The following is a 56,428-nucleotide window of genomic DNA, read 5'->3' as shown; positions in this document are numbered from 1 at the left end:
AGGCGACGGGCGCGTCGATGCCGGCCGTGGCGAGCGAGGTGTCGAGTCGGTGCCGGGTGCCGCTGTCGGTCGGCAGCGAGATCAGCTGACGGCCCGCGAGCTCCTTGAGCAACAGGGCGTCGCGCCCGCCGAGTTCGTCGTCCGCGCGCACCACCGCGACGAGCGGGTCGGCGCGGATGACCTCGGTGCGCAGGAAGCTCGGGGGTTCCCCGGCCATGCCGAGGAACGCCATGTCGAGTTCGCCGTCCTTCAGCGCGTCGACGAGGTCGTCGGTGCCGCCCTGCCGCAGCGCGATCTCCACCGCCGGGTGGTCCGCCTGGAACTCGGCGAGCATGCCGGGCACGTCGAGCGAGGCCACCACCGTCACCATGCCGACGTGCACCCTGCCCCGCAGCAGCCCCGCCACCTGGTCGACGGCGAGCCGGGCGTTGCGCACCGCGTCCAGCGCGGCCTTCGCGTGCGGGAGCAGTGCCTCGCCCACGGCGGTGGGGCGGACCGTGCGCCCTGACCGGTCGAGCAGTTCGTAACCGAGTTCTCGCTCCAGGCGGCGGATCTGGGCGCTCACGCCCGGCTGGGTGACGTGGACCCGGGCCGCCGCTCTGGTGAAGTTGCCGTCCTCGACGACGGCGACGAAGTACTCGAGTTGACGTATCTCCATAACTGACCGATCTAGGCTTCAGTACGAACAGATATTGGACGCCCGGTAAACGCCGGGACAATACTGACGGGGTCGGTCGGTGGCCCATTTCAAGAGATCCCTTCAGGAATCTCTTTCATGGCTCGCTCGTCATTGCCCGAGCGCCACGTATGGAATTTCGCTGCCTGGCGTATTGATTTGTGCTGCCTGATTCGTGCTGCCAAAAATTTTCTGAGGAACTTTACAGCAGCGCCGTCGCGCTGTGAAGAGTTCGGCCGTCGTACGTCCACTGAGGGGAGTCAGCCATGGGAACCACCGGAGTTGGAGGCGTCGATTCCGCAGGCACGGTCATCTGGGTGACCGGGCTTGCCGAGGCCGGCAAGACGACGGTCGCCCGCGCACTCGTCCGCCAGCTGCTCCAGCGCGGGCAGCAGCCCATCCTCCTCGACGGGAACCAGGTGCGGACCGCGCTCGGCATGACCCACGGGTTCGACCGCGAGAGCCGGATCAAGGCGTCCATGACGTACGGCCGCCTCTCGCGGCTGCTCGCGGAGCAGGGACACGTCGTCGTGGTCGCCACGATCTCGCTGTTCCACGAGGTGCAGCGGTGGAACAGGGAGAACCAGCCCGACTACTTCGAGGTGCTCCTCGACGTGCCGGTCGAAGAACTCAAGCGGCGCGACAGCAAGGGCGTCTACAGCGGGAACGACGACAAGGACATCGTCGGAATAGGGCAGTCCGCGGAGTTCCCGACGGCACCCGATCTCGTCGTCACCAACTACGGGGACGTCGACCCGAAGGCTGCCGCGACCATGATTCGACTGGCGCACGAGCAGCGTATGCCCTCGGCCGTGGCGTGAGCTTTCGGTAAAGGCTTTTCCGGTTCAGTTTTTCGGTGTTTCAGTGAGGCATAAAAGGAGCCGTACCCCGTATGACGACGTCGACGAAGCTCAAGCACGGAGATTTCACCGACCTGGCGAAGGACTACTCGAAATACCGCGAGGGGTACGCGACCTCGGTGCGGGACGCGCTGATCGGCCTGGTGGGCCGGCCCGCGGGTGAGCTGGACGCGGTGGACGTCGGCGCCGGCACGGGCCTGTGGACCCGCATCGTGGCGGACGGCGGCTTCCGCTCGGTCACCGCGGTCGAGCCGAACGACAACATGCGGGCCGAGGGCATCTCGGACTCCGAGGGCTACTCGATCTCCTGGCGGGCCGGACAGGGCGAGAAGACCGGCCTGCCGGACGGGTCGGCCGACCTGATCAGCATGGCGTCGTCGTTCCACTGGGTCGACTTCGAGGTGGGCACCGCGGAGTTCTGCCGGGTGCTGCGCCCGGGCGGCTGGTTCGTCGCGCTCTACAACCCGCGGCTGATCGAGGTGAACCCGATCCTCGTGGACATCGAGAACGAGCTCAAGCGCCTCATGGGGGAGCGTAAGCGGATCACCTCCGCCCACCCCCAGATGATCAAGGAGCTGTCGGACAAGTTCAACGCGAGCCCGCTCTTCGACGACGTCGTCGTCCTGGAGGGCCGACACTCCGTCGAGCAGAGCGTCGACCACTACATCGGCCTGTGGCAGTCGGTGAACGACGTGCGGGTCCAGCTCGGCGACGCCGGGTTCGAGAAGTTCCTCGACTTCATCCGGGAGCGCATCGCGGGCCTGGACAAGCTGGAGGTCACCTATCTGACCAGGGCGGTCGCGGCGCGCGCCAAGAAGTGAGCGAGCCGTCCCCCACCCTCGCCGGGCCCCACCCCCCTTCCCCCTCCCCATCGCCTTCGCTCCGACGTCCCCGGTCGCGGGGAGAGACAGGATGTGTGACATGACCGAGGACTCCGTCCGGGAAAAACTCCGTCCGGACGAGCTGGCCCGGCGCAGTGCGCGTCTGCTCGGTGAGCGCGACATCGTCGTGGCCGGGGACCCGGGGTCCGGGCAGGCGCTCGTGGCCAACATCGTGCACGAGCTCGGCTTCGAGTACCTCGACCCGTACGTCGAGTCGCCCGACGAGCGGGACGGCGCCGCGCAGGCCGTCGAGACCCAACTGGAGTACTACCGCAAGCGGTTGGCGGCGACGTCGGAGCGCGACCACGCGAGTGGCACGGACGCGGGCGGCCCTGACAGGGGCGGCCCTGACGCGAAGCGGTTCATCAAGACCCACTTCTACCCCGAGGTGTTCGCCGACTCCGCGGTGAACAGCGCGATCCTCGTGGTGCGGGACCCGCGCGACACGATCTACTCGTCGTACAAGTGGTTCTCCTCCTTCGGCGGCTCGTGGATACCGGACGCCGCGGACATGATCGGGAAGCTCACGTACCCCGACTTCCTCGACCGGGTCAGGCTCGGTGACGGCGAGCCGTCGATCCCCGGCTGGGCGCGGTTCTACCGGAGTTGGCTGGAGGCGGCGCCGGAGTTCTCGAAGTTCGCGGTGGTGCGGTTCGAGGACCTGAAGTCGCACCCGGTCGGCGCGATCACCGCGATGCTCGCCGCGCTCGGGCTCGCGGTGCCGCCGGAGGTGGTCGCGCGGGCCGCCGAGCGCAGCTCCTTCAAGGCGATGCGCGCCCGCGAGGACGCGGCGTCCGCGGATGAGGGCGAGACCACGAAGAACGCCCGCATCATGCGGCGCGGTCAGGTGGGCGAGTGGCGCGAGTGGATCGGCGAGGGCGACCTGGCCGAACGCTTCGCCCACCCGGCCCTCACGGCGACGGCGGCGCGTTTCGGGTACGAGGCGACACCGACGGCGTAGGCCGCGGGAGCGGCAGCAGCTAGCAAGAGGCAGACGGCAGGAGGGGGCCAGGTCACGCGAGTACGGCGTGACCCGGCCCCCTCCTGCCGCTCTGTGGTTACGAGGCGTCCCGGCCGGGGAGCGATCGGACATGGTCGAATCAGCGGCGTCAGCCGCGCTCCCCGCACCGGCTGAAGCCGAACCCGCGTCCCCCGAAGCGGTCGCCGCCCGGCACGGACTCGAACCCCTCCCCGTCGAGGGTGGCCTGTACCGCCGCACCTGGACAGGGCCACCGGGCGTCGGCGGGCGCCCCGCCGGGTCGGCGATCATCGTGCTCCTGACCACCATCCCCGGCGACTTCTCCGCCCTGCACCGGCTGCCCACCGACGAGGTCTGGCACTTCTACGAGGGTGACGCGCTGGAGCTGCTGCTCCTCGCGCCCGACGGCACCGACCGCACGGCCGTCCTCGGCGCCGGGGGACAGGTGCAGCTGGTGGTGCCGGCCGGGACGTGGATGGGGGCGAGGGTCGGTTCCGGCGGACGGTACGGGTGGACGCTGTTCGGGACGACCATGGCCCCGGGGTTCGTCCCCGAGGACTACGAGGGCGGCGACGCCGAGGAGTTGAGCGCGCGCTACCCGGAACGCGCCCAGACCATCAGGGAGTTGTGCCGCTCTGGGTCGCCCCTGCGGATGCCCTCCGGGGAGGACGACCCCGATGCCTGACGAGACGACGTCCCTGATGCGTGACGAGACGCCGACCCCGATGCGTGACGAGACGCTGCCGGGGTTGCCCGGGCGGGTCGCCCTGGTCACCGGGGCGAGCGGCGGCATCGGTGCCGGGGTCGCCCTGCGGTTCGCCCAGGCGGGCGCCGCGGTCGTCGTCCACCATCGCACCGGCGGCCGGCGCGCCGAGGAGCTGGCCGGACGGATCGTGGCGGCGGGCGGTGACGCCGTCGCCGTACCGGCGGACCTGACCCGCGAGGACGAGTGCCGGCGCCTCGTCGAGACGGCGTACTCCTGGCGGGGTCGGCTTGACGCGCTGGTCAACGCCGCGGGGATCCAGCCGGTGCGGGAGCTGGCCGGCATGACGGCCGCCCAGTGGCGGGAGCTGTCGGAGGCGAACGTGACGAGTGCGTTCTGCTGCACGCAGGCCGCGGTGGAGCGGATGGCCGGTCAGGACGGCGGCGGTACGGTCACGCACATCGCGTCCATCGAGGGCTCGCGCCCCTCGCCGGGCCATGCGCACTACAGCGCGTCGAAGGCGGCCCTGATCATGTTCGCCCGCTCGGCGGCCCTGGAGTACGGGCCGCGCGGCATCCGCGTCAACAGCGTCTCGCCGGGCCTGATCGACCGGCCGGGACTCGCCGACGACTGGCCCGAGGGGGTGGAGCGGTGGGGCCGGGCGGCGCCCCTCGGCCGGCTTGGCCGCCCCGAGGACATCGGCAGCGCCTGCGTGTTCCTGGCCTCGGACGCGGCGTCGTGGATCACGGGCACGGACCTGGTGGTGGACGGCGGGGTGGGGGCGCGGCCCACCTGGTAGGGCGCGGCCGACCTGGTAGGACGCGGCCGACCTGGTAGGCCGTGTGCTCGCCCCCGATCCGTCGCGGACCCCGCCGCCCCACGCTCAGGTGAGGCGGGCGAGCCAGGTGCGCAGGGCCGCGTTGAACTCGTCGGGGCGTTCCAGGTTCGGCAGGTGGGCCGCCGATTCCACGATGTGCAGCACGGAGTCGGGGAGCGCGGCGTGCATGGCTTCGGCGTCGGAGACCGGCGTGTACGTGTCGTCCCGGCCCACGACGACCAGGGACGGCACCTCGACGCGGGTCAACAGGTCCTGGTAGTCGGGGCGTTCGGCCCGCCCGCGCAGGGCCGCAGCCGCGCCCTCCGGCGGGGCGGCCATCATCATGCGGTGGACGTACGCGGACGCCTCCGTGTTGTACGGGGCCACCATCTTGTCCCGCACCTCGTCCGCATACCCCTTCATGCCCTCGGCGAGGAGCCGGTCGGCGAGGGCGTTGCGGGCGGCCTTGCTCTGCGGTGTCTCGGCCGCGGGGAAGGTGTCCGCGAGGAGCAGGCCCGTGATGCGCTCCGGGAAGAGGCGGTAGCACTCCATCGCGATCTGCCCGCCCATGGAGAGGCCGCCGAGCGCGAACTCCCGTACGCCCAGGTGGTCCAGGAGGGCGGCGACGTCCTCGGCGAACCGGGCGAACGCGGTGGTGCCGGGCACGACGCCGGACTCCCCGTAGCCGCGCAGGTCGGGGGTGATGACGCGGTGCGTGGCGGCGAGGGCGGCGCGCTGCGGGGCCCACATGGAGCGGTCGAAGGGGTGGCCGTGGAGGAGGACGAGGGGAGTGGGCGCGGGGGTCGGGGTGACCGGGGTGTTCTCGTCGTCGTAGCCGATGGTGATGCCGTTGAGCTGCGCGGTTGCCATGAGGGGAGGCTAGGCGGGGTCAACTCCGCGGTGCAATAGGATCTTTGCTCTCGGTGCAATGTGCGCGGGGCGTTGCGGGTGCGGGTGCGGGCGCGGGTACGGACGACGTGGGGGCGGGTATGGCCGGGCGGGACGACTACCGGCGCGTCGCCGACGACGTGGCCAGGGAGATCGAGGCGGGGACGTTGCGCGCCGGGGACCAGCTGCCGCCGCAGCGGCTCTTCGCCCGGCGCCGGCGGATCGCCAACTCGACGGCCATCCGCGTGTACGGCGAGCTCGCGCGGCGCGGACTCGTCGTCGGCGAGGTCGGCCGCGGCACCTTCGTACGGGCCGCCGCCCCGCACCCCGGTGGCGCCGCCCTGACCGAGGGGCCTGCGGCGGGTCCGCCCGCGCCTCCCGTCGTCAACCTCGAACTCAACTACCCGTTCGTGGCAGGCCAGTCGGAGCTCATGAGCCGGGCGCTCGCGCCGCTGCTGCGGCCCGACGTGTTGCTGGAGGCGACCCGGACCGCCGCGCCCGACGGCACGCCGCAGGCGCGGGACGCCGCCGCCTCCGTGCTCGCGCGCGGCGGCTGGCGGCCGGAGCCCGAACGCGTGCTGTTCGCGGGGAACAGCCGGCAGGCCATCGCCGCCGCGCTCTCCTCGCTGGCCCGCCCCGGCGACCGTGTCGGCGTCGAAGAGGTGACGTATCCGCTGGTCAAGGCGGTGGCCGCGCAGCTCGGGCTGCGGCTCGTGCCGGTCGCCATGGACGAGCAGGGCATGCTGCCCGGCGCGCTCGCCGACGCTCACCGGAAGGCGTCCCTCAGCTGTGTCTACGTACAGCCGACCCTGCAGAATCCGCTGTCGGTGACGGCGGGGGAGTCGCGGCGGCAGCAACTGGTGGATGTGGTCGAGGAGTTGAGGATCGCCGTCGTGGAGGACGGGACGTGGGGGTTCCTCGCGCCGGACGCGCCGGCGCCGCTCGCCGCGCGGCTGCCGGACCGTGTCGTCTTCCTCGACAGCCTCTCCAAGCGGCTCGCGCCCGGCCTCACCGTCGGCATGCTCGCCGCCCCGCCCGGCCACCTGGACGCCCTCGCGCACGCTCTGCGGTCTGGGGCGTGGACGGCGGGGGCGTTCAATCTGGCGGCGCTGGTGCGGTGGGCGGGGGACGGAGCGGGGGGCGGGATCCTGGCGACGCTGGCCTCGGCCAAGCGCGCCGACGCGGCCGTGCGGCACGGCATCGTCCGGGAGCGGCTGATCGACGCGGGGGCGCGGGGGCGGTTCCGTACCGACCCTCGGTCCTATTACTGCTGGTGGGAGCTGCCGGCGCCCTGGCGTGCCGAGACGTTCGTCGGGGCGGCGGCGGAACGGGGCATCGCCGTCACGCCCGGCTCGGCCTTCGCCGTGACCGGCCACGGGGTGCCGGGCGCCGTGCGGATCGGGCTCGCGTCGCCACCGCCGGAGGTGCTGGCCGGGGCGTTGGGGGTGTTGGCGGAGATTTCGCAGGCGGGCCGGGCGCGTGCGGTTTCGGGGGCGGGTCCGTCTTGATGGTCCGTCTTGGGGGTCCGTCTTGAGGGGCCGTCTTGAGGGTCCATCTTGAGGGGGACGCGGGGTACGACTTCTGTCTCCAGGCGTACGGGGGGTTTCGTTCTGCGGCTGTACGTAATCCGGCGCGCGAGGCCGAAGACTGGTGCCATGCCTCTGAACAAGAAGAAGGCCGATGCGGCCGGTGCCGACAGCAGGAAGGCCGGCATCGTCGTCTTCACCGTGGCCGGATGCCTGGTCGCCGCGGGAGCCGTCGCCGTCGCGGGGCCCGCGCTGAAGAACAGCGCGCTGATGCCGGACGCCGTCAGTGAGCACGTCTTCAAGGAGAAGACGAAGTCCTTCGCCACGGCGTCCGCCGCGCCGACCAAGGGCGACCTGGCGTTCGTCCTGCCCGCGTGGATCCCGGACGACGCCCGGAACGTCAAGGTCAAGGTGAAGACGACCGGAGGGGCGAAGCTGATCCGCTACACGCTCGTCGGGCGGGACCGCGACGGGCGTACGGGGCGGGGCGCGGACTGCGGTGCCGACGCGCCCCGGGTCGGCGGGCCGGACCTCGACGCGTCCTGGTGGCCGGACCGCACGCCGTCGCGCTCTCGTACGGACTGCGGCGACCTGCACACGTACCGGGTGGCGGTCGACGGTGACACCGTCTACGCCTGGACCAACGGGGAGGTCTCCCCGGGCGCAGGGGAGGCCGAGGCGAAGGGTGGCGGGGCCGGGGGCGGGGCCCCGGGCGGGACTGGGGGCGGGGCCCCGGGCGGGGCGGGGGGTTCCTGAGGTGGTCCGCCGGCCACTTATGAGGATCCTGTCAGGCCCGCGTGCGGATCCCTTTCGTCCCTCCTGAACCAGGCCCGGTCAGGCCTATCCTCAACGCCATGTGCGCTTTTGTCCTGGTCGCGGAGGACGACGAGAAGCAGGCCGAGCTGGTCCGCCGCTATCTGGAGCGCGACGGCCACGCGGTCGCCGTCGTCCACGACGGTTCCGCCGCGCTCGACGCGGTGCGGCGCAGACCGCCGGATCTGCTGATCCTCGACGTGATGATGCCCGGCACGGACGGCCTGGAGGTCACCCGGTTCCTGCGGAACGCGGACGGGCCGCCCGAGCTGACCCGGCTGCCGATCCTGATGCTCACCGCCCGCACCACGGAGGACGACCTGCTCCTCGGCCTCGACCTCGGCGCCGACGACTACCTCACCAAGCCGTACAGCCCGCGCGAGCTGATGGCCCGGGTGCGGACGCTGCTGCGCCGCGCGGGCGGCGTCCATCCGCCGCTGCCCGACGCCGACCGGCGGATCCTGCGCGTCGCGGGTCTCGTCGTCGACCCGGTGCGGCACGAGGTGACGGTGGACGGGCGGCACGTGGAGTGCACACCGGGGGAGTTCGACCTGCTGAGCGTGCTCGCGGCGGAGCCGGACCGGGTCTTCACGCGCCCTCAGCTCCTCGACCGGATCCACGGTTCGTCCGGTTACATATCCGTGCGCACGGTCGACGTGCACGTCTTGAACCTCCGCAAGAAGATCGAGGCCGACCCACGCCGTCCGGACCGCCTCGTGACGGTGTTCGGGGTGGGGTACAAGGTGGCGAGCGGGGCGGGTGGCCCGGGGGACCCGGGGGGTCGGGGGGATCTGCGCCGGGGTGACCTGCGCGGGGGCGGCGGGGGCCGGGGCGACCAGCACGGGGGCGACCAGCGCCGGGGTGACCTGTGCGGGGACGGCCGGGGTCGGGGTGACCAGCAGCGGGGTGACCTGCGCGGGGACGGCCGAGGCCGGGGCGACCAGCGCCGGGGTGACCTGCGCCAGGATGACCTGCCCAGGGGCGGTCTGAAGGGCGCGGGCGCACCCGTCGCCCGTACGGTTCCCGCGGGCGGGGCGGCGGCGCGACGTGGCGCGTGACATCCCGCTCCGCAAGTCCCTGCTGGCCCGGCTGCTCGCCGTCTCCGTCCTGGTCTCCGTCGGCTCGATCGCCGCGACGGCGTGGCTCGCGGCGCAGACGACGTCCGGCGCCCTGCGCCAGGAGCAGGGGCAGGTCCTCGCCGACGACGCCCGCATCTACGACAAGCTCATCGGCATCGGCGCGAGCGCCCCGGAGTGGCGGGGCGCCGACGAGGCCGTCCGTGAACTGTCCCGTCGTACCGGCCGCCGCATCGCCCTCACCACCCAGGACCGCAGGGTCATCGCGGACTCGGCGGCACCCCGACGCCCGGGATCACCGACGGCCGCCCACGACGGGGAGGGCGGCAAGGGTGGGAGCGGCTCGGACAAGGGCGGCCCGGGGAAGGGCGGCACCGGCAAGACGGAGGGCCCGAGCACGTCGGACGACCCGAGCACGTCGGACGATCCGAGCACGTCGGACGACCCGCACAAGTCGAGCGGTACGAACACGGCGGACGGTACGGGCAAGTCGGGCACCGGCAAGACCGACGGAGCCGACAAGTCGAACGGCGCCGGTGGGTCGGCCGGCCCCAGCAAGGCGGACTGGGCCGGTAAATCGAACGGCACCAGCAAGTCCGACGGCGTCGGCAAGTCGGATCGCACCGGCAAGTCGAACGACACCCGCAAGTCCGACGGCGTCGGCAAGTCGGACCGCACCCGCAAGTCGAACGAAACCCGCAAGTCCAACGCCCCCGCCCCCGCCCCGCACACCTCCCTCCCCCCGACCCCCTCCGCCGTCCTCGACCCGCTCGCCGTCGACTCGATGCTGGCCCCGGGACGTACGGACGGTGGCGCGGGCCCGGACGCCACCGCCGCCGACCGCATCGACCCGCGCGCGGTCGGGCCCTACCGCCTCACCGAGGCGGAACGCACCCGGCTCCGGCAGGCCGCCGACCGGAGCGCGGCCTGCCTGTCCGAGCTGGGCGCGGCCCCCGAGGTCGTCGTCGGCCCGAGCGGCCGCCCCACCGTCCAGGTGGAACACGATCTCGGCGACTACCTCAAGGCCAGCTGCCGTATGCCGCCGCTCGACCTCCCCACCACGACCGAGCAGAAGGCGCTCAAGAAGCTCAACTCCCTCTCCGACGCGTGCATGAAGCGGCACGGACTCCCCGCCGTCCCGGTGGGCCTCGACCTGAGTGGGCGGAGCGGGCCGCGTCCGGTCGGCACCGTCGTACCGACGACCGGGGCCATGGAGCCCTACGCGGACCCGACCTCCGACCCAGGGGCCGACCCTGACTCCCCGTCCGACCCCGTACGGGGCTCCGCCGAGCGCCCACCCCGCACCCCACCCGATATAGACACCGGCACCGACACCGGCCCCGGCCCCGGCACCGGCACCGGCACCGCGTCCCGCGCCACCAGGACGCGAGGTTCCGCTCCGGCCGCCACGACCGCCGCCGCCACCGCCGCCGCGTCCTGCGTCGACACCGCGCGCCGCGAACAGCTCGGCCCGTACGTCTCCGCGCCCGCCCTGCTCTTCATCACCGCGTCCGACGGCACCCGGAGCACGCCCGGCTTCAGCCTCTCGCGGGACAACACCGTGCGCCTGGCCGGGCTCGCCGCGGCCGTGCTGGCCGTTACCGTCGCCGTCACCGCGCTCGCCGCGACCCGGCTCACCCGGCCGCTGCGCGCGCTCACCGCCGCGACATGGCGCATGAAGACGGGTGAGGCCGGCGCCCCGGTCCCCGAACGGGCCACCCGGTCCGCGGGCGAGATCAGTCAACTGGCCGCCGCCTTCAATGACATGGCGGCTCACCGCAAGGCCCTGGAGGAACAGCGCAAGGCGATGGTCAGCGACGTCGCGCACGAGCTGCGCACCCCGCTGTCCAACATCCGCGGATGGCTGGAGGCCGCGGAGGACGGCGTCGTCGAGACCGACCCGGAGCTGGTCACCTCGCTCCTCGAAGAGGCCCTGCTGCTCCAGCACATCGTCGACGACCTGCAGGACCTGGCGGCCGTCGACGCCGGCACGCTCCGGCTGCACCGCGAGCCCGTGCACGCCGCCGACATCGCCGAACAGGTCGCCGCGGCGCACCAGGCGCGGGCGGACTCCGCGGGCGTACGGCTGCGCGCCACCGCGTACGGGGATCCGCTGGTGTCGGCCGATCCGCTGCGGCTGCGCCAGGCGATCGGCAACCTCGTCTCCAACGCCGTCCGCCACACCCCTCGCGGCGGCAGCGTCCGCATCAGCTGCCGCACCACGGCCGACGGCGTGCTGATCGAGGTCGCCGACACCGGCACCGGCATCGACGCCGCCGACCTGCCGCACGTCTTCGACCGGTTCTGGCGCGCCGACAAGTCGCGGACCCGCGCGACGGGCGGCAGCGGCCTCGGTCTGTCCATCGTGCGGAAGCTGGTGGAGGCGCACGAGGGCACGGTGACCGCACAGAGCGTGCCGGGCAAGGGCTCACTGTTCACGGTGCGGCTGCCGGAGGCGTGCGGGCGAGACGGCGCGGCGCCGTGACCGCACAGGGAGACGAGGCCGCACAGGGAGACGTGACCGCACAGGGACACGGGGCCGCGCAGGGACGCGGGGCCGCGCAGGATTACGTGAAGACGTAGAGGCACGGAAACGGCGGGGTGGAGATGGCGTAGAAGAAAACCGGCGCCCCGCCGACGCCCGATTGCCGCCGCGCGCACCACTTCGAGGAGAGCCTGCGGCTGCACGGCGAACTGGAGGACTGGCACGTGGCGTCCCAGGCCCGCCTCGGCCTGGTCCGCGCCCTGCGCGGGCTCTCCCGCGATGCGGACGCGGCCCGCGAGTGCACCGCGCTCCTCGCCCGCGCCGAACACCGCGGCGACACCCACATGACGGGCCTGGCCCGCCACCAGCGCGGACTCCTGCTGCACGCGTCGGGAGACGAGGAGGCGGCGTACGAACAGTGGGCGACGGCGCTTCGAGCCCTGAACGGCACGAACAGCAAGGTGACGGACGAACTGCGCACGCTGCTGGCGGGGCGCGGGTAACCCCCTGAAAGTGGGAGCCGAGCAGCAGGTCTCGCCGGGCCCACCGGACCCGTACTCCTCCCCCCTACTTCACTTCGCGTCCGCGTAACACTCCACGATCGCCGTCGTGAACGGGAAGCGGACCGGGGTCTCGCCGAAGGCGATGTGGCCTGCGAGGTTTCCCGCGTCGCGGATGGCGAGCGCCACCGTCTCGGCCTCTTCGGCGGGACAGTGCACGATGACCTCGTCGTGCTGGAAGAACACGAGCTCGGCGCGGAGCCCGCCCTCCGCGATCGTCCGCCGCAGGGCGGCCAGCATCAGCAGCGCCCAGTCCGCCGCGCTGCCCTGCACGACGAAGTTGCGGGTGAAGCGGCCTCTCGCGCGGGTGTTGGACGAGGCGTATCCCGGCGTGAACTCCCCTCCGCCGCCCGGGAGTTCGACGCCGACGTCGTCCCCGGAGCCGACGGTCGCCTCCTGCGGGATGCCCGCCTCCTCCTGCTCCCCGGCCCCCGCCGCAGGCGGACTCGTGCGGCCCAGCCAGGTCCGTACGAGCCGGCCCTCCTCGCCCGCCTTCGCCGCGTCGTCCACGTACGCGACCGCCAGCGGGAAGCGGCGCCGCAGCGCGGCCAGGTTCTTCAGGCCGTCGCCCGACGTCTGGCCGTACACCGCGCCGAGCAGCGCGATCTTCGCGTGGTCGCGGTCGCCGGAGAACGCGCGGTCCGAGAGGCGGGTGTAGAGGTCCTCCTCGCTGCCCGCCACCTCCATCAGCCCCCGGTCGCGGGAGATCGCGGCGAGCACCCGCGGCTCCATCTGGTCGGCGTCGGCGACGACGAGCCGCCAGCCGGGGTCGGCGACGACGGCTTTGCGGATCACCTTGGGGATCTGCAGCGCGCCCCCGCCGTTGGTCGTCCAGCGGCCGCTGACCGAGCCGCCCGGGGTGTACTCGGGGCGGAAACGGCCCTCGTGCACCCAGTCCTGGAGCCAGCTCCAGCCGTGCGCCGTCCAGATCCGGTACAGCTTCTTGTACTCGATGAGGGGCTTGACCGCGGGGTGGTCGATCTCCTCGAGCTCCCAGCGCCGCGTCGACTTCACCCTGATGCCGGCCTGCGCGAAGGCCTTGACGACGTCGGCGGCCAGGTCCGGCCGGACGCGGCGGCCGAACGCCGTCGACACCTCGTCGGCCAGCTCCGCGAGGCGGCGGGGCTCGCCACCACCCGCGTACCGCTCGCCGAGCAGTTCGTGCAGGAGCTCGCGGTGGACGTCGGCGCGCCAGGGCAGCCCCGCGGCGTTCATCTCCGCGGCCACCAGCATGCCCGCGGACTCCGATGCGGTGAGCAGGCGCATGCGGCCCGGGTGGGCGGTGGCGTCGTGCCGGCGTTGCTGCTCGGCGTGGACCCGCACCAGGTCCGCGAGGGACAGCTCGACGCCGACGGGGCCGGGCTCGAAGAGCGAGTCCTGCGCGCGGGCACCGCGCTCGGCCGCGCGGGGCGGGGGATCGGGCGGTACGGGGGCGCCGCGGAGCCGGGCGAGGGCGGCGGCCGCGGAGCGGGGCTCGCCGAGGCGGCCCTCGTGACCGAGGAGGAGGAGCTCGGCGGCCTCGATGTCGTAGCACCGCTCCACGCGGACACCCGCGGCGAGCAGGCGCGGGTAGACACCGGCCGTCGACCGCCAGATCCACCGGCCGGCACCCGGCCGCTCGCGGACGGCCTCGACGAGGTCGGGCGCGCGGACCACGTCGCCGACGGGCAGCCCGTCGGCGCCGACGGGGACGAGCTCAGCGCCACGTCCCGCACCGGCGGCGACGACCCACCGTTCGTGCTCCATACGCCGGAGTCTCGCACCCACCACTGACATCGCCACCGCACGCGGCCCCGCCCGGCCCTCGTGCGGCCGTCCCCGGGTACTGCGCACGGCCGCCCCCCCCGTGCCACTTACGGACGTCCCCGCGTGCACCTCCCGCCCGGCGCTGCGAGGCTCGCCCCATGCGAGTGGCGCTGGCACAGACCGACTGCGCCCTGGGCGAGGTCGAAGAGAACCTGCGGACCGCGCGGGAGCAGCTCGCCCTGGCGGCGACACAGGGCGCGGACCTGGTCGTCTTCCCGGAACTGAGTCTGCACGGCTACCACCTGGGCGGCCTGGCGAAGGACACGTCGATCACCGTCGACGACCCGCGCCTGCTCGCCCTGACGGAACCCGGCGGCCCGGACGCCCTGGTCGGTCTCCACGAGCACACCGCGCTGCGCGCGTACAACACCTCGGCGTACTTCTCGGGCGGCCGCCCCCTGCACGTCCACCGCAAGCTGTACCTGCCGAACTACCTGGCCTGGGAGGAGCGCAAGCACGTCAGCCCCGGCCAGCACCTGCGCGCGTACGACCTGCCCGGCGGGCACGGCCGCGCCGCCACCCTCGTCTGCAACGACGCCTGGCAGCCGGTGCTGCCCTGGCTCGCCGTGCAGGACGGCGCCGAGGTCATCGTCGTGCCGACGAACAGCGCGGCGAGCCTGGACCCCGAGGCCATGGACACCGGCCTGTACTGGGACACGCTGCTCTCCAACACGGCCCGCATGCTGCAGTGCTGGGTCGTCTTCGTGAACCGGGTCGGGAACGAGAACGGCGCCTCCTTCTGGGGCGGTTCCCGCGTCGTCGACCCGCGCGGCACGGTCGTCGCGCAGGCGCCGAAGTGGGAGCCGGGCCTGGTGACCGTCGACATCGACGTCCACGAGGCCCGCCGGGCGCGCCGCGCGGTGCCCCTGGTGGCGGAGGCCCGCCTGGGCCTGGTCGAGCGCGAGGTGCGCCGCCTGATCGACGAGGGCGGCGACAGCTGACCCGAGGGAGCGCCGGTGCGCCACGGGGATGTTGGGGCTCTGTTGGCAGGCGCCCCTAGCGTCCTTCAGGTCGCGGACAGCGCGCAGTTCGAGCGCCGCCCCGACGCAGCACCCGCCCGTATCCATGACGCCCCATGACACCCCATGACGCCCCATGACGCCCGACGAAGGATGCCGCACTTCATGAAGCACACGATCCGCATGGCCGCCGTCGCCCTCGCCGCCACCGGCGCCGCCTTCGCCACGGCGGCCGCGTCACCCGCCGTGGCCGCCCCGTCCGCCCAGGCGGCGAAGGCCGACTGCCACGGGACGCAGTTCACGCAGAAGGAGAACGGCCAGACCTACATCGTCGGCAAGGTGACCCTCTGCGACTCCAAGGACAAGGTCATCGTCAACGACATCGACCTCGACGGGCGTTCGCTGGGCGTCCGGATCTCCGACGGCAGCGGCAAGTACCGCTACTGCAAGGACAGCAACGGCGCCGGCGACCGCTACAAGGCCTGCTACTTCAACCTGAAGGAGAACCGTCAGATCAAGCTGCGCGGCTACGAGTCGAACAACGGTCACAGGACCGCCTGGCTGCAGACCGTCACGCTCCCCAACTAGCGCTGCGCTAGGGCTGGTTGAGGAGGAGACAGGGGGGAGGCCAGGACGTTCAGTCCTGCCGCCCCGCTCCCGCCACCCGCAGGAGCCCCGCCGTCCCCGTCACCGCCGCCGACACCGCGACCAGCGCGCACACGCCCACGCTCACCCCGAGCGCGTCCCACGGGACCGTCACCGCCGCCGGGGCCGAGAGGCGGGACAGGCCGGCGGAGAGGCCGCCCAGGTTGAGCGCCGTGACGGCGAGGCCGAGGAGCGTGCCCACCGCCACGGCGGCCAGCGCCTCGCCGGCCACCACCAGCCGTACCTGCCCGCGCGTGGCGCCCGCGAGGCGCAGGGAGCGCAGTTCGGTGCGGCGCACCGGGGTGGCCATCAGCAGGGTGCTCGCGAGCGAAATGCCCGCGTAGACAAGGCAGATGCCGAGGATCATCAGCAGGCCGAGGCGCGTCTGGGGCTTGATCGGCGGGTGCGTCGCGGCCAGCCACTCCTCGGCCGTGCGCACCTCGCCCCCGCTCCGGGCGGCGAGCGCGGCGGAGGCGGTGGACAGGGCGGAGGCGGTGGACAGGGCAGACGCGGTGGGCGCGGCAGTCGCGCCGGGCGCCGCGGACGTGCCGGTCGCACCGGGTGCCGCGGACGTGCCGGTCGCGCCGGTCGCGCCGGTCGGGCCGGGTGCCGCGGAGGGGGCGGCGCCACCGGCGGCCGGACTCCGCTTCAGGCGTACGTCGATACGGTCCACCGTCGCCGCCCGCGCGTTCCCCGCAGTCACGTACGCGCCGTTGTCCCCCGTCCCGCGCGCCAGCACCGCCGCGATCCGCAGCTTCGCGGGCCGCCCGTCGCCGAGCCGGACGGCGACGCGCTCGCCGACCTCGTGCCGCTCCCACTCCTCGTTGACGACGATGGACCGGTCGTCCAGGTCCCGTACGTCCCCCGCGACGACGGGGAGCCGGGTCGTCGCCGCCAGCGCCGCGGGATCGCTCACCGCGCGGGCCTCGGAGCGGACGAGAGCGCTGCCCCCCTCCCGTACGAACACGGCGGTGGACGCGGACGGCGAGACCGCCGCGGCCCCCGGCACGTCCCGGACCCCCACGTGCCGCAGCCTCTCACCCGTGACGACGAGGTCCGCCCGGACCTGCTTCCGGGCCTCCGCCGCCTTCGCGCCCCCCACCGTCTGCGCCGAGCCGAGCAGGCTGCCCGCGAGGGCGACGGTCACGAGGACCGGGGCCGCGACGGCGGCGGTGCGGCGCACGGAGGCGGCGGAGTTGGCGCGGACGAGGCGGCCGACGGCGCCGGGCAGCCGGAAGGCGCGGGCGACGGGGGGCACGAGCAGCGGCGCGAGCGCGGCGGCCGCGGTGATCAGGATCATGGGCTGGGTCGTGTACGTCTTCCGCTTCAGAAGGGCGGAGGGGTCCGCGCCCAGGGCCCGTACGAGGAGTCCGATCCCGCAGGCGAGCAGCACCGCCCCCGCGATCCGCCGGCCGAGCGGCAGCACGCCGGTGTCCACGGACGCGTCGCGCATCGCCTCGGCCGGAGCGATGCGCCCGGCCCGCCGCGCGGCGACCCACGCGCCCGAGACGGCCACCACGAGGCCGGTCCAGAAGGCGAGGTGGAAGGGCCACGAGGGCGCGGCGCCGGTCGAGCCGGAGGTGGCGGCGGAGGCGCCGGATGAGGCGGACGAGGCGGAGGGGGCGGAGGAGAGGCCGAGGGGCTGGGTCAGCCAGGCCGCACCCGGCAGCCGCGCCGGCACCCGGAACCAGGACGGCGCGATCCCGGCCTCCACCAGCTGCCGCGCGAGCAACGGCCCGCCCCACGCCCCGAGCGCACACCCCGCCGCGGACGCCAGGACGCCCACCGCGAGCGCCTCGCCGAGGAGCAGCCTGCGCACCTGGCCGGGCGTCGCCCCGGCCATCCGCAGCAGCCCGAACTCCCGCCGCCGCAGCGCCACCACGAACCCGAACGTCGACGCCGTGACGAACACCGACACGAACGCGGCCACCCCGCCCGCCGTACCGAGGAAGGAGTTGACCGCCACCAGCGCCGCGGCGTCCCGCGCGGTGCCGGGGTCGGCGCGGCGGCGCTCGCCGCCGGTGAGGACGAGGGCACGGTCGCCGACGACCTTGCGTACCTCCCGTACGGGGGCGTCGACGCCGACGGCGTCCCGCGCGTCCCCGTCGAGCCGGACGGGGCCGAGCCGCCGCAGCTCGCGCAGGAGTTCGGTGTCCACAGGCTGTGGATGAGCGAGCGGCTTCGATACGAGGCCGGTGCCCGGCCCGCGCTCGACCCGCACCGTGATCCGGTCCTGCCCCATGACCACGACCGGCGACCCGGCGAACCGCACGGGCGCCCGGTCCGGCGCCGTCAGACTCGCGTCGAGACCGAGCCCCATGGCGGCGACGAGCCCCACGCCGAGCACGACGGCCACGAAGGCCCCGAGCAGACTGCTCCACCGCCGGCGCAGGGAGGCGAGAAGAACCCGCTTCATCGCCCCGTCACCTCTGCGCCTGCCATCCGCTCGGCCCGGCGAAGGCGGCGGCCCCCCTCGTTGCGTACGACGTTTTCACTCATGCCTCGAGCCAACCGTCCAGCGCCGCCCGGCACACGACCACTGGGGGGCGTGTGGGGGGTAGGGCCTGCCATACCCTGCGGGGATCTTGGGGGTTGCGGGGATCTCGGGGGCTTGAGGGGCTTAGGGGGCCTGCGGGTCTTGGGGGTTCTGCGGGTCCTACGGGTCCTACAGGTCCTAGGGGCGGCCCTGCGGGGGCCTAAGGGAACTTAGGGGACCTAGGGGCCTGTGAGGGGCCTAGGGGATCTAGGGGGATCTAAGGGCCTTACGGGATCCAGGGGACCTCGGGCTCCCTACGGCACCTAGGGCACCTACGGCACCTAGGGCACCTACGGCACCTAGGGCACCTAGGGCACCTACGGCACCTAGGGCACCTAGGGCACCTACGGCACCTACGGCACCCAGGGATCCCCACGGCCCCCACGTCCCCCACGTCCCCCACGGGACCCCAGGGGACCTAGGGACCCCACAGCCTCTGCGGGACCCCCAGGGGACCTACGGGACTCCGGGTACCGCACCGTGCCTACCCTTGACCCCATGGATTCGGTGATCGACAGGGCGTTCGCGGCGGCGCTGTACGGCGACGGCGACGAGGGGCTGGACACCGGCGCGTCCCTGCTCGCCGCGTCCCCCTCGTCGGACGACGAGCTGCGGCACCGCGGCGAGGAGTACCTGACCCGCGCCTGGCGGCACGGCTGGCAGCCCGCCGACGTCCTCCGCATGGTCCGCCGCGACCTGGACGACCCGCACGTCCGGCTGGCCGCGACCCTGATCCACGCGGAGACCGGCCGGTACGCCCACCTGCCGCCCCGCTGGTCCGCCCAGCTGACCGAGATGGCCCCCACCGCGCACCCCGCGCACCCCGCGCAGCCCGCCCGGACCCACACAGCCCGGCCCGACCGTTTCACCCGGGCCACCACCCACCTCCAGCTCTACCGCCTGCTCCTGCGCCTGCCCCCGCTCGAACCGGTAGGCCCGCCCCCGGGCGAATCCGTTCCCGGCCCCGTCGAGGGCGAGTCCCGCACCCTCACCCGTATCCGCGCCCTCCTCGCCAAGGCCGAGGCCACCGGCTACCCGGAGGAGGCCGAGGCGCTCACCGCCAAGGCCCAGGAACTGATGGCTCGGCACTCCCTCGACGAGGCGCTGCTCGCCGCACGTACGCACGCCAAGGACGTCCCCGGGGCGTGCCGGATCGGCGTGGACGCGCCGTACGAGACGGCGAAGGCGATGCTTCTCGACGCCGTCGCCGCCGCGAACCACTGCCGCGCGGTGTGGAACGAGGCGTTCGGCTTCTCGGCCGTCGTCGGGTTCGAGTCCGACCTGGAGGCGGTCGAACTGCTCCACACCTCCCTCCTGGTGCAGGGCACGACGGCGATGACCAAGGCGGAGGCGGGGCAGCGCGCGGCGGGCCGCAAGCGCACGAAGACGTTCCGGCAGTCCTTCCTGGTGGCGTACGCGCACCGCATCGGCGGCCGCCTCGCCGAGGCCGGCGAGCACGCGGTGACGGAGGCGGCGCGGGAGGCGGCCGCCGATGCGCGGGGCGCGGCCGGCCCGGCTCCCGACCTGCTCCCGGTGCTTGCCGCCCGCGACGTCGCCGTCACCGACCGCGCCGAGCGGATGTTCCCCGAGACGACCACGACCCGGGTGCGGGGCGTGACGGACGGCGAGGGCTGGGCCCACGGCACGGCGGCGGCGGACCGGGCGGAGGTCGGGCGGGGACGCGCGGGGCGGGGCCGGGCGTTGCCCTGACCTGATGTCGGGGGCGGGGTTCGGGGGCGGCCCGGGGGCCCGGGGCGCCGGGGGCTCGGGCGACCCTGGGGTGCGACCCCCACGGGGCGGGGCCCTGGGGCGCGCCCCGTGGGGGCCCGGCCCTGGGTCGCGACCCTCACGAGGCCGTCCCCTTGGGCGCGACCCCTACGGGACCACGGAAGCCGGCCGCCACCGCTCCGCCCGATATGCCCCGTATCATCACAGGGTGACCTGGCTCCGCGCGCTGAAAGAGACAGCTCGCTCGGGCCTGACCGTCGAGCGCAAACGCCTGGAACCCCTGGTCGCCCTCAGGGGCGCGGCCGGCCTCGCGATCATCATCGGCGTCAGCCTCACCCTGTTCGGCCCGGCGGTGGCCGCGAGCTCGGCGTTCGGGGCCTTCCAGGCGGCGATCGCCACGTTCCAGCGCAGCTGGCGCCCGCGTCCGGAGCTCGCCCTCGCCTCCGGCACGAGCCTTGCCGTCTCCACCTTCCTCGGCTACCTCACCGGCTCCCACCTGCTCCTCTTCCTCGCCCTCCTCTGCCTCTGGACCTTCCTCGCGGGCCTGAGCTGGGCGGCGGGCCCGACGGTCGGCATCATCGCGTCGTCCAACGTCGCGATCATGCTGGTGACGGTCACCCTGCCGACCTCGGTCGCGGCGGCCGCGGGGCACGCGGCGATGATGATCGTCGGGGGCTGTGTGCAGGCGGCCCTGGTGATCCTCTTTCCGGTACGCAGATGGGGCGCCCACCGCGACGCGCTGGCCGACGCGTTGGCGGCCGAGGCGGACTACGCGCGGCGGCTCCGGCACGATCCGGTGGCCCCGTTCGACCCCGAGCCCCTGATGGCGGCGCGCGACGCGGCGACGATCACCCCGCGCCAGGCCCGCACCCGCCCCGCGGAACTGCACGGTGCGCGGGGCCTGGCCGAACGCATCCGTCCGGTCCTGGCCTCCCTCGCGGACCCGGCGGTCGGCGTTCCGGAGGAGGGCAGGGAGCGGGACCGGGTCCGCGAACTCCTCGCCGCTGCGGGTTCGGTCCTGGACGCCGCGGCCCGCGCGATCCGCCACGGCGACCCCGTCAGGGTCCCGCCGGCGGCGATGGCCGCGCTGAAGACCCCGGACACGGGGGCGATCCTCACGGGCCCGGCCTACCGCGCGGCGACCCGCCTGGGGGCGCTCCTACGGGACGTGCTGGAGACGGCGGGCAACACCCAGAACCCCCCACCACGCCCTGCCCCGGCGTCCCCGACACCCCCTGACCCGGCGTCCCCGCCGCCCCCTGACCCGACACCACCGCCCCCCGACACGACGCCCCCCACGCCCTCGCACCCCGACGCACCCCCCGCGACTGCCCCGACGCCTCCGAAGCCGCCCGCCGCCCCGACGCCTCCAAAGCCGCCCGTCGCCCCGACGCCCCCGGAGACCCAACCGCCGCCCGCCCCCCTCCTCCGCCCCAGCCTCTTCGCGTTGTTGCCCGCCGCCGTACGGGCCGTCAGGGCCGACTTCCGGCACGACTCGCCCGTGACCCGGCACGCGATCCGGGTCACCGCCGTCGCCGCCGCGGGCTATCTGCTCGGCACCTGGCTGCCGCTCGGGCACGGGTACTGGGCGCCCATGGCCTCGGTCATGGTGATGCGGCCGGACTTCTCACAGACGTACTCCCGCGCCGTCGCCCGTTTCGGCGGCACCCTCGTCGGGGTCGCCCTCGCCACCGGACTCGTCCAACTGGCGCACCCCGGCACGGGGTTGTCCGCCGCGCTCGCCGTGTTCTGCGCCGGGATGATGTACCTGCTGATGCGCACCGGCCAGGTCGCCGCGCAGGCCTGCGTCGCCGCGTACGTCGTGTTCCTGCTCGGCATGGGCGGCCGGCAGTGGACGCAGACCGTGCCGGAGCGGGTCGTCCTGACCCTGATGGGCGGCATCCTCGCGATGATCGCGTACGCGGTCTACCCCGCCTGGGAAACCCCGAGACTCCGCACCCGTCTCGCCGACTGGCTGATCGCATACGGGCGTTACGCCGCCGCGGTCGTCGACCACTACGCCCACCCGGCGGGCAAGGCGTGCCCCGACGTACGGGAGACCCTGCTCGCCGCCCGTGACGCCCGCATCGCCTGGCAGGAGGCGGGGAACCGGGCCAAGAACGAGCCGGTCCGCCATCGCGGACTCTCCCGCGCCGTGGCCGCCGACGCGGAGGAGGCGCTCGCCCAGATGGGCCGCGTCGCCATGCTGATGGAGGCGCACCTGCCGGAGCGGGGCGACACCCCCGTGCCCGCCGCGGCCCGCCTCGCCGACGCACTGCGCAAGGCGACGGAACAGGGCGCGAAGGCGGTGCGCGAACGCCGCGTGCCGCGCTGGGACGCGGTCCGTACGGCTCTGGCGGAGTGGGACGGCGAGGGCGTCCCCGACCGCGTGGTCCGCAGGGGCGCGGGCCTGCTCCTCCAGACCCTCGACGAACTGTCCGACGCCCTGGACACCGCACCCCCACCCATGCTGGTGGACGGCTCGGCCACCAAGGGACAACCACCGGCACCGGACGGCGACGAGCCACCGAACTCCGGTGGAGACAGGCCCAGTTGACGGCACCGATGCGCAGGACACGGACCGTCAGACCCCTCAGGGCTGCGGCATGCCCCCCGTCGGGAGCCCCTCGGGCAGCTTGCCGTCCTTCGTCCTCAGGAACTCGTCCTGTCCTGCCCCCTCCCAGGAGACCTTCATCGACTTCGCGCCCACGGACTCGACCCGGCCCGTCGTGCGGTCGGAGTTCCCCGTGGGGCACTTCAGGTCGATCACCCGCGAGCCCGCCTTCTCGCCCGCCGTGCCGCTGCACAGCACGTCCTCGCCGAGCAGCGTCGCCGACTTCCCGGTGACGGCGAGGGCGAGCGGCTTGCCGCCGGCCGTGGCGATCCACGTCCCCTCCAGGCTGCCGCCCGCGCCCCCGGACGAGCCCTCGTCCGCACTCCCGGAGCCCCCGGAGCCGCTCGACTCGGCCGCACCGCCGTCCTTCTTGCCGCCGCCCCCGCTCCCATCTCCGCCCCCGTCACCGCTGCAACCGGTCAGGACGAGCGCGGCGGCCAGCCCGGCCACCGCGGCACCCACACGGACACTACGGACGTACGTACGCACTTGAAGTCCCCCTCATGCACCGGCCGATTCGCGCGCCAAGCTAACCATCCGCCGTGCGGAAGTCGATCCGGCCAACCTTGGCCCGCCGCCAGTTGTTTGAATTCTGGAACAGAAAGGGCCCCGGCTGCGTCTCTTCTTGGTGCACGAAGGGTTCGATCCGGGCTATCCGGCGTTATCGACGGTACGGAACTTCATGGACGGTGACCGGCGTTCGCATGGCATGGGGGATTCGGGAGGGATTCGGTACGGGCGCTGACAGGCCTGTAACCAAGGGAACACCCCGCGTGCACGTGCATCTGCCCATGCATCGGCATGTGAACACAGCTATGATCCGGAACAGTTGACCACTGCATCTACAGCCACTGAAGCCACTGACGGCACCGCACTACCGGGGAGCGACCTGTGCACCACGCGACTAACGGCATGGCGGCCACGGAGCTTCACGGGGTCGTCTGGCAGAAGAGCAGGCACAGCAACTCACAGGGATCGTGCGTGGAGTTCGCGAAACTGCCGGGCGGCGACGTCGCCGTGCGCAACTCGCGGTTCCCCGACGGCCCGGCGCTCGTCTACACGCGCGCCGAGATCGAGGCCATGCTGCTTGGCATGAAGGACGGGGAGTTCGACCACCTGATAGGTGGCTGAACCCCTGGGGGCAACGGGCATCAGTGGGGCAACCGGCATAAGCTGCCCCCGACTTCACCCCAGCCGGAACAGCGCCCAGACCACCTTGCCGCGCAGCGCGCCCGCGAGCGGGTGCCAGCCCCAGCTGTCGCTGAAGGAGTCCACCAGGAACAGGCCCCGGCCCGACTCCGCCGAGCAGTCGTCGTCGTCCTCGACGTCGCGCGTCACCGGGCTGTCGTCGCTGGGATCGCGCACCGCGCACACCAGACGTGACGCCCAGTGCATCAGGTGCAGCCGCACGGGCGGGTCGCGGTGATCGCGCGGGGTGTCCGCCGGCAGCGCGTGGCGCAGCGCGTTGGTGACGAGTTCGGAGACCACGAGCGCGATGTCGTCGAACCTCTCGTCGAGGTCCCACTGGCCGAGCGTCGTACGGGTGAACTGCCGTGCGCTGCCCACCGCTTCGTAGCGGGCCGGGAGGGCGACGGAAGCCGCGTCGGAGACGGCCGATGGGTCGATCGGAGGTAGCCCCTGCCGTAACGGCTCGAGCATGGTCGATCCATTCGTCCCCATGCGAGGCACTCCCCGGTTTCGCGGTACGTAGCGATGGAGCGGTGGTGCGTTGGCGCGGTCGGTCGCCGATGGTGCGGTCGGTACAACGGTGGCGCGCGGACCATGGTTCCGAATGCGTACAGCAGATGCAAGGGCAGATGCACGTGCACGCGCCGGACTTGGTCGCTACCGTGCCAGTTCTTGCCCATTTCTTCCCACGACTTCTTGTGGAGGCCTTTCGGAGGCTTTTCCTTTCTGTAACCGGACGTGTACGGCCCGGAGCGTTTAATGGCAGACTGCTGGCTTCCAGTCGATGGGGAGGATTGAGCGAAGTGACCGCAGGGGAGTCGAGTGGCTCGGTGGTACGGCGCATCCTGCTGGGCTCACAGCTGAGGCGGCTCAGGGAGTCGCGCGGCATCACCCGTGAAGCGGCCGGGTACTCGATCCGCGCCTCCGAATCGAAGATCAGCCGCATGGAGTTGGGACGGGTGAGCTTCAAGTCCAGGGATGTCGAGGACCTGCTGACGCTCTATGGCGTCACCGACGAGGCCGAGCGCGGCGCGCTCCTCTCCCTCGCCAAAGAGGCCAACCTCACCGGCTGGTGGCACAGTTACTCCGACGTCCTGCCCGGCTGGTTCCAGACGTACATCGGTCTGGAGGGCGCCGCCTCGCTCATCCGTGTCTACGAAGTCCAGTTCGTCAACGGCCTGTTGCAGACCGAGGCGTACGCGCACGCGGTCGTCGCGCGCGGCATGAAGGGCGCGAGCAAGGCGGAGATCGAGCGGCGCGTGGCGCTGCGCCTGGAGCGGCAGAAGCTCCTCATCTCCGAGCACGCCCCCCGCTTCCACTGCGTCCTGGACGAGGCCGCGCTGCGCCGCCCGTACGGCGACCGGGAAGTGATGCGCGGGCAGATCCAGCACCTCATCGAGATCTCCGAGCGCCCCAACGTCACCCTCCAGGTGATGCCGTTCAGCTTCGGCGGGCACGCCGGCGAGAGCGGCGCCTTCACCATGCTGAGCTTCCCGGAGTCCGACCTCTCCGGCGTCGTGTACGTGGAACAGCTCACCGGCGCCCTCTACCTCGACAAGGCCGAGGAAGTCGCCCAGTACGAGCGGGTGGTGGCCCAGCTGCACCAGGACAGCCCGGACCCGGTGGGCAGCCGAGATCTTCTCCGTGGTCTGCTCCAACTCACCTGAAACATAAGTACTATGACGTGAGATCAGGTATTCGCTTCCGTTTGCGTCCGTCTGCTGCCGCGGCAAGGGGTCCGTCTCATGTCCTTCTTCACTGACCTGGCTCATCAGTACATCGACGGGGAGTGGAAGGCCGGGTCGGGCTCCTGGGACATCATCGACTTCAATCCGTACGACGGGGAGAAGCTGGCCTCCATCACGGTCGCCACGGCGGACGAGGTCGACCAGGCCTACCGCGCCGCCGAGCGCGCGCAGAAGGACTGGGCGGCGACCAACCCCTATGCCCGGCGTGCCGTGTTCGAGCGCGCCCTGCGGATCGTCGAGGACCGCGAGGAAGAGATCACCGAGGCGATCATCGCCGAGCTGGGCGGCACCCGGCTCAAGGCGGCCTTCGAGATCCACCTCACCAAGGAGTTCCTGCGCGAGGCCGTGCACCTCGCGCTGAGCGCCGAGGGGCGCATCCTGCCCTCGCCGGACGACGGCAAGGAGAACCGCCTGTACCGCGTCCCGGTGGGCGTGGTCGGCGTCATCAGCCCCTTCAACTTCCCCTTCCTGCTGTCGATCAAGTCGGTCGCCCCGGCGCTCGCCCTCGGCAACGGCGTCGTCCTCAAGCCGCACCAGAACGCCCCCGTCCTCGGCGGCAGCCTGGTGGCCAAGGTCTTCGAGGACGCCGGACTCCCGGCCGGCCTCCTCAACGTCGTCATCACCGACATAGCCGAGATAGGCGACGCGCTCATCGAGCACCCGGTGCCGAGCGTCATCTCCTTCACCGGCTCGGACACGGTCGGCCGGCACGTCGCCACGGTCTGCGCCGCGCACTTCAAGCGCTCCGTCCTCGAACTGGGCGGCAACAGCGCCCTGATCGTCCTGGACGACGCCGACATCGACTACGCCGTCGACGCCGCGGTCTTCAGCCGCTTCGTGCACCAGGGCCAGGTCTGCATGGCCGCCAACCGCATCCTCGTGGACCGTTCCGTACAGGCCGAGTTCACCGAGAAGTTCGTCGCGAAGGTCGCCACGCTGAAGGTGGGCGACCCGTCCGACCCGGCGACCCACATCGGACCGCTCATCAACTCCACCCAGGCGGAGGCCGTTTCGACGCTCGTCGAGCAGACGGTCACCGCGGGCGCGACGGCACTGCTCCACGGGCGCACCGAGGGCAACCTGGTGGCCCCCTCCGTCCTGACGGACCTGCCCGCCGACTCCCCGGTGCTCGACCAGGAGATCTTCGGCCCGGTCGCGCTCGTCGTGCCCTTCGACGGCGAGGACGAGGCGGTACGCATCGCCAACGCCTCCCGGTACGGCCTGAGCGGCGCCCTGCACACCGGCGACATCGAGCGCGGCGTACGGCTCGCCAAGCGCATCGACACCGGCATGATCCACATCAACGACGGCACCGTGCACGACGAGCCGATCGTCCCGTTCGGCGGCGAGAAGCACTCCGGCGTCGGCCGGCTGAACGGCGACTCCACGGTCGACGCCTTCACCACCATGAAGTGGATCTCCGTGCAGCACGGCAGGTCGCGCTTCCCGTTCTGAGGGCAGCGACCTCGCCTCAACTTCTGCCACCTCTCCCGGAGCCTTGCGGACAGCACCTGACCGCAAGGCTCCGTAGCGTCTGTGGTGTCGAAAGGCCGGCGGCGACACGCCGGCCGGAGCGCCCGCACGGCGGGCCGAAGAGAGGCGGACACCATGGTCACCCACGTCAGCGCGGAAGCCAGGGGCGACGAGCGCGGCGCCCTGATCGCCTTCGTGGCGGCCCAGCGGGGTGGCGTCCGCCGCTCGGTCCTCGGCCTCACCGACGAGCAGGCGAACGCCCGCCCCAGCGCCAGCGAGCTGACCCTCGGCGGGCTCGTGAAGCACGTCGCGGAGACCGAGCTGAACTGGCTGCGCATGGCCCAGCAGAAGCCGAACGACCGCGCCCGCACCCAGGAGACCTGGGGCGACAGCTTCCGCCTCGTGGAGGGCGAGACGCTCGCCGAAGTCCTCGACTTCTGGGCGGAGGTCGCCCGCGAGACCGAGGCGTTCATCCGCGACGTGCCGAGCCTCGACGACACCTTCCCGCTGCCCGACGCGCCGTGGTTCCCCCAGGACGGCGCGGTGTCGATGCGCTGGCTGATGCTGCACCTCGTCGAGGAGATCGGCCGCCACGCCGGCCACGCCGACATCGTCCGCGAGTCCCTGGACGGCAGGACCGCCTTCGAGCTCGTCGAGCTGGCGGGCCCGTACCCTAGTCAAAGTTGATGACTGAGGCGCCCGGTGGTGGAGCGCCCTGAGGGGAAGGCGCGGTACATGTCAGCGATCCGGCTGCTCGTCCTCGGGGCCGTGCGCCAGCACGGCCGCGCCCACGGCTACCAGGTCCGCAACGACCTGGAGTACTGGGGCGCCCACGAGTGGTCCAACGCCAAGCCGGGTTCGATCTACCACGCCCTGAAGCAGCTGGCGAAGCAGGGATTCCTGTACGCGCACGAGATCGCGCCGTCCACCGCGGGCGGCCCGCCGCGCACCGAGTACGAGATGACGGAGCAGGGCACCGAGGAGTACCTCACCCTGCTCCGCGGCGCCCTCTCCACGTACGACCAGCGCCCGGACATGCTCACGGCCGCCCTGGGCTTCATCGTCGACCTGCCGCGCGAGGAGGCGCTCGCGCTGCTCGCCGAGCGGGTCGGCGCCATCGAGGCGTGGCGCACGTCCGTCACGGAGTACTACACGCCCGCGGGCGGCCCCGGGCAGCTGGGCCACATCGGCGAGATCATGAACCACTGGGTGCACATGGCCGACGGCGGCCTGGGGTGGGCGCGCGGGCTGATCGGGCGGATCGAGGGCGGCGCCTACACCTTCGCGGGGGAGGGCGAGCGGTTCGTGGCCGTGCTCGCCGACGACGAGGAGAACCCGTACGCGACGGGCGAGCCGCACGCGGGCGACCGCCGCTGAGCGGGCCGGTGCCGCACTGCTGACGGCGGTCTCCGCGGACGCGGGCTTGCACCTCACGCGACGTGAGGACGCAGGCTGAACCGCGTACCGAAGAAGAAGGGCACGAGCCATGAGCTACTCCGTGGGACAGGTCGCCGGTTTCGCCAAAGTGACGGTGCGCACGCTGCACCACTACGACGAGATCGGCCTGCTGGTGCCCGGCGGGCGCAGCCACGCGGGGCACCGGCGTTACAGCGACGCGGACCTCGACCGGCTGCAGCAGATCCTGTTCTACCGGGAGCTCGGCTTTCCCCTCGACGAGGTGGCGTCCCTCTTGGACGACCCGGACACCGATCCCCGGGTCCACCTGCGCCGTCAGCACGACCTGCTGACCGCGCGGATCCACAAGCTCCAGGAGATGGCCGCCGCCGTGGAGACCGCCATGGAGGCGAAGAAGATGGGCATCAACCTCACCCCCGAGGAGAAGTTCGAGGTCTTCGGGGACCACGATCCCGAGCAGTACGCGGAGGAGGTCGAGCAGCGCTGGGGCGACACCGAGGCCTACCGGGAGTCGCAGCGCAGGTCGGCCACGTACACCAAGGACGACTGGAAGCGGATCAACGACGAGATGAACGCGGTGCACGCGCGCGTGGCGGAGTTGCTGGACCGCGGCGTCCCCGCGGACTCCGCCGAGGCCATGGACGCGGCGGAGGAGCATCGCCGCTTCATCTCGGCGAACCACTACGAGTGCGCGCACGAGCTGCACACCTGCCTCGGCGAGATGTACGTGTCGGACGAGCGCTTCACGGCCTTCTACGACGCCATCAGGCCCGGTCTCGCGGTCTACCTGCGGGATGCGATCCTGGCGAACGCCGCGCGCAACGGCTGACGCACGGGACTTTGTCCCAGTTGTCGCACGATGCACCCTGAGAGGGACCGTGGAACCCGGTTGCACCGCCCGGCGTTGATAACTTTGGGCGGCTGCACCCGCCGCCGCACCGCCCCCTCACCCTCAGGAGCCCGGAACCGTGACGACGCTTGCGCTCGGACCAAGCTGGCTGGATCCGGATCATCTGCTGAACCAGTTCGGCATCTGGGGCCTGCTGCTCATCGTCTTCGCGGAGTCGGGGCTGCTCATCGGCTTCTTCCTGCCGGGCGACTCGCTGCTCTTCACCACCGGCCTGCTGATCACCACCAACAAGCTGGACTTCCCGCTCTGGCTCGCGGTGCTGCTGATCTGCGTGGCCGCGATCCTGGGCGACCAGGCGGGCTACCTCTTCGGCAAGAAGGTCGGCCCGTCGCTCTTCAACCGCCCGGACTCCAAGCTGTTCAAGCAGGAGAACGTGGTCAAGGCGCACGAGTTCTTCGAGAAGTATGGGCCGAAGTCGCTGGTCCTGGCCCGCTTCGTGCCGATCGTGCGCACCTTCACGCCGATCATCGCCGGCGTCTCCGGCATGCGGTACCGCTCGTTCATCACGTTCAACGTCATCGGCGGCGTGCTGTGGGGCGCGGGCGTCACCCTGCTCGGCTCCTGGCTCGGCAACATCGAGTTCGTCCACAAGAACATCGAGGCGATCCTGATCCTGATCGTCCTCGTCTCGGTGGTGCCGATCGCCATCGAGTTCCTGCGGGCGCGCGGCAAGGCCAAGAAGGAGGCGGCGACGCGGCAGGACGAGCCGGGCACGCCCCCGGCCCAGCGCGGCCGCCACGCCAAGCGCTGACGCCACGCCAAGCGCTGGTGCCTTAGAAGCCCCTGGTCCGCTTCGCCGCACGGCGGTTCGCCGCCGTCGCGGCCCCCGGCACCTTCAGGATCAGCCGGGAGACCTCGCTTCCCAGGTTCACGCCGATCGCGATGGCCAGGGCCGTCGCGACGGCCCTGGTGAGCGAGTTGATGCCGGTGTTCAGGTCGTTCTGCGCCAGCGCGAGCAGCCCGAAGTACGTCGCGCTACCGGGCAGCAGCGGCCCGATCGCCGCCGTCACGTACGGCAGTGACGACGCGAACCGATAGCGCGAGAACAGCTGCCCGAACAGGCCCACCAGACCGGCCGCCACGGCCGTCGCGGCGACCGGCGAGAGCGCCAGCGGGGTCTGCGCGAGGGCGCCGAACATCACCCAGGCGATGCCGCCGTTGAGCGTCACGATCAGCACGGTGTTGCGTTCCTGCTGCAGCAGTATCGCGAAGGCGAGACTCAGCGCCATGGACGCCAGGATCTGGATGATGGGGCGCGACGAGGTCACGCCGAACTTCGTCTCCGGCGTCAGATTCGTCGCGTCGAGCATCACGCCGAGCGAGAGCACCATCAGCACGCCGCAGACGATGCCCACGATCAGATACATGACCTCGAGCAGTCGCGCCGCCGCGGTGATGTAGTAGCCGGTCAGACCGTCCTGCACGCCCGCCACCAGGGCCCGCCCCGGGATCAGCGCGAAGAGCCCACCGGTGATGACCGCGGAGGCCATCGACGCCTCGGTGTGCACGAAGCTGAGCGCCACGCCCATCCCGGCCGGCGGCATCGCGGCGCCGACGAACTGGTAGAACTCCGGCAGCCCGCGCCCGGCACACAGCCACGCCAGCCGGTCGCCGAGCATCGCGCCGACCGCGGCCACCAGGAAGACCAGCGCGCCACCGCCGACCAGCACGGAGGCGGATCCCGCGAGCAGCCCGCTGGCCGCCGTGAGCGCCCACCCGGGATAGGGGTGACGGTTACGCCGGATGCCCGCGAGGCGCCGGTAGGCCTCCTCCAGGGAGACCTCGATGTCCGGGTCGCTGATGTCGTCCACCAGATGGAAGACGGCCGCTAGCCGGGTGTAGTCGGTGCCGCGGCGGCGCACCGTCCTGGAGGCCGTGACGGGGTCGTCCACCAGGGACGGCTGGTGCGAGATCGACAGGAGCGTGAACGTCACGTTCGGCTCGCAGCGGTCCAACCCGTAACTGCGGCAGACGGCGAACATCGCCGCCTCCACGTCCTCGGCGCCCTCGCCGCCCGCCAGCAGCAGCTCACCGATACGCAGCGTCAGGTCGAGCACGCGCGGCACGGCGGGCCCGGTGTCGTCCTCCTGCTTCTGCGCGGCCTCGGGAGCGGGCCGCTCGGTGACCGGCATCCGCAGCATGGTGCGCATCTGGTCCTGCCAGGGCACCTCTTTGGTGAGCTTCACCAGAGGTATGCCCTGCGCGGGCGTGAAGGCCGGCGGGGCGTTACGGGCGCTGTACGTGTGCGGCGTGGTGAACGCCGACTTCTCGGTCTCCTGAGTCGTGGTGGACGGGGTGGCGAGACCGTCGGGAAGGGCGAACTCGGACGTGGTCTGGGACTCGTCCTCGACCACCGGCGCCTGCGCCGCCACGCCGCTGGGCTGCACGAAGGCACTGCGGGCCTCGTCCGACTGAGGCTTGCGGTCCTCGGCCTCCTGCTCGGCCACTGATGCCCTCACTTCTCATAAGTCACGTACGCGCCCTCCGTATGGCCAGTATGGGCACAGATACACGAACGGGCCGCGTGACCCCCGGGGGTCACGCGGCCCGTTCGGGGCGGGGTGGCTCAGTGGCCGCCCTCGTCCTTGAAGCGCTTGTAGGAACGCTCGATCTCGGCCTCGGCGTCCGTACGGCCGACCCAGTCGGCGCCCTCGACGGACTTGCCGGGCTCCAGGTCCTTGTAGACCTCGAAGAAGTGCTGGATCTCCAGGCGGTCGAACTCGGAGACGTGGTGGATGTCGCGCAGGTGCTCCACGCGGGGGTCCGAGGCCGGGACGCAGAGCAGCTTGTCGTCGCCGCCCGCCTCGTCGGTCATGCGGAACATGCCGATCGCGCGGCACTTGATGAGGCAGCCCGGGAAGGTCGGCTCGTCCAGGATGACCAGGGCGTCCAGCGGGTCACCGTCCTCGCCGAGGGTGTTCTCGACGAAGCCGTAGTCCGCGGGGTAGCTGGTCGACGTGAAGAGGCGACGGTCCAGACGGATCCGGCCGGTCTCGTGGTCCACCTCGTACTTGTTCCGCGAACCCTTCGGAATCTCGATGGTGACGTCGAACTCCACGGGTGGCTCCTCCATGATCAGCACATACTTCGGGTGATTAAGTGTCCCTCACGCAGATGTGTGATCGCGAAAGGGGCTGGTCGTCGTGCCGGAGCTCAAGCCATGGCAGCGGCCTCGACAGATTCTGAGACAGCTGTCCGAGCCGGCCGCCGCCAAGCTCGCCGGATTCCCCGGGAAACTCACGACGCTGCAGCTCACGGCGGGTTCCGCCGCCTTCGGCCTGATCATCGCGGTCGGGGCGGTGGCCGTGGCCGGCCCCTGGGACTCCTCCGGTCAGCGTACGGCGGAGCGGGTCAGGGCCGCTTCCCAGGAGGCCGGGGGTGGTACAGATCACGCCGGTCGCGGCCCCGGCGGCCTCCCCGAGACCGCCCCGAGCGCCCCCTCCGTACTCGCCGGGCTCGGCGCGCCCGCGGGGGTGGCGCCCGCGCCGACCGACCGCGCCCTCGCAGACGTCCTCGAACCGCTCCTGAAGGACCCCGCGCTCGGCCCGCAGCGGTCGGCCGTGGTGCTGGACGCGGCCTCGGGCAAGCGGGTCTACGGCAAGGGCGCGGGCGAGGCGCTGACGCCCGCGTCGACGACGAAGATCGCCACGGCGGTCGCGGCGCTGTCCGCGGCGGGACCCGACCACCGCATCACCACGAAGACGGTGCTCGAACCCCGCTCCGCCAAGACGCCCGACGTCCTCCTGGTCGGCGGCGGCGACCCCACGCTGACCGCCCGCAAGGACGGCCGCTACACCGACACCGCGGCGAGCCTGCGCACCCTCGCGCAGGACACGGCACGCTCCCTGAAGAGCCGCCACATCGACGAGGTCAAGCTCTCGTACGACACCTCTCTGTACTCCGGGCCCGAGCAGCACCCCATCGGCCCCAACGAGAACCTCACCCTGGTCAGCGCCCTGATGGCGGACGAGGGCCGGCTCGACGACTCCTCCAGCGGGCCCGCCCCGCGCGCGGGTGACCCGGCGGGCGACGCGGCGAAGAAGTTCGCGGGCTTCCTGAAGGACCGCGGCATCAAGATCAACAAGGATCCCGGCGCCTCGAAGGCCTCGGACCGCGCGACGTCCCTCGGCAAGGTCGAGTCGCCGCCGCTCTCCGCCCTGGTCGAGCGGATGCTGACGCACAGCGACAACGACATCGCCGAGGCGCTGGCCCGCCAGGCCGCGATCGCCGCCAAGGAACCGGCGAGCTTCGACGGCGCGGGCCGCGCGATCCACGCCCGCCTGGAAAAGCTGGACCTTCCCCTCTCCGGTACGAAGTTCGCGGACGGCAGCGGCCTGGACCGCGCCGACCGGGTCCCGGCGGAACTGCTGGCAACGCTCCTGGACCGCGCGGCCGACCCGGCCCACCCGGACCTGCGCTCCGTGGTGACGGGCCTGCCCGTGGCGGGCTTCACCGGCACGCTCGTCGACCGTTACCCCCAGGACTCGCCGGGCACCGGCGTCGTCCGCGCCAAGACGGGCACGCTGACGGGCGTGAACAGCCTGGCGGGCACGGTGGTCGACGCGGACGGCCGCCTCCTGGTCTTCGCCTTCATGACAACGGGCACGACGGACCCCCTGTCGGCCCAAAAGGCCCTGGACCAGATGGCCTCAACAGTGGCGAACTGCGGCTGCCGCTGATCCTCGCCGGAGGACGCAACGGACGACCGAGCCGAAGCCACCGCCAGGGGCGCGGGGAACTGCGCGCCAAGCCACAGAGAACCCGCACCAGACACCCGAGCCGCAACCACGATCAAGGGGCGCGGGGAACTGCGCAACAAGCCACGAGGCACCCGCACCCAAAAAACCAACGGGTCCCCCCACCCCCTAGGGGCCCGCCCCGGGCCAATCCGGGGGTGCAAGCCCCTCCAAGAGAGGGAGCAAGCACGTACCGTTGACGCATGACGAGCATCGGTGGTGCGGAGATGGTCGACTGGAACCTCGCGGTGGCGACCGCGACCCGACTCGTGCGGCCGGGCCCAGAGGTGAGCCGGGACGAGGCGCGTGCCGTCGTCGCCGAGCTCCGTCGGCACGCCAAGTCCGCGGAGGAACACGTCCGTTCCTTCACGCGGATGGGTTCGGAGGACACCCACGACACCCCGGTCCTGGTGGTCGACCGGGCCGGCTGGATCCGGGCGAACGTCGCCGGTTTCCGGGAAATCCTCAAGCCCCTCCTCGACAAGATGCAGGACAAGCGGGGCAGCGGCGCGGGCGGCGCCGTCCTCGGCGCGGTCGGCGGCAAGGTCACCGGCGTGGAGCTGGGCATGCTCCTGTCCTTCCTCGCCTCCCGCGTCCTCGGCCAGTACGAGACCTTCGCCCCGCCCACCCCCGACCTCCCCGCCGCGGCGAACGGCGGCGGCAGACTCCTCCTGGTCGCGCCGAACATCGTGCACGTCGAGCGGGAGCTGGACGTCGACCCGCACGACTTCCGCCTCTGGGTCTGCCTCCACGAGGAGACGCACCGCACCCAGTTCACCGCCGTCCCCTGGCTGCGCGACCACCTGGAGGGCGAGATCCAGTCGTTCCTCGGCGAGACCGAGGTCGACCCGATGACGTTCCTGGAGCGCATCAGGGAGGCCGCCCAGTCGTTCGGCAGCGGCCGCGGCGAGCAGGACGACACCGAGTCCGACGACGGCGGCCGCTCCCTCGTGGAGCTCGTCCAGACCCCCGCCCAGCGGGAGATCCTCGCCCGGCTGACCGCCGTGATGTCCCTCCTGGAGGGCCACGCGGACTACGTGATGGACGGCGTAGGACCGTCCGTGGTGCCCTCCGTCGGCGAGATCCGCGAGAAGTTCAAGGAGCGCAGGGCCCGCGGTGCGAGCCGCCTCGACCAGGCGCTGCGCAAGCTCCTCGGCCTCGACGCCAAGCTGCGCCAGTACCGCGACGGCGAGCGCTTCGTGCGCGCGGTCGTCGACGAGGTCGGCATGGACGGCTTCAACCGCGTGTGGACCTCACCGAACACGCTGCCCACGAAGGCCGAGATCGCCAAACCGGCGGACTGGGTCGCGCGGGTGCACCGTAAGGGAGACTGAGAGGCCGGATGCGGCCGATGGCAGGAGAACGCCTCCGCAATCACCCGTCCGAGGGACCGTGGGCGATGGGTAGGCGTGCAATGCTCGGGGAACGGCTCGGCTCTGTCACCATCGACACACTCTGAGTGACCGGACTCGAGGGAGAGAAGGACCCCAGCGGGCCCGGACACCCCGAGTGCGTCCTGAGTGACTGGTCCGAGGCTCACCCCCGAACTTCATGAAGGGAACCGGACATGGGTCCCCATCCTGCGGTCGCGGCGATACGCCTGGCGGTCCGCCGCGTACTCCACGACGTACTGACAGACGTACAGCGCAGCACCGAGAACGACCCCGCACCCCCCGCGCACGAGCAGGCCCCGACGCCGCTCGTGCTCGTCGCATGCTCCGGCGGCGCCGACTCCATGGCGCTCGCCTCCGCGCTCGCCTTCGAGGCCCCCAAGCTCGGCATCCGCGCCGGCGGCGTCACGGTGGACCACGGCCTGCAGCCCGGTTCCGACCTGCGCGCCGCCGAGGTCGTCGTGCGCCTCACCGCGCTCGGGCTCGCCCCGGTCGAGTCCGTCGCCGTGCGCGTCGGCCGCGACGGCGGCCCCGAGGCAGCCGCCCGCGACGCGCGCTACGCGGCCCTGGACGCCGCCGCCGAACGGCACTCGGCCGCCGCCGTGCTGCTCGGACACACCCGCGACGACCAGGCGGAGACCGTGCTGCTCGGCCTCGCCCGCGGCTCCGGGATCCGCTCCCTGTCGGGGATGGCCGAGACCTCGGGGGTCGCCGGCCGTTACCGCCGCCCCTTCCTGCACATCGACCGGCAGACCGCCCGCAAGGCGTGCATGGTCCAGTCGCTGCCCGTCTGGGACGACCCGCACAACGCCGACCCGGCGTACACCCGCTCCCGGCTGCGCCACGAGGGCCTGCCCGCCCTGGAGAAGGCGCTCGGCAAGGGCGTCGTCGAGGCGCTCGCCCGCACGGCCCAGCTCTCCCGGGACGACGCGGACGCCCTCGACGCGTGGGCCGCCCAGGCCGAGGCCGGCGTGCGCGACGCGACCGGCCTCCTGGAGTGCGCCAAGCTCTACGCCCTGCCCCCCGCGGTGCGCCGCCGCATCGTGCGCCGCGCGGCCATCGAGGCGGGGGCGCCCGCGGGTTCGCTGTTCGCCCGGCACCTCGAAGAGGTCGACCGTCTGATCACCGGCTGGCGCGGCCAGGGAGCCATCAATCTCCCGGGCAAAGTCGTGGCTCAGCGGCAGGGTGGCAGACTGGTGATCCGGCAAGGCTGACGAGAGGCCCGTGTGCGTTGCGGGCCCCGTGGCCGGTGGGACGACCGAAAGTGATGCGGGTGGACGCGAAAGACATGGGCAGCGACCTTCAGTCGGTGCTCATCACCAAGGAAGAGATCGACGCGAAGCTGGCCGAGCTGGCAGCGAAGGTCGACGCGGAGTACGCGGGCAAGGACCTGCTGATCGTCGGCGTCCTCAAGGGCGCGGTGATGGTCATGGCGGACCTGGCGCGTGCGCTGTCCACCCCCGTCACGATGGACTGGATGGCCGTGTCGTCGTACGGCGCGGGCACCCAGTCGTCCGGCGTCGTGCGGATCCTCAAGGACCTGGACACCGACATCAAGGGCAAGCACGTCCTGATCGTCGAGGACATCATCGACTCCGGTCTGACGCTGTCCTGGCTCCTGTCGAACCTCGGCTCGCGCGAGCCCGCCTCCCTGGAGGTGTGCACGCTGCTGCGCAAGCCCGAGGCGGCGAAGGTCGCGATCGACGTGAAGTGGATCGGCTTCGACATCCCGAACGAGTTCGTCGTGGGTTACGGCCTCGACTTCGCGGAGAAGTACCGCAACCTCCCGTTCGTCGGGACGCTCGCCCCGCACGTCTACGGCGGCTGACGTCCCGTAACACCGCGGGCGGTACGCCGGGGAACCCTCACCCGTTTCCCTCCGTTGAAGCAAGCGAAGGCGGGATTGCCAGCAGTCCCGAGCGACTTCGGGTCACAATGCTGGGGTACCGTCCGAAGAACAGTCTTTATCAAACTCACTATGGCAGGAGGGACGGGGCGTCTTCGCTCCGTATGGATGGACGTGAAGCGATACTTCCGTGGGCCAGTCATGTGGATCGTGCTGGCCGTCCTTGCCGTGGTCGTGTTGATGCAGGTCGTCGGCTCGTCCGGCGGCTACAAGACGGTGGACACCGGCCAGGTCGTCCAGGCGATCAACGACAACAAGGTCGAGTCCGCAAAGCTCACCACCGGTGACGACCAGATCATCAAGGTCGAGCTCGTCGATGGCCAGAAGGTCAAGGGCAGCAGCAAGATCCAGGCGAGCTACATCGGCGACCAGGGCGTCGACCTCGCCAAGACCTTGCAGGCCAAGTTCGAGGACAAGAAGATCAAGGACGGTTACACCGTCTCGCCGTCGAAGCAGAACCCCTTCGTCGGCATCCTGCTCTCCCTGCTTCCCTTCGTCCTCATCGTCGTCATCTTCCTGTTCCTGATGAATCAGATGCAGGGCGGCGGCTCCCGGGTCATGAACTTCGGGAAGTCCAAGGCCAAGCTCATCACCAAGGACACCCCGAAGACGACCTTCTCCGATGTGGCGGGGTCCGACGAGGCCGTCGAGGAGCTCCACGAGATCAAGGAGTTCCTGCAGGAGCCGGCGAAGTTCCAGGCCGTCGGCGCCAAGATCCCCAAGGGCGTGCTCCTCTACGGCCCGCCCGGTACCGGCAAGACGCTCCTCGCGCGCGCCGTCGCCGGTGAGGCCGGAGTCCCGTTCTACTCGATCTCCGGTTCCGACTTCGTCGAGATGTTCGTCGGTGTCGGTGCCTCCCGTGTGCGCGACCTCTTCGAGCAGGCCAAGGCGAACGCCCCGGCGATCGTCTTCGTCGACGAGATCGACGCGGTCGGCCGCCACCGCGGCGCCGGCCTCGGCGGCGGTCACGACGAGCGCGAGCAGACGCTGAACCAGCTGCTCGTCGAGATGGACGGCTTCGACGTGAAGGGTGGCGTCATCCTGATCGCCGCCACGAACCGGCCCGACATCCTCGACCCGGCGCTGCTGCGCCCCGGCCGCTTCGACCGGCAGATCGCCGTCGACCGCCCGGACATGCAGGGCCGTCTGGAGATCCTCAAGGTCCACCAGAAGGGCAAGCCGGTCGCCCCGGACGTCGACCTCGGCGCGGTGGCCCGTCGTACGCCTGGTTTCACCGGCGCCGACCTGTCGAACGTGCTGAACGAAGCGGCGCTCCTGACGGCGCGCAGCGACAAGAAGCTGATCGACAACCACTCGCTGGACGAGGCGATCGACCGCGTCGTGGCGGGCCCGCAGAAGCGGACCCGGATCATGTCCGACAAGGAGAAGAAGATCACCGCGTACCACGAGGGCGGACACGCCCTGGTCGCGGCGGCCTCACCGAACTCGGACCCGGTCCACAAGATCACGATCCTGTCCCGCGGCCGGGCCCTGGGTTACACCATGGTCCTGCCCGAAGAGGACAAGTACTCCACCACGCGCAACGAAATGCTCGACCAGCTCGCGTACATGCTGGGCGGGCGCGCGGCGGAGGAGCTCGTCTTCCACGACCCGACGACGGGCGCGGCGAACGACATCGAGAAGGCCACGGCCACCGCTCGCGCGATGGTCACGCAGTACGGCATGACCGAGCGTCTCGGCGCGATCAAGTTCGGCGGCGACAACACCGAGCCGTTCCTCGGGCGCGAGATGGGGCACCAGCGGGACTACTCGGAAGAGGTCGCGGCCCTGGTCGACGAGGAAGTCAAGAAGCTCATCGAGACCGCGCACAACGAGGCGTGGGAAATCCTCGTGGAGAACCGGGACGTCCTCGACAACCTGGTCCTGGAGCTTCTCGAGAAGGAGACCCTCGGCAAGGAGCAGATCGCCGAGGTCTTCGCGCCGATCGTGAAGCGCCCGGCCCGCCCGGCGTGGACCGGCTCCTCGCGGCGCACGCCCTCGACCCGCCCGCCGGTGCTCTCCCCCAAGGAGCTGTCGCTGACGAACGGTGCGAACGGCGCCACCCCCGCGGTCACCGCGGGTACGGAGCAGCCCATCGAGGTGGCCCCGGAGGACCGCCCCGAGAGCTGACCCGCCTGCCTCAGCAGGCCCGGAATGGATGCCGCGCCCCCCTGGTTCTAGCCTGGGGGGCGCGGCTTGTTTCGTACGCCCGCACCCGGCACGCTCACACCCGCGCAGGCAGGCTCGGGAACGCACAGGAACGAGGCACAGATGACCGACCCCGTGACGCTCGACGGCGAGGGCTCGATCGGTGAGTTCGACGAGAAGCGGGCCGAGAACGCCGTGCGTGAGCTGCTGATCGCGGTGGGGGAGGACCCCGACCGCGAGGGACTGCGCGAGACCCCGGGGCGGGTGGCGCGCGCGTACCGGGAGATATTCGCCGGGCTGTGGCAGCAGCCGGAGGACGTGCTGACGACGACGTTCGACATCGGGCACGACGAGATGGTCCTGGTGAAGGACATCGAGGTCACCTCGTGCTGCGAGCACCACCTGGTGCCGTTCCGGGGCGTCGCGCACGTCGGCTACATCCCGGCCACCTCCGGCAAGATCACCGGCCTGTCGAAGCTGGCCCGGCTCGTGGACGTCTACGCGCGCCGCCCGCAGGTGCAGGAGCGCATGACGACCCAGATCGCGGACTCGCTGATGGAGATACTGGAGCCGCGCGGCGTCATCGTCGTCGTGGAGTGCGAGCACATGTGCATGTCGATGCGCGGCATCCGCAAGCCCGGCGCGAAGACCATCACCTCCGCCGTGCGCGGACAGCTGCGGGACCCCGCGACGCGCAACGAGGCGATGAGCCTGATCATGGCCCGCTGACCGCGGAGGGATCAGTTCCGGTCGTTTTGCCCCCAACTACCTTCCGGAAGACCGGAGTTGGTGGCGGAAAGCGATGGACGCACACGGGGATGGCCGAAAGACTGCGTGCATGACGAATACACGCAGTCACTCCCTTCCCACCCGCAACCTCGGCGGCCTGGAGGTCTCCGCCCTCGGCTACGGCGCGATGGTGCTCTCTCCGGGGGTGTACGGCGAGGTCGACGACGAGCGCGGCGAGCGCGCCCTCCTCGCGGCGGTCGACGCGGGCGCCAGGATCATCGACACCTCCGACGGGTACGGCGCCGACGGCCACAACGAACAGCTCATCGGCAAGGCCCTGAAGGGCCGCCGCGACCAGGTCGCGATAGCCACCAAGTTCGGCTTCCGGCTGCCGGAGGGCGTCGAGCCGCACCCCTTCCCGATCGGATACGCCTTCGGGGAGCTGGCGGTCAACGGCGACCCCCGGCACGTACGCGGCTACGCCGAGGCGAGCCTGCGCGGCCTGCAGACCGACTACATCGACCTCTACTACCCGCACTTCCCGGACCCGCAGGTGCCCTTCGAGGAGACCGTGGGCGCGGTCGCCGAGCTGATCGAGGCGGGCCTCGTGCGGCATCTGGGGCTCTCCAACGTGACGGCCGACCAGCTGCGCGCCGCGCACGCCGTGCACCCCGTGGCGGCCGTCCAGATCGAGTGGTCGATGTGGAAGCCGGCCGACCCGCAGATGCTCGCGGCGGCGCGGGAGTTGGGCGTCGGGCTCGTGCCGTGGTCGCCGCTGGGCGCCGGGTTCCTGACCGGCACGGTCGGCCAGGTGGCGGACGGCGACTTCCGGCAGAACGCGCCGCGCTTCGACGCGGCGAACCTGAAGGCCAACAACGACCGCTTCGCGCCCGTGCGGGGCGTCGCCGAGGAGCTGGACATCACCCCGGCCCAGCTGGCGCTGGCCTGGCTGCTCCACCAGGACCCGAACGTGGTGCCGATCCCCGGCAGCCGTACGCCCCGGCACATCGAGGAGAACCTCGCGGCGGCGCACGTGACGCTCGACGCCGACGTCCTCGCGCGCCTGGACCGGATCCTGGGCGAGACGCAGGTGGAGGGCGGCACGCTGCTGTAGCGGCCGCTGCGGGGCGGACGGGCGGGTCCCTGGGGCCGTGGGCGTGGTTACGCCGCCGGGGCCGCCGTCCCGCCGTCCTCGTCGTCGTCCTCGGGGAGCCGGCAGACCCGTTCCACGAAGAAGGCGACCGCTGTCACCGCGATGCCCATCAGGACCGAGAGCCCGGCGTACACCGCCTGGTCGCGGCGGCCCGGCATGTCGAGGAACTCCAGCAGGAACGCGCCCGTCCCCCCGTACATCCCGGCGACGGGCGCCGCGACGAGGGCGCTCGCCTGGGCCAGGACGACGGCCCGGGCGGCCATCATCGGCTCGACGCCCTTCGCGCCGGGGCGGCGCTCCCGCTGGGCGCGCAGGCGGGTACGGAGCGACAGCGCCGTCGCGAGCAGGACGACGGCGATGACCGCGAGCACGATGGGCGCGGCCAGCGGCACGCGCGGCAGCGTGCCGACGGAGTCCCACAGCCGGGCGCCCGACCAGGACAGCACGCCGGCCGCGAGGAAGAGGCCGACCAGCGTCCTGATGCGCAGTTGCTTCACGGGTGACCCTTCATCGGCTTGATTGCCTCGACCGACTTCTCCAACGTCTACTCCGGCAGTCGAAGTTCCAGGTCGGCGCGGGCGGCGACGCCCTCGCGGGTGACCGACTCCAGGAGCTGTGCCACCGGGCCGCGGCCGGGCAGCTGCGCCTCGGGCTCGACGTCGTGCCAGGGGGCGAGGACGAAGGCGCGCTCGTGCGCGCGCGGGTGGGGCAGCGTGAGCACCGGGTCGTCGGAGACGACGTCCGCGTACGCCACGATGTCCACGTCGATCGTGCGCGGGCCCCAGCGCTCGTCCCGTACCCGGTGGAACGCCTCCTCGACCGCGTGCGCGCGCTCCAGGAGCGAGGCCGGGGGGAGGGTCGTCTTCACCACGACGACCGCGTTGAAGTACGCGGGCTGGCTGTCGGGTTCGACGCCCCACGGCGCGGTCTCGTAGACCGGGGAGACCGCCTTGACCCGCAGGCCGGGGGTGTCCTCCAGGGCGTCGACGGCGCCCTGCAGCGTCTCCAGGCGGTTGCCGAGATTGCTGCCGAGGGCGATCACGGCGCGCTGGGGGTTGGACAGGGTGCTGTCGGCCGCGTCCACCTGCGCGACCACGGAGGTGGGCACCGGCTGGACGGTGGGGTCGCTCTGACCCGCTTTGAAGGGCGCAGTCATACTCGGCTCCGGGTGATGGTGACGGTCACGTCGTCGAACGGCACGGTGATCGGGGCGTCCGGCTTGTGGACGCACACCTCGACCTCCAGGACGCCGTCGTGCTTGAGACACGCCTGGGCGATGCGCTCGGAGAGCGTCTCGATGAGGTCGACGGGCTCGCCCTCGACGACGGCCACGACCTCCTCGGCCACGACCCCGTAGTGCACGGTCTTCGCCAGGTCGTCGTCGGCCGCGGCCGCTCGCGTGTCCAGACCAAGCACCAGGTCCACGATGAAGGTCTGGCCCTCTTCGCGCTCCCGCGGATAGACACCGTGGTGCCCGCGGGCCTTGAGGCCGCGCAGCGCGACACGATCCACGCGAATCACTCCTGCAATCGTCGGTATCGGCAGGCCTGCACCGAGTGCGGTCGGCACACCAGCCTCGATCGAATCTACCTGCGAGCACCGACAGCGTTTGCCCGCGGGGCCCGCGGACCGCCCTGGCGCAGGCCGGCCGAGCCGCGTTCCGGCCGCGGCTCATGGCTGGTAGCCGCCCATACCCGGCGGCCTGTGATCCCAACCACTTCTCGTCGCCTACCCACTCAGGAGGGTGGCTCGTCGTCCTCTTCGTCGTCAGTTTCGGCCAGGACGGGTGACGCGTGGTGCGACCACAGTTTCCAGCCGTCGGGGGTGCGCCGGAACAGGTTGGTGGCTACCACGAGCTGGCCCACGAGCGGTCCGAGCTCGCCGCCGGCCTCCGGGGGCGGGCCGCCGCTGAGGATGTTCTCGGTGCACGTCACCAGGGCGGTGTCGCCGGCCACGCCGACCTTCAGGTCGGTGAGGAAGAACTGGATGTACTCGGTGTTCGCCATGATCAGCGCGTACGACCTGAGGACCTCGCCGCGGCCCCTGAGGACGGGCCAGCCGGGGTGGACGCAGGAGACGGTGTCCCCGGACGTGGTCTCCGCCGTGCCGCCGTCCACCGTGTCGGCGAGGACGTTGTCGTCCGCGGTCTCGGAGGTCGAGGCCGTCCCGTCGGTCTCCGTGTCGGAGTCGAGCCACAGGTCGGAGACCGCGTCGAAGTCGCCGCGCTCCAGCGCTTCGTAGAAGGCGGTGTTGGCGAGCTCGACCTGCTCGACGTCGGTCTTGGCGGCGGTCACAGGTCGCCGCCCGCCGCGCCCGTCACGGCGCGGGCGACACGGACCGCGTCGGCCGTCGCCCGCACCTCGTGCACGCGGACCGCCCAGGCGCCCTGGTGGGCGGCGATGGCGGAGACCGCGGCGGTGGCGGCGTCGCGCTCGCGGGCGGGCGGCGGGGCGCCCTCGGGGCCCGCGAGGACCCGGCCGAGGAACCGCTTGCGGGAGGCGGCCACCAGGATCGGGTGGCCGAGGTCGTGCAGCCGGTCGAGGCGGGCGAGGAGCGCCAGGTCGTGCTCGGCCTCCTTGGAGAAGCCGAGGCCCGGGTCGACGACGACGCGCTCGGGGGCGATCCCCCCCTCGATGGCGGCCGCCACGCGCGCGTGCAGCTCGTCGACGACTTCGGAGACGACGTCCTCGTACCGCGGCCGGGCGTGCAGGTCGGTGAGGAAGCCGCGCCAGTGCATGACGACGAAGGGCGCGCCCGCGGCGGCGACCGCGGGCACCATGTGCGGATCGGCGAGGCCGCCGCTGACGTCGTTGACGAGGACGGCGCCCGCCGCGAGCGCCCGCTCGGCGACGGTGGCGCGCATCGTGTCCACGGAGACCGTGACGCCCTCCGCGGCCAGGTCCCGCACCACGGGGACGACCCGCCTGAGCTCCTCGTCCTCGTCCACGCGGGTGGCGCCGGGACGGGTGGACTCACCGCCGACGTCGACGAGGTCGGCGCCCTGCGCGACCAGGTCGATGCCGTGCTTGACCGCGGCCGTCGTGTCGAACCAGCGCCCGCCGTCGGAGAAGGAGTCCGGCGTCACGTTCACCACGCCCATGACCGCACAGCGGTCCCACTCCGGCAGCCCCTGGACCGATCCCCGCCCGCGCAACGTACTCATAGCTCCAGCCTAGGCCCGTGGGCGCGGGTGCTACGCCGCCTGGACCTCGCGCTCTGTCGCCCGGTGCGGGCAGGGGCGCTGCTGCGGGGGGCGCCGGCGCAGGAAGCGGGGGAGCGCGAGCGTCACGAAGCCCTCGGCCTGCATGGCGGCGAAGCCGATGCGGGGCAGGTCCTTGCTGGAGCGGTAGACGACGAAGCGGGGCTCCCAGCGGGGGCGGAACTTCGCGTTGAACTTGTACAGGGACTCGATCTGGAACCAGCGCGAGAGGAAGACCAGGAGACCGCGCCAGGCCCGCAGGACGGGGCCCGCGCCGATCTTCTCGCCGCGGGCGAGGGCCGCGCGGAACATCGCGAAGTTGAGCGAGACGCGCGCGATGCCGAGCTTCGGGGCCGCCTGCAGCGCGGCGACGATGAGCAGCTCGTTCATGCCCGGGTCGGCCGCGCGGTCGCGGCGCATGAGGTCCAGGGAGACGCCGTCCTTGCCCCACGGGACGAAGTGCAGGACGGCCTTGAGGTCGCCGTAGGAGCCGGGCTGCTCGTCGGCCTTGTGGGCGGTGGCGATCAGACAGTCGCCGTCGCCCGGGTCGCCGATCCGGCCGAGCGCCATGGAGAAGCCGCGCTCGGTGTCGGTGCCGCGCCAGTCGTCGGCCGCGCGCTGGATCCTGGCCAGTTCCTGCTCGCCGAGGTCACGGATGCGCCGTACGCGCGTCTCGTAGCCATTGCGCTCGATTCGCTTGACCATCTGGCGCACGTTGCGCATCGCACGCCCGGAAAGGGAGAAATCCGCGACGTCCACCACCGCCTCGTCGCCGAGCTCCAGGGCGTCAAGACCCGTCTCGCGGGTCCAGACCTCGCCGCCGGTCTCGGAGCAGCCCATGACGGCGGGCGTCCAGGAGTGCGCCTTCGCCTCGTCCATGAAGCGCTCGATGGCGCCCGGCCAGGCCTCGACGTCGCCGATCGGGTCGCCGCTGGCCAGCATCACCCCGGAGACCACGCGGTAGGTGACGGCGGCCTTGCCGCTGGGGGAGAAGACGACGCCCTTGTCGCGGCGGAGCGCGAAGTGGCCGAGCGAGTCCCGGCCGCCGTGCCGCTCCAGGAGGGCGCGCAGCCTGCTCTCGTCGTCCTCGGTGAGGCGCGCCGCCGGGTGCTCGGGGCGGAAGGCCAGGTAGATGGTGGTGAGGGCGGTCAGCATGCCGAGGGCGCCGAGGGAGAAACCGACGGTCCAGGACGTGCGTCCGTAGTAGTCGACCGGCCCCTCGAAGCCGAAGAGGCCGTACAGGACGTGCTCCAGGCGCTCCGTGATGCTCGGGTCGCCGATGACCTTGCCCGGGTGGACGCTGACGATCACCAGGCCCAGCAGGATCGAACCGGCTCCGAGGAGGACGAAGTTGGCCAGTGCCCGCCAGCGGCTGCGCGGATCGGGCAGCGCGGTGAACTCACTCCGATGGCGCAACAGGAGCGCGAACAGCGCGAGCGAGATCACCACGCCGATGATCGAGTGGCGGTACGCGAACTGCGCCGCGGCACCCGCGGGCAGCAGCACCACGGCGGCCCGCCAGGCCCGCCGCTTGTGCCGCCGCAGACCGTGCGCCAGCAGGAGCAGCAGGATGCCGGAGCTGAGCGCGAGGGCGGCCGCGAACGGGCCGAGCGCGCCGGGCAGCACCTCGGCGATGGCGTGCATGCGGCTGTGCCGGAAGCGGGGGAAGACACCTGCCGCGACGTTCAGCAGGCCGACGAGGGCGCAGGCTCTGGCGACGAGGGCCGGCACCGCCTCCGGCCGCGGACCACGCAGCAGTCGGCGGAGTCGGCTGTCGTGGTGGCGCACCTCACTGCCCGGAACCCCGCCCGACATTTCCCCATCTATCCTGACAGACATCGCATCCCGTAGTTCTGCGAGAGACCTTGATTTCCGGCGCCAAAACGGCATCCGGCAACATTGCGCCCTCTAGGACGGTCCTTCCGGGAGCCGGGTTCATTCCCGACCGGAAACCGATGGAAAAGCTCTGGCAAGCCCCCCGGCAGGCGCCGGCACGGTTCGGGCCCGGGTCCGGTCACGCCGGGGCAAGCGCCCGGCACAGGTAGAAAGCGCAGGCAGGAACACCCCATGGGTCTCACGAGCAACAAGATCCTCGGCCTTGCGGTCTTGCTGGCCGTACTGCTCTTCGTCGGCACCATCTGGCTCTGGCCACGGCTCGCCCGCCGCAGCTGGAAGGCGATCACCGGCCGCGTCGGGCTGCTCATCGCCACCCAGCTCGCGATATTCGCCTCGGTGGGCCTGGCCGCCAACCAGGCCTTCGGCTTCTACGCCACATGGGCCGACCTGTTCGGCCAGGAGACGGCGCCCGGCCTCGTGGTCGACCACGATCCGGCCAAAGGAGCCGGTCCCGTCAAGGTCGTCGACACCCAGACCGTGAACGTGCCGGGAGGCAGCAGGCCCGTCACCGGGGGCCAGATCCAGAAGATCGAGGTCAGCGGCGACCGGTCGAAGATCGCCAGCCCGGCCTACGTCTACCTGCCGCCCGAGTACTTCCAGCCGCAGTACAAGAACCGGAAGTTCCCCGCGGCCGTCGCGCTCACCGGCTACCCGGGCACCGCGGAGGCGCTCATCAAGGGCCTGCACTACCCGCAGACCGCCCACAAGCAGGCGGCCGACGGCAAAATGCAGCCGATGATCGTCATCATGATGCGGCCGACCGTGGCGCCGCCGCGCGACACCGAGTGCGTGGACATCCCCGGCGGCCCGCAGACCGAGACGTTCTTCGCCGACGACCTGCCGCGCGCCGTGTCCGACCACTACAGGGTGGGCGTCAAGCCGGAGAACTGGGGCATCATCGGCGACTCCACGGGCGGCTACTGCGCCCTGAAGCTCGCCATCCACCACCCGGGCACGTACGCCGCGGGGGTGGGCCTTTCCGCGTACTACAAGGCGCCCATCGACGTCACCACCGGCGATCTCTTCCAGGGTGACAAGGATTTGCAAAAGCGCGCCGACCTCATGTGGTACCTCGACCACATGCCGCCGCCCAAGACGTCGCTCCTGGTGACCAGCAGCAAGAAGGGCGAGGACAACTACCAGGACACTCAGAAGTTCATCGGCAAGGTGAAGGCGCCCACGCGCGTGTCGTCGATCACGCTCGACAGCGGCGGGCACAACTTCAACACCTGGCGCAGGGAGATTCCCGCGAGCCTGGAGTGGATGAGCAGCCGGCTCAGCGCCGACTGACGGCCCGGTCCACGCGGGCGGGGCCGGCGGCTCACTCCGTGCCGATGGCCGTCACCGACTCCAGCTCGACCTCCGCGCGCGCGATGTCGCGTGCCTCCGCCGCCGTCGAGCGGCGCAGCGCCTCGTGCAGCCGGGCCGGGGTGAGCACGCCGAGGAAGCGGCCCTCGCTGTCCTTGTCGATGACCGCGATCCACCCCGCGTCGTGTTGCAGCATCGTCGCGAACGCCTGCTTCAGGCTCGCGCCGACCGGGAGCCAGGCCTCCATGCGGCGGGCGTGCGCGCGCACCGAACCGCTGCCCACGCGCGCGTGCTCGGCGGAGATCCAGCCGTGCAGGTTGTTTTCGCGGTCCAGGACGACGGCCCAGCGGGCGTCGAGCTCCGTGGGCAGCGGGTCGTCCAGGTGCACCACGGGAGGCTGCTCCAGGTCGCCCTCCTCGATGGGCGTCACGGAGAGCCGCTTCAGGCCCCGGTCCGCGCCGACGAAGTCGGCCACGTACGCGTTGGCGGGGGCGCCGAGGACCGTCGACGGGGTGTCGAACTGCTCGATGCGCCCCTCGCCGTAGACGGCGATGCGGTCGCCGAGCCGGACCGCCTCCTCGATGTCGTGCGTGACGAAGAGGACCGTCTTGCGCACGGACTGCTGGAGCCTCAGGAACTCGTTCTGCAGGTGCTCGCGCACCACCGGGTCGACCGCTCCGAAGGGCTCGTCCATCAGGAGCACCGGCGGATCGGCCGCCAGCGCGCGGGCCACGCCGACGCGTTGGCGCTGACCGCCGGAGAGCTGCTCGGGATAGCGGCCGCCGAAGACCGACGGGTCGAGGCCGACCAGGTCGAGGAGTTCGGCCGCGCGTTCACGGGCCTTGTCGCGCTTCACGCCGAGCAGATGCGGGACGGTCGCCGTGTTGTCCAGCACCGTCTTGTGCGGGAAGAGGCCCACCTGCTGGATCACATAGCCGATACGGCGCCGGAGTTGCACGGGATCGATGCCGGATATGTCGTCGCCGTCGACGTATATCCGTCCTGCGCTCGGCTCGATGAGCCGGTTCACCATTTTCATGGTCGTCGTCTTGCCGCAGCCCGACGGGCCGACGAGCGTGACCAGTTCGCCCTCGGCGACCTCGAAGGACAAGTCGTCGACGGCCGTGGTGCCGTCGTCGTAGCGCTTGGTGACGTGCTCGAACCGGATCATGGTTCCCCATTGTGGAGGGCGGTGGCGGGCTGTGCGTTAAGGCCATGTTGCGGCAGTACAACGAGTCTGGGCGGCCGCACGAGGAGTCTCTGCGATTGTCGGTGCCGCGCGTTAGGGTCGCCAGGACACGGGGGGACGTGTGTACGGCATACGTCCGGGGATTCGGGGGAGGTGGGGCGCGTGGCCGAGCGGAACTGTCTGGTGACGAACGACTGGATCTGCGGGGAATACGTCCGCTCCCGCAGCCAGGAGTTGATCGACGCGACCCTGCAACACGTGGGGATCACGGTCGTGTCGGTGGCCATCGGCGTCGCGGTGGCGCTGCCCCTCGCGCTGCTCGCGCGCCGCGTGCGGTTCCTCGCGGGACCGATCCTCGGCGTGACGACCGTGCTGTACTCGATCCCCTCGCTGGCGATGTTCTCGCTGCTGCTGCCCTTCTTCGGGCTCTCGGCCTCGCTGGTCGTCACGGGCCTCGTGCTGTACTCCCTGACGGTCCTCGTGCGGAACATCCTGGCCGGCCTCCAGGCCGTCCCCGACGAGGCGCGGGACGCCGCCAAGGGGATGGGGTACGGACCGCTGCGGCTGCTGTGGGAGGTGGAGCTGCCGCTCGCGCTGCCCGCCCTGCTGGCCGGCATCCGCATCACCACGGTCTCCACGGTCGCCCTCACCACCGTCGGCGCCATCGTGGACTACGGCGGCCTCGGCACCCTCATCCTCGACGGCCTCGACACGACCTTCAAGGCCCAGGTGCTCACGGCGTCGGTGCTCTGCGTGCTCCTCGCCGTCGTCGCCGACCTGCTGCTCCTCGGGCTCCAGCGGTGGCTGACGCCCTGGACGAGACCCCATCGAATACGGACGAGCCGTGCCGCGCGGAAGGCGGCCACGGCCAAGGTGGCGGAGCCTGCATGAACGCGATCACCGGGGCGTACGACTGGCTGACCACGGGCGCCAACTGGCAGGGCGAGAAGGGGGTGTGGCACCGCCTCGCCGAGCACCTGTACTTCAGCGGGGTCTGCCTCGCGGTCGCCTGCGCCATCGCCCTGCCGCTCGCGCTCTACCTCGGCCACATCGGCCGGGGCGGCGCCCTCGCGGTCAACATCTCCAACGTCGGCCGCGCGGTGCCCACGCTGGCGCTGCTGATCCTGCTCACCCTCACCCCGCTCGGTGAGCACGGCGACGCGCCGACGCTGATCGCGCTGGTGCTGTTCGCCGTCCCGCCGCTGCTGACCAACGCCTACCTCGGGATGCGCGAGGTGGACCGGTCGGTGGTGGAGGCGGCGCGCGGCATGGGCATGAGCGGCGGCCAGTTGTTCGCGCGGGTCGAGCTGCCGCTCGCGTACCCGCTGATCATGACCGGCGTCCGGTCCGCCGGTGTGCAGGTCGTCGCCACGGCCACGCTCGCCGCGATGGCGGGCGAGGGCGGCCTCGGCCGGATCATCACGGCCGGCTTCAACCTGCAGAACACGCCCCAAGTGGTGGCGGGCGCCGTCCTCGTGGCGCTGCTCGCGCTGCTGGTGGAGGGCGTCCTGGTGGTGGCCGGGCGCCTCTTCGACCCGATGCGGCGCTAGGACGCGGTCCGGTACGGCGAGTTCTTGTTTCCTTCCCTTTCGAAATGGTGGTTCACCGATGAACAGCACAACGCGTCGCGCGCGACGGATGGCAGGGGCGGCCGCGGTCGTCGTGGCGCTGACCGCGGGGCTCGCCGCGTGCGGCGGGGATGACCTGGAGGACAAGGGGGCGGACAAGGCGGGCGACGGCGGCAAGGGCTCGATCGTGGTGGGCTCCGCGCGGTTCACCGAGCAGAAGGTGCTGGCCGAGCTCTATGCGGGCGTCCTGTCGCACGCCGGTTATGACGCGCAGGTCAAGACCGTGCAGAACCGCGAGATCTACAAGCCCGAACTGAAGAAGGGCTCCATCGACGTCGCGCCCGAATACGCGGCGACGCTCGCGGAATTCCTCAACCTGGAGAAGAACGGCCCGAAGGCGAAGACCGTGGCCTCCAGCGATCTGGACACCACGGTGAGCGCACTGGAGAAGCTCGCGAAGCCGCAGGGCCTGAAGGTGCTTCCGGCCGGCAAGGCGGTCGACCAGAACGCGTTCGCGGTCTCCGCGGAATACGCGAAGGAGCACAAGCTCAAGACCCTCTCGGATCTCGGCAGGTCGGGCGAGAAGGTCAAGATCGCGGCGGGCGACGAATGCGAGACCCGGCCGTTCTGCGCGCCGGGCCTGAAGTCGAAGTACGGCATCGACGTCGACGGAATCGACCCCAAGGGCGTCGGCACCACGCAGTCCAAGCAGGCCGTCAAGAACGGCACGGACCAGTTGGTGCTGACCACGACGACCGACGCGACGCTGAAGAACTACGACCTCGTCATCCTCGAGGACGACAAGAAGCTGCAGAACGCGGACAACATCCTTCCCGTGGTGAACGCGAAGGAGGCCGGCGGCAAGGAGATAGCCGAGGCGCTCGGGAAGCTGACGAAGACGCTGACGACGGACGACCTCATCGAACTCAACCGGAAGGTCGACGAGGAGCGGCAGAAGGAAGCGGATGTCGCGAACGAGTATCTGAAGTCGAAGGGGCTGATCTAGGGCTCGGGTTCCGGGAGTCCAGGGCTCGGGTTCCCGGAGTCGGTTCCTGGAGTCGTTCTCGGCCCCGTTCTTCGGGGTGTGCGCGGGGCCGAGGCGAAGTTGATCAAGGAAATGCCGGAGAAGTCGCATGGTCGATGCGGACGTTGACCGCTGAAGCAATGCGGCCGAGGGGTGGGGAGTTGTGGCGAGATATGGATGAGACGCCTGCTTTTTGCCGGGCGGGGCACCAGACTTCGCCTACGCGCGGTAAGTTTCTGGCCATGCCACGTGGACGTCACCGCCATTCCCCACCCCTGCACAGGCTGCTTCCTCCGTCGACGATCGCCGGCGTCTCTGTTCTCAGCGCGGGCAGCGCCTGGATGTTCGCGGAACCGATCGTGCTCCGCGGGCTCGTCGCGGCCGCGGCGGCCGCCGCCGTCGTCGGCTCGGTCGTCATGCGGCGCTGGGACCAGGCGGCCGGCAAGCGCGTCGCCGAGCTCGGCCGGGCCCGCGCGAGCGACGAGTGGCGTTACGAGGAACGGATAGCCGAGGCCGAGTCCGACCTCGAGGAGTCCCGCGAGCTGCGGGTCCGCCTGGAGACGAAGCTGCGCGCCAAGCGGTCCGAGCTGGCTGCGCTGCGCAACGAACACGCCGCGCTGCTGCGGCGGTACGCCACCGCGGAGACGGAGCGGGCCAGCGCCCTTGAGGGGCGGCGGCTGCTCGCCATCGAGGCGTCCTCGCCGGCGCCCGCGTTGCCTGCGGCGGGAGCGGGGCCGGCCGCGGGTGGTTCCGGCAGTGGTGCCGAGGACTTGGTGCCCGCGGTGCCTGGCGGGGCGCCTTCGCGGGGTGAGGTGCCGGTACGGGGGCCCGTGGCGGGCGAGGCGCCGGTACAGGGTGAGGTGCCGCTACAGGGTGAGGTGCCGGTTCAGGGTGAGGCGTCGGGGCGTGCGGGGCGTTCCGCTTCCGCTTCCGCCGGCCGTTCGGAGCGGCCCGGTACGAGTCCCACTCCCTCGCTGTTCCTGCGGGCCAACGCGGCGCTCGACCGTATGACCCCCCGGCCGAGGTCCGAGGCACCGCCCGAGGCGGAGGGCGAGTCGCGGGGGAAGCCCGGGGCGGCCGACGGACAGGGCGGGCACGAGCGCGCGGTCGCCGTCGCGCCGCCCGCGCAGGTGCGGCGCCCGGTTCCCCAGGGCGGTTTCGACTTCTTCGGCACGAAGAACGTGGCGCCGGCGGCGCTGGAGTCCGTGCAGAACGCGGACCTCGCCGACGTGGTGGGCGAGGAGGCCCTCGCGGTCCACAAGGCGGAGTCCGAGGGCGAGTTCAAGAACGCGCCCGAGGACGACGCGGCGCGGGGTGTCGGCCAGGTCATCGACCTGACGGCCCATGACGAGACGGAACAGATCGATGTGGCGGGGCTGAGGACGGCTCTCCGAGCGTGAGCGCTCCGCTGGGTTTGGCGGTTCTTCGGGGGGTTGGGGGGCCGGTGTCGTTTGTCGGCTGCGGGTTCGGGGTGGCTGGGGTTTTTTGCGCAGTTCCCCGCGCCCCTAGGTCAGCCGGCTCGCTGTCGGCCGGTTCCGCGGGGAGACTGCGGTTCTGTGTGCGCAGTTCCCCGCGCCCCTGAACCACTGGACGTCTCAGGACATCCAGCGGTCCGGGCGGGCCTGTTTGCGGCTTGTGCGGGAGCGGTCCGCCTGGGAGTTGAGGAGGGCCCGCGCCTCCTGAGTGGGGCGCAGGCGGGCCGTCACCGTCTTGTTGGCGCCCGTGTCCACCCGTACGTCCGCAACGTCCTTGTGCCGCTCCCAGGGGCCTTGGGAGAGCCGCACGCTCTGCACCTTCGCGTGCGGTACGAGCGAGAGGCGGCGCTTGAGCAGGCCGTGGCGTGCCGCGAAGACCTCTTCGGTGATCGCGAGCCCGTACCCCTTCCACCAGAGCGGCACGCACCACGCCGCGCGTGCGGGCGGCCGTACGAGCTCGTCCGCGTCCGGCACCCGCACGCCCGGCAGCACCCGGCCGATCACCGCGGCCGCCTGCGCGCGCGGCGCCACCGGCACCAGGACGCCGTTGGCCGACCCCGCCACGTCCAGCTCGACCCGCACCCAGCCGAGCCGCCGCCACAGCAGCGGCTGCACGATGTGCACGGTCTGCACGCGGCCCGGCGGCACCGTCTCGTGGGCCTTGTCGAGCAGTCCGTAGTCGATGCGGAGGCCGTCCGGGGACTCGCCCACCGTCCAGTCGTACTCCTTGATGAAGCGGCCGCCACTGCTCGCGAACGCGCCGCCCAGCATGGGAATGGCGGTCGCGAGGACCGTCCATACGTTGTGCGTGGCGAGCCAGAGGAGTGTGGGCACCGCGAGCGCGGCGACCAGCAGCACCCACGGGCCGCCGGTCAGCAGGAGCGAGACCGCGAGCATGCGCGGCTGCACGTGCAGCAGGTTCCGTACGGGCGCCTCGCCGACCTCGCGCGCCTGTTCGGGCGCGAAACCGGCCGCCCGCGCGAGGAGTTCGGCCCGCAGCTCGGCGGCCTCGCGCTCGCCCAGGTAGGCCAGTTCGTCCTTCTTCTCCGCGCCGACGACGTCCAGCTTGAGCTTGGCGACGCCCGCGACACGGGCGAGCAGCGGCCGTGTCACGTCGACGGCCTGGAGCCGGTCGAGCCGGATGTGGGCGGTGCGCCGGAAGAACAGGCCGGTGCGGATGCGCAGTTCGGTGTCGGTGACGGAGAAGTGGGTGAACCACCAGCTCAGGAAGCCGTAGAGGGCGCCGCCGACGATGACGGCGGCGCTGGCCAGGAGCAGGGTGGTGGCGGTGAGTTGGGAGAGGCGCTGCTGTGCGCTGTTCGGATCGTGGATCGCCCAGCCGGCCACGATCGTGAACGGCGCCCAGGCGCGCCGCAGCGGCGTGACGGGGTGCAGCCGCCGCTCACTCCCAGGGTCGCCTCCAGAACCGCCTCCGGTGCCGCCCGCGCCCGCCTCGGTGCCGTCCGCGCCCGTGCCGTCCACGCCGGTACCGGTGCCGTCCGCGCCCGTGCCGGCCGCGCCCGCCTCGGCGTCGCCGAGCACCTCGCGGCCCCCGCCCCCGGCCTCACCGCCCTGCCGTACCCCGCTCACAGCCCCGCCGATCGGGCCTCGCCGAGCTCCGTCAGGCGGTCACGGAGGCGTTCGGCCTCCTCGGGGAGGAGGCCGGGGATGCACGCGTCGGTGGCCGCCGCGGCCGTGTGCAGCTGGACGCTGGCCAGGCCGAAGCGCCGCTCCACCGGGCCCGACGTGACCTCGACGAGCTGCATCCGGCCGTAGGGCACGACCGTCTCCTCGTGCCAGAGCACGCCCCGGCTGATGAGCAGGTCGTCGGCGCGCTCCGCGTACCGCCACGAGCGCCAGTTCCGCCCGAGGACCGGCCAGCCCCAGACCACCGCGGCGAGCGGCACCAGCGCGAAGGCGGCCCAGACCGGGCCCACGAAGAGGCCGAGCAGCACACCGACGGCGGCCGCCAGCGGCACCAGCCAGACCACCAGGAGCAGCCGCCGCAACCGCAGCAGACCGCGCGGCAGCCCGATCCACACCGGCTCCGCCCGCGCGTCGCCGACCGGTCCTGCGGGCCCCGCCGTCCCCGTTTCCATGCCCCCAGCGTACGTACGCCCTGTGACAGCCGGGCGCCCACGCGCGGCCGCCCGTACGAGAGACTGTCGCCATGAGTCCCACGACGGAGTCCACGCCGCAGGCCCCCATGGAGACCACGCTCGGCATCGGCGGAGCGGCCGAGAGCACCGACATGGTGCTCAACATCGGCCCCCAGCACCCGTCCACGCACGGCGTGCTGCGCCTGCGCCTGGTCCTGGACGGCGAGCGCATCCAGCACGCGGAGCCGGTCATCGGCTACATGCACCGCGGCGCGGAGAAGCTCTTCGAGGCCCGGGACTACCGGCAGATCGTGATGCTGGCCAACCGCCACGACTGGCTGTCGGCGTTCTCGAACGAGCTGGGCGTCGTCCTGGGCGTGGAGCGGATGCTCGGCATGGAGGTGCCCGAGCGGGCCGTCTGGATGCGCACCCTGCTCGCCGAGCTGAACCGTGTGCTCAACCATCTGATGTTCCTCGGGTCCTACCCGCTCGAACTGGGCGGCATCACCCCGGTGTTCCACGCGTTCCGCGAGCGCGAGGAGCTCCAGAACGTGATGGAGGAGATCTCCGGCGGCCGCATGCACTACATGTTCAACCGCGTCGGCGGCCTCAAGGAGGACCTGCCCGCCGGCTGGCCCACGCGCGCGCGTGCGGCGGTCGCTTCGGTGCGTTCGCGGATGGACGTGTACGACCGTCTGGTGCTCGGCAACGAGATCTTCCGCGGCCGTACGCGCGGCGTCGGCGTCCTCACGGCCGAGGCGGTGCACGCCTACGGAGTGAGCGGTCCCATCGCCCGCGCCTCCGGAGTCGACTTCGACCTGCGCCGTGACGAGCCGTACCTCGCGTACGGGGAACTGCAGGACACCCTGAAGGTCGTCACGCGCCAGGAGGGCGACTGCCTGGCCCGCTTCGAGTGCCTCTTGGAGCAGACGCACAACGCCCTCGCCCTCGCGGACGCCTGCCTGGACCGGCTCGCGGAGCTCCCGCAGGGCCCCATCAACCAGCGCCTGCCCAAGGTCCTCAAGGCCCCGGAGGGCCACACCTACGCGTGGACCGAGAACCCCCTCGGCATCAACGGCTACTACCTCGTCAGCAAGGGCGAGAAGACCCCGTACCGCCTGAAGCTGCGCTCCGCCTCGTACAACAACATCCAGGCGCTGGCCGAGCTGCTCCCGGGGCAGCTCGTCGCGGACATGGTGGCGATTCTCGGCTCACTCTTCTTCGTGGTCGGGGACATCGACAAGTAGGCCCGCCGCCTCCGGAAACACCGCCTCCAGGGCCACGCCCACCGGTTGCAGCAGCCAGCCGAAGTCGCCGAGG

Annotated in this window: 51 protein-coding genes and 1 pseudogene (2 of these 52 only partly in view); 34 read left to right on the top strand and 18 right to left on the bottom strand. The window is 71.9% G+C overall.

All coding sequences use genetic code 11. The features are described 5' to 3' along the window. Positions 1-658: the 5' portion of a LysR family transcriptional regulator gene (locus tag ACFYO9_RS26365; protein ID WP_358778696.1), read on the bottom strand. It extends 239 nt beyond the left edge of the window; 658 of the gene's 897 nt are visible here — the first part of the coding sequence; the start codon lies at positions 656-658; its stop codon lies beyond the left edge, outside the window. 284 nt (positions 659-942) lie between these two features. On the opposite strand from ACFYO9_RS26365, the gene ACFYO9_RS26360 reads away from it, so the two are divergent. The 5 genes from ACFYO9_RS26360 to ACFYO9_RS26340 all read left to right on the top strand — a co-directional run bounded on the left by ACFYO9_RS26360 (position 943) and on the right by ACFYO9_RS26340 (position 4,898). Next, positions 943-1,497: an adenylyl-sulfate kinase gene (locus tag ACFYO9_RS26360; protein ID WP_355811026.1), complete on the top strand. Its 555-nt coding sequence runs from the start codon at positions 943-945 to the stop codon at positions 1,495-1,497. 71 nt (positions 1,498-1,568) lie between these two features. Further along, positions 1,569-2,357, top strand: coding sequence for a class I SAM-dependent methyltransferase (locus tag ACFYO9_RS26355; protein ID WP_355811029.1), 789 nt, complete (start codon positions 1,569-1,571; stop codon positions 2,355-2,357). Between the two features lie 100 nt (positions 2,358-2,457). Beyond that, entirely contained in the window at positions 2,458-3,378 is a 921-nt protein-coding gene (locus ACFYO9_RS26350) for a sulfotransferase domain-containing protein (protein ID WP_355811031.1), read from the top strand. 130 nt (positions 3,379-3,508) lie between these two features. After that, positions 3,509-4,081 (top strand): cupin domain-containing protein, encoded by a 573-nt coding sequence (locus ACFYO9_RS26345; protein WP_358778697.1) that lies wholly within the window; start codon positions 3,509-3,511, stop codon positions 4,079-4,081. A 40-nt stretch (positions 4,082-4,121) separates the two neighbouring features. Continuing rightward, positions 4,122-4,898, top strand: a complete 777-nt coding sequence (locus ACFYO9_RS26340; protein ID WP_358778711.1) for a glucose 1-dehydrogenase — start codon at positions 4,122-4,124, stop codon at positions 4,896-4,898. A gap of 84 nt (positions 4,899-4,982) precedes the next feature. Here ACFYO9_RS26340 and ACFYO9_RS26335 read toward each other — a convergent pair whose 3' ends face one another. Continuing rightward, the gene (locus ACFYO9_RS26335) at positions 4,983-5,786 is read right to left on the bottom strand and encodes an alpha/beta fold hydrolase (protein WP_358778698.1); all 804 of its coding nucleotides are present in this window, start codon (positions 5,784-5,786) and stop codon (positions 4,983-4,985) included. A 119-nt stretch (positions 5,787-5,905) separates the two neighbouring features. On the opposite strand from ACFYO9_RS26335, the gene ACFYO9_RS26330 reads away from it, so the two are divergent. The 5 genes and pseudogenes from ACFYO9_RS26330 to ACFYO9_RS26310 all read left to right on the top strand — a co-directional run bounded on the left by ACFYO9_RS26330 (position 5,906) and on the right by ACFYO9_RS26310 (position 12,207). Continuing rightward, positions 5,906-7,312 carry a PLP-dependent aminotransferase family protein gene (locus tag ACFYO9_RS26330; RefSeq protein WP_358778699.1) on the top strand — a complete coding sequence of 469 codons (1,407 nt, stop codon included), beginning with the start codon at positions 5,906-5,908 and terminating at the stop codon, positions 7,310-7,312. 147 nt (positions 7,313-7,459) lie between these two features. Then, positions 7,460-8,086: a hypothetical protein gene (locus ACFYO9_RS26325; RefSeq protein ID WP_355811040.1), complete on the top strand. Its 627-nt coding sequence runs from the start codon at positions 7,460-7,462 to the stop codon at positions 8,084-8,086. 98 nt (positions 8,087-8,184) lie between these two features. Then, positions 8,185-8,901, top strand: a pseudogene (locus ACFYO9_RS26320) (response regulator transcription factor); the annotation flags it as partial. 289 nt (positions 8,902-9,190) lie between these two features. Beyond that, positions 9,191-11,704 carry an ATP-binding protein gene (locus ACFYO9_RS26315; protein WP_358778700.1) on the top strand — a complete coding sequence of 838 codons (2,514 nt, stop codon included), beginning with the start codon at positions 9,191-9,193 and terminating at the stop codon, positions 11,702-11,704. A 224-nt stretch (positions 11,705-11,928) separates the two neighbouring features. Beyond that, positions 11,929-12,207, top strand: coding sequence for a hypothetical protein (locus tag ACFYO9_RS26310; protein ID WP_358778701.1), 279 nt, complete (start codon positions 11,929-11,931; stop codon positions 12,205-12,207). Positions 12,208-12,276: 69 nt separating this feature from the next. On the opposite strand, the gene ACFYO9_RS26305 is transcribed toward ACFYO9_RS26310, so the two are convergent. Next, positions 12,277-14,010 (bottom strand): bifunctional 3'-5' exonuclease/DNA polymerase, encoded by a 1,734-nt coding sequence (locus tag ACFYO9_RS26305; protein WP_358778702.1) that lies wholly within the window; start codon positions 14,008-14,010, stop codon positions 12,277-12,279. A 158-nt stretch (positions 14,011-14,168) separates the two neighbouring features. Between ACFYO9_RS26305 and ACFYO9_RS26300 the strand changes: the two genes are divergently transcribed. Together ACFYO9_RS26300 and ACFYO9_RS26295 are read left to right on the top strand one after the other, a co-directional pair. Next, positions 14,169-15,011 (top strand): nitrilase-related carbon-nitrogen hydrolase, encoded by an 843-nt coding sequence (locus tag ACFYO9_RS26300; RefSeq protein WP_355811052.1) that lies wholly within the window; start codon positions 14,169-14,171, stop codon positions 15,009-15,011. 183 nt (positions 15,012-15,194) lie between these two features. Beyond that, complete coding sequence (locus tag ACFYO9_RS26295) at positions 15,195-15,617, top strand: hypothetical protein (RefSeq protein ID WP_358778703.1); 423 nt, start codon at positions 15,195-15,197, stop codon at positions 15,615-15,617. Positions 15,618-15,666: 49 nt separating this feature from the next. On the opposite strand, the gene ACFYO9_RS26290 is transcribed toward ACFYO9_RS26295, so the two are convergent. Continuing rightward, positions 15,667-18,090 (bottom strand): ABC transporter permease, encoded by a 2,424-nt coding sequence (locus tag ACFYO9_RS26290; RefSeq protein WP_358778704.1) that lies wholly within the window; start codon positions 18,088-18,090, stop codon positions 15,667-15,669. A 618-nt stretch (positions 18,091-18,708) separates the two neighbouring features. On the opposite strand from ACFYO9_RS26290, the gene ACFYO9_RS26285 reads away from it, so the two are divergent. Together ACFYO9_RS26285 and ACFYO9_RS26280 are read left to right on the top strand one after the other, a co-directional pair. Further along, entirely contained in the window at positions 18,709-19,920 is a 1,212-nt protein-coding gene (locus ACFYO9_RS26285) for a DUF2786 domain-containing protein (RefSeq protein ID WP_358778705.1), read from the top strand. A gap of 226 nt (positions 19,921-20,146) precedes the next feature. After that, on the top strand, positions 20,147-22,495 hold the full coding sequence (locus ACFYO9_RS26280) for an FUSC family protein (RefSeq protein WP_358778706.1): 2,349 nt from the start codon (positions 20,147-20,149) through the stop codon (positions 22,493-22,495). Positions 22,496-22,531: 36 nt separating this feature from the next. Here ACFYO9_RS26280 and ACFYO9_RS26275 read toward each other — a convergent pair whose 3' ends face one another. Further along, on the bottom strand, positions 22,532-23,014 hold the full coding sequence (locus ACFYO9_RS26275) for a hypothetical protein (RefSeq protein ID WP_358778707.1): 483 nt from the start codon (positions 23,012-23,014) through the stop codon (positions 22,532-22,534). A gap of 429 nt (positions 23,015-23,443) precedes the next feature. On the opposite strand from ACFYO9_RS26275, the gene ACFYO9_RS26270 reads away from it, so the two are divergent. After that, a complete protein-coding gene (locus ACFYO9_RS26270; protein WP_355811069.1) occupies positions 23,444-23,683 on the top strand; it encodes a DUF397 domain-containing protein in 240 nt (79 codons plus the stop codon). A 54-nt stretch (positions 23,684-23,737) separates the two neighbouring features. Here ACFYO9_RS26270 and ACFYO9_RS26265 read toward each other — a convergent pair whose 3' ends face one another. Then, on the bottom strand, positions 23,738-24,232 hold the full coding sequence (locus ACFYO9_RS26265) for an ATP-binding protein (protein WP_355811071.1): 495 nt from the start codon (positions 24,230-24,232) through the stop codon (positions 23,738-23,740). Between the two features lie 311 nt (positions 24,233-24,543). Between ACFYO9_RS26265 and ACFYO9_RS26260 the strand changes: the two genes are divergently transcribed. The 6 genes from ACFYO9_RS26260 to ACFYO9_RS26235 all read left to right on the top strand — a co-directional run bounded on the left by ACFYO9_RS26260 (position 24,544) and on the right by ACFYO9_RS26235 (position 30,038). Then, entirely contained in the window at positions 24,544-25,407 is an 864-nt protein-coding gene (locus tag ACFYO9_RS26260) for a helix-turn-helix transcriptional regulator (protein ID WP_358778708.1), read from the top strand. Positions 25,408-25,485: 78 nt separating this feature from the next. After that, positions 25,486-26,943: an aldehyde dehydrogenase family protein gene (locus tag ACFYO9_RS26255; protein WP_358709847.1), complete on the top strand. Its 1,458-nt coding sequence runs from the start codon at positions 25,486-25,488 to the stop codon at positions 26,941-26,943. A 153-nt stretch (positions 26,944-27,096) separates the two neighbouring features. Next, positions 27,097-27,648, top strand: coding sequence for a DinB family protein (locus ACFYO9_RS26250; RefSeq protein WP_355811079.1), 552 nt, complete (start codon positions 27,097-27,099; stop codon positions 27,646-27,648). A gap of 48 nt (positions 27,649-27,696) precedes the next feature. Then, entirely contained in the window at positions 27,697-28,338 is a 642-nt protein-coding gene (locus tag ACFYO9_RS26245; protein ID WP_358778709.1) for a PadR family transcriptional regulator, read from the top strand. Between the two features lie 109 nt (positions 28,339-28,447). Beyond that, complete coding sequence (locus tag ACFYO9_RS26240; protein WP_358778710.1) at positions 28,448-29,206, top strand: MerR family transcriptional regulator; 759 nt, start codon at positions 28,448-28,450, stop codon at positions 29,204-29,206. Between the two features lie 139 nt (positions 29,207-29,345). Beyond that, positions 29,346-30,038 carry a DedA family protein gene (locus ACFYO9_RS26235; RefSeq protein ID WP_388666622.1) on the top strand — a complete coding sequence of 231 codons (693 nt, stop codon included), beginning with the start codon at positions 29,346-29,348 and terminating at the stop codon, positions 30,036-30,038. Positions 30,039-30,060: 22 nt separating this feature from the next. Here ACFYO9_RS26235 and ACFYO9_RS26230 read toward each other — a convergent pair whose 3' ends face one another. Together ACFYO9_RS26230 and ACFYO9_RS26225 are read right to left on the bottom strand one after the other, a co-directional pair. Further along, a complete protein-coding gene (locus tag ACFYO9_RS26230; RefSeq protein ID WP_355811087.1) occupies positions 30,061-31,734 on the bottom strand; it encodes a threonine/serine exporter family protein in 1,674 nt (557 codons plus the stop codon). 119 nt (positions 31,735-31,853) lie between these two features. Next, entirely contained in the window at positions 31,854-32,345 is a 492-nt protein-coding gene (locus ACFYO9_RS26225) for an inorganic diphosphatase (protein ID WP_055568469.1), read from the bottom strand. Positions 32,346-32,430: 85 nt separating this feature from the next. Here ACFYO9_RS26225 and dacB point away from each other — a divergent pair, with 85 nt between their 5' ends. The 7 genes from dacB (at position 32,431) to ACFYO9_RS26190 (ending at position 41,311) form a co-directional block, all read left to right on the top strand. Further along, positions 32,431-33,966, top strand: coding sequence for a D-alanyl-D-alanine carboxypeptidase/D-alanyl-D-alanine-endopeptidase (gene dacB, locus ACFYO9_RS26220; protein ID WP_358778487.1), 1,536 nt, complete (start codon positions 32,431-32,433; stop codon positions 33,964-33,966). 260 nt (positions 33,967-34,226) lie between these two features. Beyond that, a complete protein-coding gene (locus ACFYO9_RS26215; protein ID WP_358778486.1) occupies positions 34,227-35,357 on the top strand; it encodes a zinc-dependent metalloprotease in 1,131 nt (376 codons plus the stop codon). Positions 35,358-35,590: 233 nt separating this feature from the next. After that, positions 35,591-36,628 (top strand): tRNA lysidine(34) synthetase TilS, encoded by a 1,038-nt coding sequence (tilS, locus tag ACFYO9_RS26210; protein ID WP_358778485.1) that lies wholly within the window; start codon positions 35,591-35,593, stop codon positions 36,626-36,628. 53 nt (positions 36,629-36,681) lie between these two features. Continuing rightward, positions 36,682-37,242, top strand: a complete 561-nt coding sequence (hpt, locus tag ACFYO9_RS26205) for a hypoxanthine phosphoribosyltransferase (protein WP_355811404.1) — start codon at positions 36,682-36,684, stop codon at positions 37,240-37,242. Positions 37,243-37,428: 186 nt separating this feature from the next. Next, positions 37,429-39,450, top strand: a complete 2,022-nt coding sequence (gene ftsH, locus ACFYO9_RS26200) for an ATP-dependent zinc metalloprotease FtsH (protein ID WP_355811099.1) — start codon at positions 37,429-37,431, stop codon at positions 39,448-39,450. A gap of 141 nt (positions 39,451-39,591) precedes the next feature. Then, a complete protein-coding gene (gene folE, locus ACFYO9_RS26195; RefSeq protein ID WP_355811101.1) occupies positions 39,592-40,197 on the top strand; it encodes a GTP cyclohydrolase I FolE in 606 nt (201 codons plus the stop codon). Positions 40,198-40,306: 109 nt separating this feature from the next. After that, positions 40,307-41,311 (top strand): aldo/keto reductase, encoded by a 1,005-nt coding sequence (locus tag ACFYO9_RS26190; protein ID WP_358778484.1) that lies wholly within the window; start codon positions 40,307-40,309, stop codon positions 41,309-41,311. A gap of 47 nt (positions 41,312-41,358) precedes the next feature. Here the strand turns inward: ACFYO9_RS26190 and ACFYO9_RS26185 are convergent, their stop codons facing one another. The 6 genes from ACFYO9_RS26185 to ACFYO9_RS26160 form a co-directional block, all read right to left on the bottom strand. Then, the gene (locus tag ACFYO9_RS26185; RefSeq protein WP_355811106.1) at positions 41,359-41,847 is read right to left on the bottom strand and encodes a DUF3180 domain-containing protein; all 489 of its coding nucleotides are present in this window, start codon (positions 41,845-41,847) and stop codon (positions 41,359-41,361) included. Between the two features lie 47 nt (positions 41,848-41,894). Then, entirely contained in the window at positions 41,895-42,506 is a 612-nt protein-coding gene (gene folK, locus ACFYO9_RS26180) for a 2-amino-4-hydroxy-6-hydroxymethyldihydropteridine diphosphokinase (protein ID WP_355811109.1), read from the bottom strand. Next, positions 42,503-42,862: a dihydroneopterin aldolase gene (folB, locus tag ACFYO9_RS26175; RefSeq protein WP_150217102.1), complete on the bottom strand. Its 360-nt coding sequence runs from the start codon at positions 42,860-42,862 to the stop codon at positions 42,503-42,505. Before folB ends, folK begins: the two co-directional genes overlap by 4 nt. Positions 42,863-43,086: 224 nt before the next feature. Next, complete coding sequence (locus ACFYO9_RS26170; RefSeq protein ID WP_358709838.1) at positions 43,087-43,644, bottom strand: nuclear transport factor 2 family protein; 558 nt, start codon at positions 43,642-43,644, stop codon at positions 43,087-43,089. Beyond that, positions 43,641-44,513: a dihydropteroate synthase gene (gene folP, locus ACFYO9_RS26165; RefSeq protein ID WP_358778483.1), complete on the bottom strand. Its 873-nt coding sequence runs from the start codon at positions 44,511-44,513 to the stop codon at positions 43,641-43,643. Before folP ends, ACFYO9_RS26170 begins: the two co-directional genes overlap by 4 nt. 30 nt (positions 44,514-44,543) lie before the next feature. Next, entirely contained in the window at positions 44,544-46,364 is a 1,821-nt protein-coding gene (locus ACFYO9_RS26160; protein WP_358778482.1) for a phosphatidylglycerol lysyltransferase domain-containing protein, read from the bottom strand. 252 nt (positions 46,365-46,616) lie between these two features. On the opposite strand from ACFYO9_RS26160, the gene ACFYO9_RS26155 reads away from it, so the two are divergent. Further along, complete coding sequence (locus ACFYO9_RS26155; RefSeq protein ID WP_355811120.1) at positions 46,617-47,735, top strand: alpha/beta hydrolase-fold protein; 1,119 nt, start codon at positions 46,617-46,619, stop codon at positions 47,733-47,735. A gap of 31 nt (positions 47,736-47,766) precedes the next feature. Here the strand turns inward: ACFYO9_RS26155 and ACFYO9_RS26150 are convergent, their stop codons facing one another. After that, positions 47,767-48,924, bottom strand: coding sequence for a betaine/proline/choline family ABC transporter ATP-binding protein (locus ACFYO9_RS26150; RefSeq protein ID WP_355811123.1), 1,158 nt, complete (start codon positions 48,922-48,924; stop codon positions 47,767-47,769). Positions 48,925-49,104: 180 nt separating this feature from the next. Here ACFYO9_RS26150 and ACFYO9_RS26145 point away from each other — a divergent pair, with 180 nt between their 5' ends. The 4 genes from ACFYO9_RS26145 to ACFYO9_RS26130 all read left to right on the top strand — a co-directional run bounded on the left by ACFYO9_RS26145 (position 49,105) and on the right by ACFYO9_RS26130 (position 52,934). Next, positions 49,105-49,833 carry an ABC transporter permease gene (locus ACFYO9_RS26145; RefSeq protein WP_358709834.1) on the top strand — a complete coding sequence of 243 codons (729 nt, stop codon included), beginning with the start codon at positions 49,105-49,107 and terminating at the stop codon, positions 49,831-49,833. After that, positions 49,830-50,492, top strand: coding sequence for an ABC transporter permease (locus ACFYO9_RS26140; protein WP_358778481.1), 663 nt, complete (start codon positions 49,830-49,832; stop codon positions 50,490-50,492). Before ACFYO9_RS26145 ends, ACFYO9_RS26140 begins: the two co-directional genes overlap by 4 nt. Positions 50,493-50,550: 58 nt before the next feature. After that, positions 50,551-51,516 carry an ABC transporter substrate-binding protein gene (locus ACFYO9_RS26135; protein WP_358778480.1) on the top strand — a complete coding sequence of 322 codons (966 nt, stop codon included), beginning with the start codon at positions 50,551-50,553 and terminating at the stop codon, positions 51,514-51,516. A gap of 260 nt (positions 51,517-51,776) precedes the next feature. Beyond that, on the top strand, positions 51,777-52,934 hold the full coding sequence (locus ACFYO9_RS26130; RefSeq protein WP_358778479.1) for a hypothetical protein: 1,158 nt from the start codon (positions 51,777-51,779) through the stop codon (positions 52,932-52,934). Between the two features lie 195 nt (positions 52,935-53,129). Here the strand turns inward: ACFYO9_RS26130 and ACFYO9_RS26125 are convergent, their stop codons facing one another. Together ACFYO9_RS26125 and ACFYO9_RS26120 are read right to left on the bottom strand one after the other, a co-directional pair. Then, the gene (locus ACFYO9_RS26125; protein WP_388666619.1) at positions 53,130-54,599 is read right to left on the bottom strand and encodes a PH domain-containing protein; all 1,470 of its coding nucleotides are present in this window, start codon (positions 54,597-54,599) and stop codon (positions 53,130-53,132) included. Then, entirely contained in the window at positions 54,596-55,108 is a 513-nt protein-coding gene (locus ACFYO9_RS26120; protein ID WP_355811138.1) for a PH domain-containing protein, read from the bottom strand. Before ACFYO9_RS26120 ends, ACFYO9_RS26125 begins: the two co-directional genes overlap by 4 nt. Before the next feature lie 71 nt (positions 55,109-55,179). On the opposite strand from ACFYO9_RS26120, the gene ACFYO9_RS26115 reads away from it, so the two are divergent. Continuing rightward, complete coding sequence (locus ACFYO9_RS26115) at positions 55,180-56,355, top strand: NADH-quinone oxidoreductase subunit D (protein ID WP_355811141.1); 1,176 nt, start codon at positions 55,180-55,182, stop codon at positions 56,353-56,355. Here the strand turns inward: ACFYO9_RS26115 and ACFYO9_RS26110 are convergent. Next, positions 56,320-56,428, bottom strand: partial view of an SAM-dependent methyltransferase gene (locus ACFYO9_RS26110; RefSeq protein WP_358778478.1) — the 3' end only. It continues 944 nt past the right edge of the window; 109 of the gene's 1,053 nt are visible here — the last part of the coding sequence; its start codon lies off the right edge, out of view; its stop codon occupies positions 56,320-56,322. The two genes, ACFYO9_RS26115 and ACFYO9_RS26110, sit on opposite strands and share 36 nt — an antisense overlap.

The organism is Streptomyces sp. NPDC005863, from assembly GCF_042871345.1.
Taxonomy (GTDB): Bacteria; Actinomycetota; Actinomycetes; order Streptomycetales; family Streptomycetaceae; genus Streptomyces.
This window is presented reverse-complemented; position numbering and strand designations above follow the sequence as displayed.

Excerpts from the sequence above, each read along its gene's own strand:
- ACFYO9_RS26155 (WP_355811120.1), top strand. The coding sequence starts at position 46,617 with ATGGGTCTCACGAGCAACAAGATCCTCGGCCTTGCGGTCTTGCTGGCC.
- folE (WP_355811101.1), top strand. The coding sequence starts at position 39,592 with ATGACCGACCCCGTGACGCTCGACGGCGAGGGCTCGATCGGTGAGTTC.
- ACFYO9_RS26285 (WP_358778705.1), top strand. The coding sequence starts at position 18,709 with ATGGATTCGGTGATCGACAGGGCGTTCGCGGCGGCGCTGTACGGCGAC.
- ACFYO9_RS26350 (WP_355811031.1), top strand. The coding sequence starts at position 2,458 with ATGACCGAGGACTCCGTCCGGGAAAAACTCCGTCCGGACGAGCTGGCC.
- ACFYO9_RS26135 (WP_358778480.1), top strand. The coding sequence starts at position 50,551 with ATGAACAGCACAACGCGTCGCGCGCGACGGATGGCAGGGGCGGCCGCG.
- ACFYO9_RS26340 (WP_358778711.1), top strand. The coding sequence starts at position 4,122 with ATGCGTGACGAGACGCTGCCGGGGTTGCCCGGGCGGGTCGCCCTGGTC.
- ACFYO9_RS26355 (WP_355811029.1), top strand. The coding sequence starts at position 1,569 with ATGACGACGTCGACGAAGCTCAAGCACGGAGATTTCACCGACCTGGCG.
- ACFYO9_RS26265 (WP_355811071.1), bottom strand. The coding sequence starts at position 24,232 with ATGGGGACGAATGGATCGACCATGCTCGAGCCGTTACGGCAGGGGCTA.
- ACFYO9_RS26335 (WP_358778698.1), bottom strand. The coding sequence starts at position 5,786 with ATGGCAACCGCGCAGCTCAACGGCATCACCATCGGCTACGACGACGAG.
- ACFYO9_RS26360 (WP_355811026.1), top strand. The coding sequence starts at position 943 with ATGGGAACCACCGGAGTTGGAGGCGTCGATTCCGCAGGCACGGTCATC.
- folP (WP_358778483.1), bottom strand. The coding sequence starts at position 44,513 with ATGAGTACGTTGCGCGGGCGGGGATCGGTCCAGGGGCTGCCGGAGTGG.
- ACFYO9_RS26160 (WP_358778482.1), bottom strand. The coding sequence starts at position 46,364 with ATGTCGGGCGGGGTTCCGGGCAGTGAGGTGCGCCACCACGACAGCCGA.
- hpt (WP_355811404.1), top strand. The coding sequence starts at position 36,682 with ATGCGGGTGGACGCGAAAGACATGGGCAGCGACCTTCAGTCGGTGCTC.
- ACFYO9_RS26250 (WP_355811079.1), top strand. The coding sequence starts at position 27,097 with ATGGTCACCCACGTCAGCGCGGAAGCCAGGGGCGACGAGCGCGGCGCC.
- ACFYO9_RS26190 (WP_358778484.1), top strand. The coding sequence starts at position 40,307 with ATGACGAATACACGCAGTCACTCCCTTCCCACCCGCAACCTCGGCGGC.
- ACFYO9_RS26215 (WP_358778486.1), top strand. The coding sequence starts at position 34,227 with ATGACGAGCATCGGTGGTGCGGAGATGGTCGACTGGAACCTCGCGGTG.
- ACFYO9_RS26290 (WP_358778704.1), bottom strand. The coding sequence starts at position 18,090 with ATGAAGCGGGTTCTTCTCGCCTCCCTGCGCCGGCGGTGGAGCAGTCTG.
- ACFYO9_RS26150 (WP_355811123.1), bottom strand. The coding sequence starts at position 48,924 with ATGATCCGGTTCGAGCACGTCACCAAGCGCTACGACGACGGCACCACG.
- folK (WP_355811109.1), bottom strand. The coding sequence starts at position 42,506 with ATGACTGCGCCCTTCAAAGCGGGTCAGAGCGACCCCACCGTCCAGCCG.
- ACFYO9_RS26245 (WP_358778709.1), top strand. The coding sequence starts at position 27,697 with ATGTCAGCGATCCGGCTGCTCGTCCTCGGGGCCGTGCGCCAGCACGGC.
- tilS (WP_358778485.1), top strand. The coding sequence starts at position 35,591 with ATGGGTCCCCATCCTGCGGTCGCGGCGATACGCCTGGCGGTCCGCCGC.
- ACFYO9_RS26140 (WP_358778481.1), top strand. The coding sequence starts at position 49,830 with ATGAACGCGATCACCGGGGCGTACGACTGGCTGACCACGGGCGCCAAC.
- ACFYO9_RS26255 (WP_358709847.1), top strand. The coding sequence starts at position 25,486 with ATGTCCTTCTTCACTGACCTGGCTCATCAGTACATCGACGGGGAGTGG.
- ACFYO9_RS26130 (WP_358778479.1), top strand. The coding sequence starts at position 51,777 with ATGCCACGTGGACGTCACCGCCATTCCCCACCCCTGCACAGGCTGCTT.
- ACFYO9_RS26120 (WP_355811138.1), bottom strand. The coding sequence starts at position 55,108 with ATGGAAACGGGGACGGCGGGGCCCGCAGGACCGGTCGGCGACGCGCGG.
- ACFYO9_RS26325 (WP_355811040.1), top strand. The coding sequence starts at position 7,460 with ATGCCTCTGAACAAGAAGAAGGCCGATGCGGCCGGTGCCGACAGCAGG.
- ACFYO9_RS26295 (WP_358778703.1), top strand. The coding sequence starts at position 15,195 with ATGAAGCACACGATCCGCATGGCCGCCGTCGCCCTCGCCGCCACCGGC.
- ACFYO9_RS26330 (WP_358778699.1), top strand. The coding sequence starts at position 5,906 with ATGGCCGGGCGGGACGACTACCGGCGCGTCGCCGACGACGTGGCCAGG.
- ACFYO9_RS26305 (WP_358778702.1), bottom strand. The coding sequence starts at position 14,010 with ATGGAGCACGAACGGTGGGTCGTCGCCGCCGGTGCGGGACGTGGCGCT.
- ACFYO9_RS26300 (WP_355811052.1), top strand. The coding sequence starts at position 14,169 with ATGCGAGTGGCGCTGGCACAGACCGACTGCGCCCTGGGCGAGGTCGAA.
- ftsH (WP_355811099.1), top strand. The coding sequence starts at position 37,429 with ATGGACGTGAAGCGATACTTCCGTGGGCCAGTCATGTGGATCGTGCTG.
- ACFYO9_RS26115 (WP_355811141.1), top strand. The coding sequence starts at position 55,180 with ATGAGTCCCACGACGGAGTCCACGCCGCAGGCCCCCATGGAGACCACG.
- ACFYO9_RS26345 (WP_358778697.1), top strand. The coding sequence starts at position 3,509 with ATGGTCGAATCAGCGGCGTCAGCCGCGCTCCCCGCACCGGCTGAAGCC.
- ACFYO9_RS26240 (WP_358778710.1), top strand. The coding sequence starts at position 28,448 with ATGAGCTACTCCGTGGGACAGGTCGCCGGTTTCGCCAAAGTGACGGTG.